This window comes from Leptospira kemamanensis (assembly GCF_004769665.1).
GTDB lineage: Bacteria > Spirochaetota > Leptospiria > Leptospirales > Leptospiraceae > Leptospira_A > Leptospira_A kemamanensis.
This window is the reverse complement of record NZ_RQGG01000043.1, coordinates 173,015-230,685: the sequence shown is the minus strand read 5'-3', so window position 1 is coordinate 230,685 and position 57,671 is coordinate 173,015. Positions and strand designations below refer to the sequence as shown.

The 57,671-nt window shown below is 40.1% G+C and carries 55 protein-coding genes and 2 tRNA genes (2 of these 57 running past the window's edge); 40 read left to right on the top strand and 17 right to left on the bottom strand.

Annotated elements, in window-relative coordinates; translation table 11 throughout:
• The 7 genes in view from EHQ59_RS15430 to EHQ59_RS15405 are tightly spaced (at most 50 nt apart) and all read left to right on the top strand, a layout consistent with a single transcriptional unit that may run on beyond the window.
• A protein-coding gene (locus tag EHQ59_RS15430) for a TolC family protein (protein WP_135620555.1) crosses the window boundary here: on the top strand, positions 1–1,059 show its 3' portion. The gene continues 267 nt to the left of window position 1, outside the view; the window shows 1,059 of its 1,326 coding nt (coding positions 268–1,326); the start codon falls outside the window, past its left edge; its stop codon occupies positions 1,057–1,059.
• A 6-nt stretch (positions 1,060–1,065) separates the two neighbouring features.
• Positions 1,066–2,247 carry an efflux RND transporter periplasmic adaptor subunit gene (locus tag EHQ59_RS15425; RefSeq protein WP_135620552.1) on the top strand — a complete coding sequence of 394 codons (1,182 nt, stop codon included), beginning with the start codon at positions 1,066–1,068 and terminating at the stop codon, positions 2,245–2,247.
• Positions 2,248–2,297: 50 nt separating this feature from the next.
• The gene (gene lexA, locus EHQ59_RS15420; protein ID WP_015678847.1) at positions 2,298–2,906 is read left to right on the top strand and encodes a transcriptional repressor LexA; all 609 of its coding nucleotides are present in this window, start codon (positions 2,298–2,300) and stop codon (positions 2,904–2,906) included.
• A 21-nt stretch (positions 2,907–2,927) separates the two neighbouring features.
• Positions 2,928–3,233 (top strand): LA_1448 family UV-C exposure upregulated protein, encoded by a 306-nt coding sequence (locus EHQ59_RS15415; protein WP_244245572.1) that lies wholly within the window; start codon positions 2,928–2,930, stop codon positions 3,231–3,233.
• Complete coding sequence (locus tag EHQ59_RS17910; protein WP_244245571.1) at positions 3,226–4,599, top strand: S41 family peptidase; 1,374 nt, start codon at positions 3,226–3,228, stop codon at positions 4,597–4,599. Before EHQ59_RS15415 ends, EHQ59_RS17910 begins: the two co-directional genes overlap by 8 nt.
• A complete protein-coding gene (tsaD, locus tag EHQ59_RS17905) occupies positions 4,600–5,625 on the top strand; it encodes a tRNA (adenosine(37)-N6)-threonylcarbamoyltransferase complex transferase subunit TsaD (protein ID WP_244245570.1) in 1,026 nt (341 codons plus the stop codon).
• Entirely contained in the window at positions 5,622–6,377 is a 756-nt protein-coding gene (locus EHQ59_RS15405; protein WP_135620550.1) for a CDP-alcohol phosphatidyltransferase family protein, read from the top strand. Before tsaD ends, EHQ59_RS15405 begins: the two co-directional genes overlap by 4 nt.
• On the opposite strand, the gene EHQ59_RS15400 is transcribed toward EHQ59_RS15405, so the two are convergent.
• Positions 6,378–6,686: an STAS domain-containing protein gene (locus tag EHQ59_RS15400; protein WP_135620547.1), complete on the bottom strand. Its 309-nt coding sequence runs from the start codon at positions 6,684–6,686 to the stop codon at positions 6,378–6,380.
• Positions 6,687–6,770: 84 nt separating this feature from the next.
• Between EHQ59_RS15400 and EHQ59_RS15395 the strand changes: the two genes are divergently transcribed.
• Together EHQ59_RS15395 and glpK are read left to right on the top strand one after the other, a co-directional pair.
• Positions 6,771–7,727 (top strand): MBL fold metallo-hydrolase, encoded by a 957-nt coding sequence (locus tag EHQ59_RS15395; protein ID WP_135620545.1) that lies wholly within the window; start codon positions 6,771–6,773, stop codon positions 7,725–7,727.
• A 1-nt stretch (position 7,728) separates the two neighbouring features.
• Positions 7,729–9,225 (top strand): glycerol kinase GlpK, encoded by a 1,497-nt coding sequence (gene glpK, locus EHQ59_RS15390; protein WP_135620543.1) that lies wholly within the window; start codon positions 7,729–7,731, stop codon positions 9,223–9,225.
• Here glpK and EHQ59_RS15385 read toward each other — a convergent pair whose 3' ends face one another.
• From EHQ59_RS15385 to EHQ59_RS15360, 6 genes are all read right to left on the bottom strand, one after another.
• Entirely contained in the window at positions 9,226–10,404 is a 1,179-nt protein-coding gene (locus tag EHQ59_RS15385) for a flagellar motor switch protein FliG (protein WP_135620541.1), read from the bottom strand.
• The gene (locus tag EHQ59_RS15380; protein WP_135620539.1) at positions 10,401–10,646 is read right to left on the bottom strand and encodes a hypothetical protein; all 246 of its coding nucleotides are present in this window, start codon (positions 10,644–10,646) and stop codon (positions 10,401–10,403) included. Before EHQ59_RS15380 ends, EHQ59_RS15385 begins: the two co-directional genes overlap by 4 nt.
• Positions 10,647–10,653: 7 nt before the next feature.
• Positions 10,654–11,820 carry an iron-containing alcohol dehydrogenase gene (locus tag EHQ59_RS15375; protein ID WP_100718074.1) on the bottom strand — a complete coding sequence of 389 codons (1,167 nt, stop codon included), beginning with the start codon at positions 11,818–11,820 and terminating at the stop codon, positions 10,654–10,656.
• An 83-nt stretch (positions 11,821–11,903) separates the two neighbouring features.
• On the bottom strand, positions 11,904–12,230 hold the full coding sequence (locus EHQ59_RS15370) for a flagellar biosynthesis anti-sigma factor FlgM (protein WP_015678753.1): 327 nt from the start codon (positions 12,228–12,230) through the stop codon (positions 11,904–11,906).
• Positions 12,231–12,251: 21 nt separating this feature from the next.
• Positions 12,252–12,974, bottom strand: a complete 723-nt coding sequence (rsmI, locus tag EHQ59_RS15365) for a 16S rRNA (cytidine(1402)-2'-O)-methyltransferase (RefSeq protein WP_135620537.1) — start codon at positions 12,972–12,974, stop codon at positions 12,252–12,254.
• Positions 12,964–13,701 carry an LIC11073 family putative lipoprotein gene (locus EHQ59_RS15360; protein ID WP_135620535.1) on the bottom strand — a complete coding sequence of 246 codons (738 nt, stop codon included), beginning with the start codon at positions 13,699–13,701 and terminating at the stop codon, positions 12,964–12,966. The genes rsmI and EHQ59_RS15360 overlap by 11 nt, the downstream gene beginning before the upstream one ends.
• 42 nt (positions 13,702–13,743) lie before the next feature.
• On the opposite strand from EHQ59_RS15360, the gene EHQ59_RS15355 reads away from it, so the two are divergent.
• Positions 13,744–14,439 (top strand): LIC_20245 family lipoprotein, encoded by a 696-nt coding sequence (locus EHQ59_RS15355; protein WP_135620534.1) that lies wholly within the window; start codon positions 13,744–13,746, stop codon positions 14,437–14,439.
• Here the strand turns inward: EHQ59_RS15355 and nadE are convergent.
• From nadE to EHQ59_RS15340, 3 genes are read right to left on the bottom strand one after another with little or no spacing between them, the layout of a single operon-like run.
• Positions 14,436–16,379: an NAD(+) synthase gene (gene nadE / locus EHQ59_RS15350; protein WP_135620532.1), complete on the bottom strand. Its 1,944-nt coding sequence runs from the start codon at positions 16,377–16,379 to the stop codon at positions 14,436–14,438. The genes EHQ59_RS15355 and nadE overlap by 4 nt on opposite strands.
• Complete coding sequence (locus EHQ59_RS15345; RefSeq protein WP_135620530.1) at positions 16,366–17,643, bottom strand: 3-deoxy-D-manno-octulosonic acid transferase; 1,278 nt, start codon at positions 17,641–17,643, stop codon at positions 16,366–16,368. Before EHQ59_RS15345 ends, nadE begins: the two co-directional genes overlap by 14 nt.
• The gene (locus EHQ59_RS15340) at positions 17,644–18,393 is read right to left on the bottom strand and encodes a flagellar filament outer layer protein FlaA (RefSeq protein WP_135620528.1); all 750 of its coding nucleotides are present in this window, start codon (positions 18,391–18,393) and stop codon (positions 17,644–17,646) included.
• A 69-nt stretch (positions 18,394–18,462) separates the two neighbouring features.
• Here EHQ59_RS15340 and EHQ59_RS15335 point away from each other — a divergent pair, with 69 nt between their 5' ends.
• From EHQ59_RS15335 to proC, 3 genes are read left to right on the top strand one after another with little or no spacing between them, the layout of a single operon-like run.
• The gene (locus EHQ59_RS15335; protein WP_135620526.1) at positions 18,463–19,269 is read left to right on the top strand and encodes a hypothetical protein; all 807 of its coding nucleotides are present in this window, start codon (positions 18,463–18,465) and stop codon (positions 19,267–19,269) included.
• Between the two features lie 2 nt (positions 19,270–19,271).
• A complete protein-coding gene (locus tag EHQ59_RS15330; protein ID WP_135620524.1) occupies positions 19,272–19,970 on the top strand; it encodes a YggS family pyridoxal phosphate-dependent enzyme in 699 nt (232 codons plus the stop codon).
• Positions 19,951–20,742, top strand: a complete 792-nt coding sequence (gene proC / locus EHQ59_RS15325) for a pyrroline-5-carboxylate reductase (protein WP_135620522.1) — start codon at positions 19,951–19,953, stop codon at positions 20,740–20,742. The genes EHQ59_RS15330 and proC overlap by 20 nt, the downstream gene beginning before the upstream one ends.
• A gap of 6 nt (positions 20,743–20,748) precedes the next feature.
• Here proC and EHQ59_RS15320 read toward each other — a convergent pair.
• Positions 20,749–20,821, bottom strand: a tRNA-Met gene (locus EHQ59_RS15320).
• Between the two features lie 167 nt (positions 20,822–20,988).
• Between EHQ59_RS15320 and EHQ59_RS15315 the strand changes: the two genes are divergently transcribed.
• The 9 genes from EHQ59_RS15315 to mpl17 all read left to right on the top strand — a co-directional run bounded on the left by EHQ59_RS15315 (position 20,989) and on the right by mpl17 (position 30,482).
• Positions 20,989–22,050: a sensor domain-containing diguanylate cyclase gene (locus EHQ59_RS15315; RefSeq protein WP_135620520.1), complete on the top strand. Its 1,062-nt coding sequence runs from the start codon at positions 20,989–20,991 to the stop codon at positions 22,048–22,050.
• A 22-nt stretch (positions 22,051–22,072) separates the two neighbouring features.
• Positions 22,073–22,300 carry a hypothetical protein gene (locus EHQ59_RS15310; protein ID WP_015678884.1) on the top strand — a complete coding sequence of 76 codons (228 nt, stop codon included), beginning with the start codon at positions 22,073–22,075 and terminating at the stop codon, positions 22,298–22,300.
• Positions 22,264–23,190 (top strand): hypothetical protein, encoded by a 927-nt coding sequence (locus EHQ59_RS15305; RefSeq protein ID WP_135620518.1) that lies wholly within the window; start codon positions 22,264–22,266, stop codon positions 23,188–23,190. The genes EHQ59_RS15310 and EHQ59_RS15305 overlap by 37 nt, the downstream gene beginning before the upstream one ends.
• 1 nt (position 23,191) lies before the next feature.
• Complete coding sequence (gene mnmA / locus EHQ59_RS15300; RefSeq protein ID WP_135620516.1) at positions 23,192–24,334, top strand: tRNA 2-thiouridine(34) synthase MnmA; 1,143 nt, start codon at positions 23,192–23,194, stop codon at positions 24,332–24,334.
• Complete coding sequence (locus EHQ59_RS15295; RefSeq protein ID WP_135620514.1) at positions 24,331–26,583, top strand: alpha-hydroxy-acid oxidizing protein; 2,253 nt, start codon at positions 24,331–24,333, stop codon at positions 26,581–26,583. Before mnmA ends, EHQ59_RS15295 begins: the two co-directional genes overlap by 4 nt.
• Positions 26,584–26,585: 2 nt before the next feature.
• The gene (locus tag EHQ59_RS15290; RefSeq protein ID WP_135620512.1) at positions 26,586–27,851 is read left to right on the top strand and encodes a PilZ domain-containing protein; all 1,266 of its coding nucleotides are present in this window, start codon (positions 26,586–26,588) and stop codon (positions 27,849–27,851) included.
• A complete protein-coding gene (locus EHQ59_RS15285; protein WP_135620510.1) occupies positions 27,852–28,808 on the top strand; it encodes an RluA family pseudouridine synthase in 957 nt (318 codons plus the stop codon).
• A gap of 76 nt (positions 28,809–28,884) precedes the next feature.
• Positions 28,885–30,042 (top strand): DNA methyltransferase, encoded by a 1,158-nt coding sequence (locus tag EHQ59_RS15280; protein ID WP_135620676.1) that lies wholly within the window; start codon positions 28,885–28,887, stop codon positions 30,040–30,042.
• An 11-nt stretch (positions 30,043–30,053) separates the two neighbouring features.
• Positions 30,054–30,482: a cell surface protein MPL17 gene (gene mpl17 / locus EHQ59_RS15275; protein ID WP_135620508.1), complete on the top strand. Its 429-nt coding sequence runs from the start codon at positions 30,054–30,056 to the stop codon at positions 30,480–30,482.
• A gap of 47 nt (positions 30,483–30,529) precedes the next feature.
• Here the strand turns inward: mpl17 and EHQ59_RS15270 are convergent, their stop codons facing one another.
• A complete protein-coding gene (locus tag EHQ59_RS15270) occupies positions 30,530–30,985 on the bottom strand; it encodes a lipoprotein (RefSeq protein ID WP_135620506.1) in 456 nt (151 codons plus the stop codon).
• Entirely contained in the window at positions 30,986–31,681 is a 696-nt protein-coding gene (locus EHQ59_RS15265) for a hypothetical protein (RefSeq protein WP_135620504.1), read from the bottom strand. It abuts the gene before it with no gap.
• Positions 31,682–31,702: 21 nt separating this feature from the next.
• Here EHQ59_RS15265 and EHQ59_RS15260 point away from each other — a divergent pair, with 21 nt between their 5' ends.
• The 7 genes from EHQ59_RS15260 to EHQ59_RS15230 all read left to right on the top strand — a co-directional run bounded on the left by EHQ59_RS15260 (position 31,703) and on the right by EHQ59_RS15230 (position 39,136).
• Complete coding sequence (locus EHQ59_RS15260; protein WP_135620502.1) at positions 31,703–33,247, top strand: M16 family metallopeptidase; 1,545 nt, start codon at positions 31,703–31,705, stop codon at positions 33,245–33,247.
• 2 nt (positions 33,248–33,249) lie between these two features.
• Complete coding sequence (locus EHQ59_RS15255; RefSeq protein WP_135620500.1) at positions 33,250–34,650, top strand: M16 family metallopeptidase; 1,401 nt, start codon at positions 33,250–33,252, stop codon at positions 34,648–34,650.
• A complete protein-coding gene (locus EHQ59_RS15250) occupies positions 34,650–35,489 on the top strand; it encodes an MBL fold metallo-hydrolase (RefSeq protein WP_135620499.1) in 840 nt (279 codons plus the stop codon). The genes EHQ59_RS15255 and EHQ59_RS15250 overlap by 1 nt, the downstream gene beginning before the upstream one ends.
• Positions 35,486–36,133 carry an O-methyltransferase gene (locus EHQ59_RS15245; protein WP_135620497.1) on the top strand — a complete coding sequence of 216 codons (648 nt, stop codon included), beginning with the start codon at positions 35,486–35,488 and terminating at the stop codon, positions 36,131–36,133. The genes EHQ59_RS15250 and EHQ59_RS15245 overlap by 4 nt, the downstream gene beginning before the upstream one ends.
• A gap of 66 nt (positions 36,134–36,199) precedes the next feature.
• Positions 36,200–36,946 carry a hypothetical protein gene (locus EHQ59_RS15240; RefSeq protein WP_135620495.1) on the top strand — a complete coding sequence of 249 codons (747 nt, stop codon included), beginning with the start codon at positions 36,200–36,202 and terminating at the stop codon, positions 36,944–36,946.
• An 87-nt stretch (positions 36,947–37,033) separates the two neighbouring features.
• Positions 37,034–38,347 carry an N-acetylmuramoyl-L-alanine amidase CwlD gene (locus EHQ59_RS15235; RefSeq protein ID WP_425270159.1) on the top strand — a complete coding sequence of 438 codons (1,314 nt, stop codon included), beginning with the start codon at positions 37,034–37,036 and terminating at the stop codon, positions 38,345–38,347.
• 12 nt (positions 38,348–38,359) lie between these two features.
• Positions 38,360–39,136: a hypothetical protein gene (locus EHQ59_RS15230; RefSeq protein ID WP_135620491.1), complete on the top strand. Its 777-nt coding sequence runs from the start codon at positions 38,360–38,362 to the stop codon at positions 39,134–39,136.
• Positions 39,137–39,140: 4 nt separating this feature from the next.
• Here the strand turns inward: EHQ59_RS15230 and EHQ59_RS15225 are convergent.
• Positions 39,141–39,227 (bottom strand) — tRNA-Leu (locus EHQ59_RS15225).
• A gap of 4 nt (positions 39,228–39,231) precedes the next feature.
• Positions 39,232–39,636: a PaaI family thioesterase gene (locus EHQ59_RS15220; RefSeq protein WP_002973585.1), complete on the bottom strand. Its 405-nt coding sequence runs from the start codon at positions 39,634–39,636 to the stop codon at positions 39,232–39,234.
• Positions 39,637–39,798: 162 nt separating this feature from the next.
• Between EHQ59_RS15220 and EHQ59_RS15215 the strand changes: the two genes are divergently transcribed.
• The 4 genes from EHQ59_RS15215 (at position 39,799) to sufB (ending at position 46,055) form a co-directional block, all read left to right on the top strand.
• Entirely contained in the window at positions 39,799–42,306 is a 2,508-nt protein-coding gene (locus EHQ59_RS15215) for a hypothetical protein (protein WP_135620489.1), read from the top strand.
• Between the two features lie 181 nt (positions 42,307–42,487).
• The gene (locus EHQ59_RS15210; RefSeq protein ID WP_135620674.1) at positions 42,488–43,996 is read left to right on the top strand and encodes an ATP-binding cassette domain-containing protein; all 1,509 of its coding nucleotides are present in this window, start codon (positions 42,488–42,490) and stop codon (positions 43,994–43,996) included.
• 35 nt (positions 43,997–44,031) lie between these two features.
• Complete coding sequence (locus EHQ59_RS15205) at positions 44,032–44,625, top strand: peroxiredoxin (protein WP_012388348.1); 594 nt, start codon at positions 44,032–44,034, stop codon at positions 44,623–44,625.
• Between the two features lie 35 nt (positions 44,626–44,660).
• Positions 44,661–46,055, top strand: a complete 1,395-nt coding sequence (gene sufB / locus EHQ59_RS15200; RefSeq protein ID WP_135620487.1) for a Fe-S cluster assembly protein SufB — start codon at positions 44,661–44,663, stop codon at positions 46,053–46,055.
• A 23-nt stretch (positions 46,056–46,078) separates the two neighbouring features.
• Here the strand turns inward: sufB and EHQ59_RS15195 are convergent, their stop codons facing one another.
• Complete coding sequence (locus tag EHQ59_RS15195) at positions 46,079–46,381, bottom strand: transmembrane 220 family protein (RefSeq protein ID WP_135620486.1); 303 nt, start codon at positions 46,379–46,381, stop codon at positions 46,079–46,081.
• A gap of 70 nt (positions 46,382–46,451) precedes the next feature.
• Here EHQ59_RS15195 and EHQ59_RS15190 point away from each other — a divergent pair, with 70 nt between their 5' ends.
• Positions 46,452–47,702, top strand: coding sequence for a PQQ-dependent sugar dehydrogenase (locus tag EHQ59_RS15190; RefSeq protein ID WP_135620484.1), 1,251 nt, complete (start codon positions 46,452–46,454; stop codon positions 47,700–47,702).
• Between the two features lie 89 nt (positions 47,703–47,791).
• Positions 47,792–49,786, top strand: coding sequence for an LTA synthase family protein (locus EHQ59_RS15185; RefSeq protein WP_135620482.1), 1,995 nt, complete (start codon positions 47,792–47,794; stop codon positions 49,784–49,786).
• Here the strand turns inward: EHQ59_RS15185 and EHQ59_RS15180 are convergent.
• Positions 49,770–51,089 (bottom strand): sterol desaturase family protein, encoded by a 1,320-nt coding sequence (locus EHQ59_RS15180; protein WP_135620480.1) that lies wholly within the window; start codon positions 51,087–51,089, stop codon positions 49,770–49,772. The genes EHQ59_RS15185 and EHQ59_RS15180 overlap by 17 nt on opposite strands.
• Before the next feature lie 213 nt (positions 51,090–51,302).
• Between EHQ59_RS15180 and rlmN the strand changes: the two genes are divergently transcribed.
• The 5 genes from rlmN to EHQ59_RS15155 all read left to right on the top strand — a co-directional run.
• Positions 51,303–52,364: a 23S rRNA (adenine(2503)-C(2))-methyltransferase RlmN gene (rlmN, locus tag EHQ59_RS15175; RefSeq protein ID WP_135620478.1), complete on the top strand. Its 1,062-nt coding sequence runs from the start codon at positions 51,303–51,305 to the stop codon at positions 52,362–52,364.
• On the top strand, positions 52,348–52,635 hold the full coding sequence (locus tag EHQ59_RS15170; RefSeq protein ID WP_135620477.1) for a Cys-rich protein: 288 nt from the start codon (positions 52,348–52,350) through the stop codon (positions 52,633–52,635). Before rlmN ends, EHQ59_RS15170 begins: the two co-directional genes overlap by 17 nt.
• An 8-nt stretch (positions 52,636–52,643) precedes the next feature.
• Entirely contained in the window at positions 52,644–54,338 is a 1,695-nt protein-coding gene (locus EHQ59_RS15165) for an ArnT family glycosyltransferase (RefSeq protein WP_244245568.1), read from the top strand.
• A 336-nt stretch (positions 54,339–54,674) separates the two neighbouring features.
• The gene (locus EHQ59_RS15160) at positions 54,675–55,187 is read left to right on the top strand and encodes a cytochrome c3 family protein (RefSeq protein WP_100726560.1); all 513 of its coding nucleotides are present in this window, start codon (positions 54,675–54,677) and stop codon (positions 55,185–55,187) included.
• 24 nt (positions 55,188–55,211) lie between these two features.
• A protein-coding gene (locus EHQ59_RS15155; protein WP_208652437.1) for a TAT-variant-translocated molybdopterin oxidoreductase crosses the window boundary here: on the top strand, positions 55,212–57,671 show its 5' portion. It continues 666 nt past the right edge of the window; only the first 2,460 of its 3,126 coding nucleotides appear in the window; the start codon lies at positions 55,212–55,214; the stop codon falls past the right edge of the window.

The following is a 57,671-nucleotide window of genomic DNA, read 5'->3' as shown; positions in this document are numbered from 1 at the left end:
AATCCCATTGTCAATATGCAACAGCAGTTTATCGGAGCATCTAAGAATTCAGGGACAGGTCTTCCAGAAACATCTTTCATTTATAACCAACCGTTTGATATGAGTGGTGTCATTCCGCAAAGAGAAAAAGTCGCCAAACAAGAGTTTTTAGCAACCATTGCCAGTTTTCGTGATTTTGATCGGATGTTTCGATTACGACTTCGCCAAAATTTTTGGACATATTTGTATGTAACGGAACAAATTAATTACCAAAAAGAGTTTTTGGAGAATTACCAAGACCTTCTCGACTTAACCAAGTTACGTGCCGAAAAAGGTGACATTTCATTTTTGGAATACGATCGTTTGGCTTTGGAACGTGTGCAAATCGAAAGGGAATATCGAAATGCTAGGATTCTAAGGGCTCAGGTTGTAAAAAACTTACGTGTGTTAATTGGGATATCGGATATCAATTCTCCTCTCAGTGTGAAAGGAAGGCTTGAGTTTATTTCCACAAAAGAATTTGGGATTGATTTGAACGATTTTGATATTGAAGAAAGGCCTGACCTTGTTGCGTTAAAAATCAGACAACAACGAGAGAGAATGAATATCGAATTGAAAAAACGAGAAATCATTCCACCTCTCACTCTTGGGGTTGAGTTTTTAAACAAAGGAAATGAAAACGTAGCAGGGATTTATGCGGCAACTCCTCTTCCTATCTTTGATCGGAAACAAGGGGAAATTCTAAAATCAGAAGAGTCTTATAAGAAATTAGGATTTGATGTGGATGCCAAACGAAATGAAATCCTTTCTGAAATTTCAGCCGCAATCAAAGAATTACAAGCCAGAGAATCTCAGTTACTCGATTACCAAAAAATGGGATTACTCGAAAAAAACAAAGAAGTGCAAGAGAAGTCAAGGCTTGCCTACATTCGCGGAGCTTCCAATTTGGTTACCTTTTTAGAAGCAGAAAAAAACTATCTTAGTGTCCTTCGGAGTTATTATGAAATCATTTATCTCTATTACAACGCTTTGGAAAGTTATAAAGCATCCATAGGAAAAATGGATTCTTCGGAGTATTAAACCTATATGCAAAAAGAATTGAATTTAAAAAAAATAAGAAATCTCGCTATTCTTGCCTTAGTGGGAAGTTTGTTGTATTTCGGTTATTCCAAGTTTTTTGGAGCTGGTAAAAAAACAGAAGCTCTCACGGAAGATAAATCAAAGTTCATCATCAGTCAGGAAATCCAAAAGAATCATCCATTTTCAATCGTTTACTTACAAGAAAAAGCTCTCGAGGAAGAACTTCAATTGCCTGGAACTGTCTCGTATGACATGAATAATGTGGCGAAAGTGGGATCTCGGGTCAATGGAAGGATTGTCCAAGTATTTGTAAAAGAAGGTGAGTTTGTCAAAAAAGGCACTGCACTTGCTTCCATCCAGTCAGTAGATCTTGGAACAACAGAAGCCAATTATTTGAAAGCAAGGGCAAGACTCGAAGCATTAAAAGTGCAAGCTGATCGTGCAAAAGATTTATATGAACGAAAAGTGACTTCGGCAAAAGAATATGAGATGTCCCTTATGGATTATAAATCGGTGAAAGCCGAAATGGAAACATCTCGGAATGCCTTGGAAAACTTAGGTCTCAACGAAACAGAAATTGCAAACTTAGAAGCTGGTAAATATAATTCGAAAAACCTATACATCCGTACTCCAATTTCTGGGACAGTGACGGAAAGGGAAGCGATCATTGGTCAAGCGGTGAATGCTAGAGATAATTTATTCACTGTTGCCGACTTATCGGTGTTATGGATCAATTTAGAGGTATATGAAAAAGATTTGGCTTCGATTCGTATGGGTAATGAAGCAAGAGTGATTCCGATTGGATCCAAAGAAGAATCCATCAAAGCTGTAGTTTCTCATGTAGGGGATGTAATAGATCCCATTAAAAAAACAGCAGAGATCCGTTTGGAAGTTCGCACCTCGAAAGGAAAAGTTCGTCCAGGCCAAAGTGTCACTGCCACTGTTGTTGGTGCTATGGTTGCGTCTTCGGTAAACAAAGCAAGAGTGATCCCATCCAATTGTATTCATAAGATTGAAGGAGAAAATTTTATCTTTGTTCGAAATACTGATGGTTCTTTCTCTGCTAAAAAAATTGGGATCGGGAAGTTGTACGACAATTGGGTTGAAGTAACGAATGGAGTGGAATCAGGAGAAGCCATTGTAGAAGAAGGAAGTTTTGTTTTAAAAAGTGAATATTTAAAACTCTAACAACTAGTTTTTTGTTGACATAACGCCTATTTCCTATTTATCTGTTTAGTATGAAAGATCTCACGGAAAAACAAGAATTTGTTTTGCAATACATTTCGGACACTGTTCGCGAAAAGGGATTTCCACCCACCATCCGTGAGATTGGCGACCAATTTGGAATCACTGCCAAAGGGGCATACGACCACCTAAAGGCAATTGAGAAGAAAGGTTACATCCGCACTTCCAAAAACCAAAGCCGCGCCATCGAACTTTTGAAAGGAAACGCAGACGAGGCCTTGTTGGTGCGAGCCTCAGGGATTCCACTTTTGGGCCAAGTGGCGGCAGGATCTCCCATCCTTGCCGAAGAGAACATCGAAGAATACATCGCCGTTCCAGATGATTTGGCCACAAAACCTGGCACCTTTGCCTTAAAGGTAAAGGGAGATTCGATGGTAGAAGCTGGAATCAGTGATGGGGACATTGCCATCATCCAGAAAAAAGATACGGCCAGGAACGGTGAAATTGTGGTCGCCATGATTGAAAACGAAGCCACACTCAAAGTCTTTTATAAAGAACCTGATATGATCCGTTTGGAACCCAGAAATTCCAAACTCAAACCGATCCGTACGAAGAAAGCGACGATAATCGGAAAACTCATCGGTCTCTATCGCATTTACTGATTGACCAAGAGTAGGTTTTCTATGAACCTAGAAGGGATGTCGAAACATCTCTTCTTTTCCCTCATCCTTGGATTTTCCTTAATTCTCACTAGCTGTGCTCCCAAAAAACAAGAAATCAATGCATATGATTTGAAACGTGTTTTGGAACGATTTGCTCAAAATCGAATCCAAACGGGGCTCATGGCTGATACCAAACGACCAACTCCTTCTGATATCCAACTCTTCGAAGAAGCTTGTGATGTGTATCGTCTCTCGATTCCAGAAGCAAAAGAAATGTTAAAAAAAGACAACAAGGCATTATACGAGTCAATTTATGGAAATGAATAAAATCAAATTTTCAGAAAGATTTCTTTGGTTAGGTGTCACCTTATCTTTATTAGGTTTGGTTTTTCTTTTAAGTATCGAAAAAGTAAAAGCGATTTCCACGGACGGGGAAAAATACTTACAAATTTTACATGAAGTTGTTTCCTATATTGAAAACGATTTTGTAGAACCCCAAGAAGAAAAAAAAATCTACATTGGAGCCATCCAAGGAGCCTTACAAAGTTTAGGGGATCCGTATTCTCGATTCATTGATGTAGAAGAAGCCAAAGAATTAGAAAATGAAACCAAAGGAAGTTTTGGTGGCATTGGTGTTGAGCTGAATTACCAAGAAAATTCTTTTGTGATCATTGCTCCAATAGAAGGAACCCCTGCATGGAGAGCTGGCCTATTACCACAAGATAAGATTGTGGAAATCAATGGGAAAAAAGTGAAATCCCTTTCGCAAGCAGAAGCCTTTGCGATGATGCGAGGGGATGTGGGAACTTCTCTTTCCATGAAAATTGAAAGAAAGGGAACTAAAGATCCATTTTTAGTCAATTTGGTCAGAGAACTTATCAAAATTCGTTTCCTCAGGTCCTTTTACCTTCCCGAAAAGGAAACAGGTTACATCAAACTTGTCCAGTTTATGGGTAAGGACACGACTGGAAAAGAACTTGCGCTTGCTGTGAAAAACCTTCGGGAAGCAGGAGCTAAAAAACTAGTCATTGATTTACGAATGAACCCAGGTGGGCTTTTGGATTTGGCCATTGAAATTGCAGATCTATTTTTACCTGCCAATTTAGAAATCGTTTCAGTGAAGGGACGTGGTGGAGAACTCATCAAAAGTTTTAAATCAGAAGCGAGAGACCAAAAGTATTTGGATATTCCACTTGCGATTTTAGTGAATGGTGGATCTGCCAGTGCATCAGAAATTTTAGCTGGTGCATTAAAAGACCACAAACGAGCGTTAATCGTAGGAACCCAAAGTTTTGGAAAAGGAAGTGTTCAGTCAATCATTCCTCTTTCTTTTGGAGCCAAAGTTGCCATAACCATTCAAAAATATTACACACCTTCAGGAGTATCCATTCATGGAAAAGGGATTACACCAGACCATGTGATTAATCCTGTTTCTGCCAGTGAAGATGAGAAGTATGTTTTGGAAAAATTATTCAAAAAGAATTTGATCCGTCCTTTTTTAGAATCTCATGGAGAATACAATGAGGCGGCAGTTTCTGATTTTAAAGAATTACTTAAAAAAGAAAATCTAAAGATTTCCGATTCCGTGATCAAAATCTTTTTGTTTAATGAAATGAGAATGGGAAGTGCCCAAACAAAACCTAGGTTGGACTTAGACATTCAATTATCGGAAGCAATCGACTTACTCAAATAAATGGTCTACGGATTAGGAATCGAATCCAGTTGTGATGAAACTTCTATTGCCATCGTAAAAGATGGTAAGGATTTGATTTCCTTAAAAGTTTATAGCCAAATCGAAACCCATTCTCCGTATCGGGGAGTGGTTCCGGAGATTGCTTCTCGTGCCCATTTGGAAAAAATCAATTCCCTTTTAGCTGTGTGTATGGAGGAGTCTCAACTTTCCTATGCTGATTTGTCTTATATTGCTGTGACTGGATACCCAGGCCTTGTGGGATCTCTCATGATTGGTGCTCAACTTGCCAGATGTATTTCCCTTGTGCATTCCATTCCCATAGTACTCGTGAATCATTTGGAAGCTCACTTGGCTGTTATCGGTTTGGAAAAAGATCTTCCCGCATTCCCTTGGTTAGGCGTTCTTCTTTCGGGAGGAAATTCTTCCATCTACTTCTACAAAGGTTTTGGTGATTTAGAATTACTGGCAGACACTTTAGATGATTCTTTAGGGGAAGCGTTTGATAAAGTCAGTGCGATCCTTAAACTTCCCTATCCCGGTGGACCTACCATTGAAAAAAAGGCACAGGCATATGTGAGACCAAAAGGTGAATTAAGTCCCTTTCCAAAACTACTAAAAGAAGATGGTCCGGACTCCATTCGTTTCTCTTACAGTGGCTTAAAAACAGCTGTATTGTATTATCTAAAGTCCCTTACAGAACCCTTTCCCATTGAAAAAATCTCCTATTACTTTCAGAAAACTGCTTTTGAACTCGTGGTGCGGAATATCACAAAAGCCATTGAAACAACAAAGATCAAAACCGTTGTGGCTGCAGGGGGGGTTCTTGCCAACGAAACACTTCGTTCCTTACTGGAAGAGGAATCCTTGAAACGTTCTTTTCAACTTCATTACCCCCAAAAAAAAATTTACTGCACGGATAACGGAGCGATGGTGGCATGTCTTGGATACCATCTTTGGAAAGAAAAAAAATATGTGGGCCTCGATTTTAAAGTGAGCCCCAAACGAAACTTCGAACAAATACTATGAAACTAAAATTAACCTGGATCCCAAATACCCTAACTCTTGGAAACTTAACCTTAGGTTTTGTTTCCATGTTGCTTGTCTCTGAGACAAATCCGAGCCAACCAAATTCGCACGAATTGTATTCCCTTGCAGGAGTTTTTATCATCTTAGCTGCGTTATTCGATGGTTTTGATGGTATGGCGGCAAGAGCTCTCAATTGCACAAGTGAACTCGGAGCCGATTTAGATAGTCTTGCTGACCTCACCACCTTTGGGATTGCGCCAGGATTTTTGGCGTATAAAATGTTCTTTTTTGATATCAAACTTGATATCTTTGACAAACCTGATTATTTTCCTTTGGGAATGTTCATCGCTGCTTTGTATCCGATTTGTGCGGCTTACCGATTAGCAAGGTTCAATGTGGCACATGATCCAAAGTCGTTTAATGGTCTTCCATCACCTGTGGCAGGTGTTGTGATTGGAATTTTTCCCCTTGTATTTTCTGTTTCACAAGTTCCGTTGTGGATGGCCGTTACCTTTTTTGTGATTACGGCACTTCTTATGGTATCCACTTTGCGTTATAGCAAACCACAAGTGGCAATGCGTGGTCTCTTTTCTTGGAAAAAATTAGGCATCAGTTTACTGGGTTTAGGGCTTATTTTATTTGCCATTGGTTTTTACCGTTGGCCTTACGTGATGTATGGTGCGGTTGGATTTTATGTGTTTTCGGGGATTGTTTCCTTTCTCATCCAAACCATCCAAGACTACCGAGTGTAATCAATCGGTTTCAAAAATTTCGAGTAGGTTTGCGACGCCAAAGATGGTTCTGATTTCGTTTGAGAGATGGACCATTTTTACTTTTTTTTGTTTTTCTTTGGTCCAACTATAGGTATGGAGTAGGATACCGATTCCAGAAGAATCCAAATAGGTCAAATGTTTGAAATCTAAAACAAGTTCTTTGACGGAATCGGAATCAATGAGTTCCTTGATCTCTGTTTTTAACTTGGGAGTGTCCCGTAGAGACATGGAACCATTCAAATGAATGATGGCTTTTTCATTTTCTCGTTTGATTTCATACTGAAACATAACTATAGTTAAGACAACATCTGAAAGAGGAAATACAATCAAAAAACGTTTGATTTTTCCAAAAAGGACTCTAGAACAAGAGCAATGAAAATTAAGTTTTGGGGTGTACGAGGATCCATTGGTTCACCCATTCGGCCAGAAAACGTAAAACATAAAATCGAAAAAATCCTCACTTTGGCAAGTCCCACAGACATCCAAAACGAACAAAGTATTCATAGTTTTTTAAATTCCCTCAGTTTTTCTTCTTCATCAACTTACGGTGGTAATACGACCTGTGTCGAAATCCGCGACAAAGAAGGAAATCTGATCATCATCGATGGTGGGACCGGATTACGGGAACTGGGAAACCAAATGATGGCAACAGAATTTGGAAAGGGAGTGGGGCATGCGTATTGGATATTAACTCACACCCATTGGGATCATATCCAAGGCATTCCTTTTTTCATTCCTTTGTTTTTGCCTGGGAACCACTTTGAATTTATCTCATCGATGAGTGACGCAGAAAAAAGATTAGAACACCAATTTGTATTCACCCATTTCCCTGTTTCCTTTGATCACTATGCTGCGAAAAAAACTTTTCAATTCATAGAAGAAGGGGAAGTGATCTCCCTTGGTCCAAGTATCCAAGCCTTTAGCAAGGCAGTGCGTCACCCCGGTGGAAGTTTTTCTTACCGGTTTACGGAAGAGGGAAAGTCGATTATCTTTGCATCCGATGCAGAGTTTAACTTAGAAGAGATGGAAAACATCGATACGTATATCGATTACTTTCGAGATGCGGATGTTTTGGTATTTGATACACAGTATACATTCGAAGAGTCATTACAAAAAATTGATTGGGGTCATAGTTCGGCATCCATTGCCACAGACATTGCCCTTCGGGCAAAAGTAAAAAAACTTGTGATGTTTCATCATGACCCTTCTTATGATGATGAAAAGTTGGATTTGGTATACTTACGTGCGTTAAAGTACAAAGAGATGTTTGATCCACATGGGAAATTAGAAATCATTATGGCTTATGAAGGTTTGGAAATAGAGGTATAAAATGGCAAAAAAAAATTACATCATTGGAATCGATGCAGGAACAACAGGGATTCGTACGTTTTGTTTTAATGACAAAGGGAAAGTGATTTCCTCTGCTTACCAAGAATTCAAACAATACTATCCAAAACCAGGTTGGGTAGAACATGATCCAGAAGAGATCTGGCAAAAAACACAAAAACTCATCGCCCTTGCCATCAAAAACGGAAAACTAAATCCCAAAGATGCCATTGCCATTGGAATCACCAACCAAAGAGAAACATCAGTGGTTTGGGATAAAAAAACAGGAAAACCTGTTTACAACGCCATCGTATGGCAATGCCGCCGAACGTCTGATATCTGTAAGGATTTAAAAAAACAAAGCTTAGATTCCAACTTCCGTAACAAAACAGGACTAGTTCTCGATGCTTATTTTTCTGGAACCAAAATCCAATGGATCCTTGATAATGTCAAAGGGGCAAGGGAAAGAGCTGAAAAAGGAGACCTACTTTTCGGAACCATCGATACTTGGTTATTGTACAAACTCACAGGTCATAAAGAACACAAAACCGATCATACGAATGCTTCCCGTACTTTACTCTTCAATATCCAAACCAAGGAATGGGATGAAGAACTTTGTAAGATCTTAAAAGTTCCGATGTCGATGTTACCCAAGGCATACAATTCCAAAAATCTATTTGGTTTTACCTCCAATGTGAAATCCATCCCCGATGGAATTCCGATCTCTTCTCTAGTCGGTGACCAACAAGGAGCCCTATTTGGGCAGCTCTGCTCAGAACCTGGGGAAGCAAAAAACACATATGGAACAGGATGTTTTTTACTCTTCAATGTGGGGGATGAATTCCGGATTTCCAACCAAGGTCTCATCACCACACTGGCGCTTGGTCCTGAAGGAAAAACCGTGTATTGTTTAGAAGGTTCCGTATTTATCGGGGGAGCAGTCGTTCAGTTCTTACGAGATAATTTGGAATTTTTTAAATACTCAAAAGACTCCGAAAAACTCGTGAAGTCCATCAAAACGAAAGATGATGTGGTCTTTGTTCCCGCCTTTGCCGGTCTTGGTGCCCCGCATTGGGATCAAGAGGCACGTGGTGCGATCTTTGGACTCTCTCGTGACACTACACCTGCTCAGATCACAAGGGCTGCTCTCAAAGCCATTGCATTGCAATCCTATGAACTGGCCAATGCCATGGAAAAAGAAACTGGGAAACCACTGAAGTTTTTACGTGTGGATGGAGGAGCAACTTCCAATGCTTGGCTTATGCAATTCCAAGCAGACATCTTGGGAACAAAAGTGATCCGACCACAAAACGTGGATACAACGGTGCTTGGGGCGGCATATCTTGCAGGTCTTGAACGTGGGTTTTATAAATCAGTAGCACATCTTCGCAAAGAAGAAACCAAAACCACTCAGTTCACACCCAAAATGAAAGAGGCAGAACGAAAGGAAGAAATTGATAAATGGAATTCTGCAATCGCTAGGGTAAAAACAGGAAACTAGTTAGTAATCAAACCATAACAGTGAAAATTCAAAACATTGTTTTGGTTTGGTGATCCCTGCACCCACAAGGAATAAACCTGTTTCATAATAGGGGATCTCTAGGATCAGGTCTTTTGGCAAACGATGGAATTCTTTTGTTTCGATTTCTTTTCGTGTGAGAAAAAAATCGAATCGGATGGATTCCATCCATTCTTTGGTTTTGAAAAATAGTTTGGTTTTTGTTTTCCCATAAAATTCTAAAAACTCACCATTCCCAGTAAAATCAAATCGTTCGGAATCCTCAAAGGGAATGGTTTCTTTTCCATTCTCTTCTCCTTCTTCGCGGTAAGTGAAGATGGTACCTTCTTCATAATACAAATTTCGTGCAAAACGTTTGTACAGTTCTGATTCGATGATGGAAATCAAATCTTCCCCTTCTGGTGGTTTGACCTTGGGTGCAGTCTCAATGTGTTTCATTTTGTTTTTGGAAATGGATCTACGAATCACTTCTAAGACTGGTGGTGAAAGTATGGATAAAATAAAATGAAAATACCGTTCATCGTGTGTGCGGAGTATCTCTTGTAAAAAAGATCCGTGGATGAGGGGGATAAGCTCCACCGTGAACATTTGTTTGCTTAAAAAAAATGCAAACTCTGTTTCAAATCGAAAGAGGTTTGATACAATTTTCATTTCCTCTTCTTTGGTTCCCGAATAAAGAATGGCGACCAATCGATTGAGGTAGAGTTTACTTTTTTTGTCCATGTACAAGGAATCAATTTCCTGTAATACCATAGATTCATCAAACTCTGGATTTACGATGTCACGGAGAGAAAGATACTTTGTTTGGTTGAACTTATCCCGTTTGCTACGAAATAATTCTGTTTTGGTTTGTTTGCATCCACCAATCGTGCGTTTGGCGGGTAAAAATCCTGGTTTTGGTTTTTGGAAATAATCCGATTTTTGGTCTGGGCTTTTGTAATAGGGAGGAGTATGAACAGGTATTCTTTCGAAGGTTTGGCGGTTGTACGACAGATCATATAAAAAACGTGGGAATACAATAGGATCGGTGGATACGGATGGGAGTGTCGGAATTTTGTGAATGGGAACTGGGTAAAAGGGATGGGGAGTTGCTACAAAACGAGCAACAGAATCTAAATCAGCGATAAAAAAATGGTAATTGTGACCTTGGTGGTAAATCAAACAGGTGGAGATTTTTTTAATTTCTTTTGGATGCGAATGCGAAAGTGTTCCCAGTTATAGTCTTTTTTTAAAATTTCTAATTCCTGGTCTACACCAAATCGCATAAAGTCAAAGATCTCTTCGTGTTCCATACCTACAACAATCGATAGGTCCTGGATCACCCTTTGCAAACGTCTTGCATCCCTGTCACTTAAGGTAAATGTTTCTAAGAGTCTTTGTTCAAATTCAGTGAGTTGGATCAAAATCTTCCTAAAACGCAGCCACGAGGATGGTTTCGATTTCATTTTTTGGAAGTTCTCTTGGAAGACAATCAAGAAATGAATACGTGGCCGCAAGTGTTGCAATCCCAGGTAAGTCGATTTTTTTCACTTCATACTCAGAGAGACGTTGTGGGATGCGTAACTCCAGATAAATTTTTCGGATCCCTTCCACCGCTTTGATCGCAGCTTCAATCACGGAGATATTCGTCACATCTTCGTCGAGGGCTCTTGCAATCATCACATACTTACCCGCAGAGGATGTCAGGTTGTATTCCATAACGTGTGGGAGTAGGATCGACATACTTTGAAAGATATCTAAATTCGTAACCGTTGTTACGGCTAAGGATAGGGCATAACACAAACCAAGACTACTTGTGGATTGGGCAATTCCTGCTAGTAAACTTGCCGCATAAATGGAGTTTTTCGGTCCTAAGTTTCTTGGTTCCCGAATGGCAGGGACAATGTTTTTGGAAATGAGTTCAATGGAACGTAATGCAGTAGAGGAAGTGATTTCGTTTGCGTATTTAGAGAGAATGCTATCCACTGCTGCTGATAAAATGGAAATTCCTGTTTTTGCCGTTTCAGAGCTCGACATACCAGCACCAATTTTTGGATCAGAGACTATGAGTTCTGGAAACGCCCATTCATGAGCGAAGTACTTTCTGTTTTTGTCTTTGTCATCTACGATGGAAAAAAAGGGAGAACACTCATTGCCGAGTAGGGGTTTTGTGGGAACAACGACAAGAGGAAGTCCTTTCTTTTTCGGTTGTTTTCTTCCTACAAGAAGTTCTTCCGCAAACAAATCATTGGTGGCAAGAAGGGATGCCGCTTTACCAGCGTTCATCGATTCAAAGGAACCATATGCGACTACACAATCTGCATTGGAGATTCGTAAAAAATGAGCACAAGTATCCAAGTCTTTGAAATGAACACGATCCACGATGTCATCATAAATGATTACACCTTCTGCGTGTTTTTCCAAACTGGTTTTTATAATCGAAAGTTCTTCTGAGTTTTCTAATTCTTTTTGTGTGGTGATGAGAACCACTCTAGATCCAATGTTTTTAACAAAAGATCCGAGTTTGTATCCACAATCGATCTCGAAATGTATTTTAGGTGGAAATTGAAAATTGATCCATTCGGGGAGAACTGGCATATGATCCCCTAACTATGAATGTACGAAGCGTGAGAAATCCTCGGAGAGGACAATAACAAAGGATCCCTCACCACCTGTCCTTATTACTGTTGTCCGAGGAAAGACGTTGCGATTTGATCGGAAATTTTATCTAACATCTCTGGTGAAAGAGTGTCATAGTCTCCGTTTTTCAAACGTTCTTTGATCGCTTTGATTTTTTCAGTGCGATCCTCTTCTGGAGGAGCTTGTACAATTTGTTTTGCAATTTGTTTTACTTCCGCCTGAAGTTTTGCTTCCGAAGCAATTTTTTTAGCGGCATCAGAGATCGAAATTGTATCTACTGGTGCTTGTGATTCCGTTTCTTTTGGTCCTTGTGGTTTTTTTGGTTCATAACCGTAACCACCAACTCGACCTACTTTATCGATGTTCATATATTTAGTCCTCTTCCTACATCACATATCGGAGGAATCTGAATTTCCCTTAAGTGATTTTTTTCGATGATTTAAGAGAAATACAAATTCTCCCTTCGCATTGGGCGGTTTTTCCGCCAATTCCCTAGGATTTGCATAGTAAACTACCTCTTCAAAGGACTTTGTCAACTCCCTTCCCACAAGAACCTCAGTGTCTGGATACAATTCCTCGAGTAAGGGATACAACCTAGGGAGTTTGTGAACGGATTCGTAAAAGACAATGAGTCCTTCAGTTTCCCTTGCTTTCTCTAATTCTCGGCGTTTTTTACTCGGTTTTTCAGAGAGAAAACCTAAAAAAAGTGTGGGATTAACCTGGAATCCAGAAACGGATAAGAGCGCTGTTAGGGCAGAGGCTCCTGGGACCGGGACAATGGGAATTCCATTTTCCCGGGCAATGCGAACCATTTGGCTTCCAGGGTCAGAGACTCCTGGAGTTCCCGCATCCGAAACCAGAGCCATGGACTTTCCTTGTTTCAACTGGTCGAGGACATTCGCATACGGAGTTTCTGAGTGGTCTTTGTAAAGAGCAAGAACCGAGGTGGTGATTCCTAATTTGTGAAAGAGGGATTTGGTTTCTTTCGAGGATTCACATAAAACCAGATCCACCTCTTTGAATACTTCCAAAGCACGTAATGTAATGTCCCCCAAATTGCCAATGGGAGTGGCCACTACATACAAACTGCCTGGTTCTCGTTTATGGGCCAATGTATTGGCATCCAGGAGGGGTTTGTCCCGCAGGACAAGTACAGGCTAGGTCGTTATTTCCTTTGGTGCAAGGGTTACAAGCGGTTCCCAGAGCACATGAAGTAGGTGTGCCGCAGGCAGGATTGGAACAAAATGTTGTATTACAACCAGCGCCTACCGCACATTCGGTTTGGATGTCGTTTACCTTATTGGGAATGGCACATGTGCTCACAGCACTCGATGGGTTTGAGATGAGTCCCCCCGTGAGCATGGAACGTAAGGTAAAATTATAAATTTGGCATTTTTGGAAAAACTCTGTCCCGGGAGGTGGAACAGCAAATCGAATTCGTTTGGTGATGATTCGGCTAGAAGAGGTAGACGCTTCATACGGCAAATGAGGAAAACTAGGTTGTACTCCATCTTCTAACCATTCCCCTTGGATGGTTTGGATGATTCCAGGAAAGGCAGTGGTCACATAGAGATTGTAACCAACAAACTGTGGTTCTCTGTTTGTGACAAAATATCGTAAAACATATTCTGGTCTTGGAGTGAGAGTCTGATTCAAACCGAGTTGGAAGTCATCTGTGAGATTGCTATTCATTGCCACAACGGAAAGGATCTGTGGCACACTGGGTGGCACTAAAAACACAAACGGTGCTACGGGCGTGTCTGTGTTCACTCCACATTGAAAAAAGGAGAGAAAAGATATGCAGACGTAATAAATTGGATGGAATGAAGGAAAACGCATTCTTTTTCTCGTTTCCCTTCCAAGTTTTCAGGAATTCAATCTATGGGAATCCAAAAAAAATTACTATTTGTCTCCATTTCGCTGATTGGACTTTTTTTTCTCCTCTTGCTTCTGCTCAGTGGTGAGGACGAAGAGGAAATCCGTCGCAAAAAAGAAAAAGGTTCTGTTGCTCTTTCCTTCTTAGGAGGAGGGCCAACGAACCCTAAGGGTACCAACCGACTCGGAGTACGCGGGGAAGAAGCCGGTTCCATCTTCGATTCAGACTATTACAATGCTGGTGGGATGCGGTATGAAGACGATCCGAATCTAGCTCCTGGGGAAACAGGTGAAATTCCCATCAATCCACAAACAGGGAAACCGTATCCACCAGAAGCCATGCAGGCTTTTGAAGAACTTCGGGAACAATTCCCAGATAACGATCTCATTCCCAAACGGATGACCGCCGAAGACAAAAAGAAACAAACGGAATTCAATCAGAAACTCACAAGAGCCACAAACTCTGTGTTTGGTGGAAGTCCAAATGCTACCGACTTAACTACTTATTATGGTCATGTTCGGAAACAAGGAAAGGATCGGATGGAAATCATCAATTACCTCATTGAATCCCAAGGGGGAGATGATCCTGAGATGGATAAAAAATTCCAAGAGATTCTAAAAAACATCCAATTCCAAAACGAACAAATCGAAAAAGAAGCTGCAAATGCGTTTGCAAAGGCTGGGCTTCAACCCCCTCCTTAAGTTTCGTTTGATAAAATAGGAAAACGGTAACTCGATTTGGGATCGAGGCCGTATTCATCCAAATGGAAAGAGGGGGGAAGCCTCTCTCGTTTCCATTGGGAGATCCCAAATAATTTTTTAAACTTCTGAATGTAACCAAACAATTGTTCCTTGGTCTCCCAAGGAAATTCAGTTTTTAATTCTTCTAATGAGTCGACTTCCGACATAGCCAAATACACTAATTTTCGTTCAATGGAATTGAGGATCGGATAAGGCATTAAATCCTTTTCGTCTTCTTGGTGTTCGGTGAGAGGTTTTAGTTCCGCTGTTGGTTTTGTTGTACGCAACATTTGGACAGAATGTTTGGGTGAGATGAAACGGTTATTTCCTTTTTGGATATCATCGAGCCAATCGAGTAAAAATTCTTTACTCACTCCTGCAAGGGGCGCAATGGAACCAGAAGAATCTCCATCCATCGTAGTATACCCAACAGCCGCTTCACTTCGATTCCCTGTGGATAAAAGTAAATGTCCGTTTAGATTTGCGAGTAACCAAATGAGGGGAGACCTGACTCTTGCTTGGATATTTTGTAAGGCGAGGTCATGTTCTTTCCAATTGAGTTTGGTTCCTTTCACCGATTCAATGATCCCCACAGATTGGGATACCATTTCATCAATAGAGATGGAATGGTATTCACAACCTAACTCTTCGCTTAAGGTTCTTGCGATTTCTTCTGTGATGGGAGAATTGTTTTTTGTTTTTTGGTACAATGTGACAAGTAGTTGTGTTTCAGAGATTCCTAGTTTTGGAAAGATGTCTTCTCCATTTTCCTGTTTACTCATTGATACCATAGCAGATACAAGAAGGGCACAGGTTGCACTGTCGGCTCCACCGGACAGGGAAAGAGTATAACCTTTCGTTTTTGACTTACGCATGTAGTCATAGAGGCCAAGGCTTACAGCTTTTGTGAATTCCTCAAATACACTGAGAGATTCCGTGTTTGCGGTTGAATGCTCTTTGTTTTCCTCCCTTTTGTCTGTGACTAAGAATCGAGAGGATTCTTTTCTCTCCGCTTGGGAACGAGTTCGTAATGGAATGTCTGGAATTTCGTTTGGAGTCAAGTGGGGATGTGGTTCCCGAAATTGACGTGCTTTTGCTGCACGGATCTCACTCGGATGGAAGCAGTGTGTGGTCACAGCAAACGGAGTGAAATGCAGACGTGGGCCTTCTTTCATGATGTTTCCTAATGAGGCAAAAAAGGCACCCCCTTCAAAGATAATCCTACCTGATTCATTGCCACAAAGGTTCGTAAACACTTGTAAATTGTTTTGGTTACGACTTGTTTCTTTGAAAATTTGTTTTCGGATTGTTTGTTTTCCCATCGCAAAGTGGGAAGCGCCTGGAGAGAGAATGACATCTGCTCCCAATAAATTATACCATTGTGAGGGTTTGAAGGAAGACCAACTGTCTTCACAGATCTCGATGGCAAAACTCCATTGGGGGAATGTAAAAACAAAATTTCCAAACGGAATTTGTTCCTCGCCTAAGGAAATGATTTTGTTTTGAAATTCTTTTGGTGCATGGAACCATCGGCGTTCATAATGTACACCAGTGTTTGCCAAATTGAGTTTAGGAACAAGGGCTTGGATTTTGTCCTGATACAAAACCGCCATACAATTGTATAAAAAGGAATCCACAAATACAGGTAAACCCACGACAATCACTTGGTTGGGTGAGATGGATTTTAATTGGTTTAAAACCTGGATTGATTTTTCCCAAACTTGGGGACGATAAAACGCATCTTCACATCCATATCCAGAAATGGATAGTTCCGGAAATAAAATTAACTCAGAATCCAAAGATTCTTTTGCCAGAATGGCCGAACGAATGGATTCAAAATTGCCAGTAAAGTCGAGAGGAGTGGTATTTAAGGAAACAGCGGCAATTTTAGATTTTGTCATACGGAAAAACTCTGTTATAAATCTTTTCCGACGCACCTCCGTTTTCTACAACAAAGTTTCGATTTATATTTCCCATCTTTTCTCTGATATCCTTGTTTTGGACAAGTTTTTGGAAATGAAGGATAAAATCTGATTCCGTTTCTGTTTTAAAGAGACCACCTAATTCTTGCATAACGATTGCTTCAGGCGCATTTTGGATCCTTGGCCCTGTGATGATGGGTAAACCCAAGGCCGCAGGTTCAATCGTATTGTGTATCCGGTTGTGAAAGGCCCCTCCCACATAGGCAAAACTTCCGTATTGATAGGCAAAAGCGAGAATTCCCAAGAGATCAAATAATAAAAATTTAGGAAGGGGAGTGTTTTCCTTCTGTTCTGAAAACACAGCGACAGTTCCAAACGATGCCAATCTGGTTTGGAATTCCATCATTCGTTTTGGTTCCCATTTGTGTGGGAAAATCCAATAAAATTCCTGGTCCAAATTCTCTTTTAAATAAGCCAAAAAATGAGATTCACAAATGGGGTAGGTGGAACCAAGGATTACGGGTTTGTGCTTCAAAAGAAAGTTGTTCTCTCGTTTGATAAAATCCGTAAAAACTGGGTTAGGTGACTTCCTTTCTAATTTGCCGAGAACCGATTCAAACCTTGTATCACCAAGGACTGTAAAGTCAGTGCTTTGCGAAACAAGTCCTAAAAATTCTTTTGCCATCAAAGCGTGGCTTGGATAAATTCCGGAAAGATAACGGAACGAAGATTTTGTCAGTTTTCTTACGAAGGGATTTTTCCTTGAGGATTTAGAAGATAAACTCGCACAACAAAGATAGGATTTAGTTCCCCAATTGTTTGATTCTTTTAAAAGATTGGGCCAAGTATCCCAAGCCATCACAAACAAATATTTGGGTCGAAAGAGACGGAAGATGTTTTTGTAAGCGAATGGTAAATCAAAGGGTAAATAAAAATAAGCATCTGCCAATGGATCAGAAAATGCAGATTCTTTTACCGAAGAAGAAAACACGGATTGTAAAATAAAAAGATTGGGTCTATGACGACGAATGGTTTCGGCAAGTGCCCTTGCTTGGTCCAGTTCCCCTACACTGGCAGAGTGAAACCAAATCACAACTTTGTCTTTGGGAAGAGTTTTGTATAGTTGTCTTAGTGACTGGATTCGTTTGGAGATTTCGTCTCGGATTTTTTTCGAAAAGAGAGAGGCGATCTTTAATAGACCCCAAACCAAAAAAATAAGGATATTATAAAGGAAATATACCATTTAGCGTTTGTTACCCCAAGTGTCATTGACTTCCGAACCTGGATAACTAAAAGTACGTTTATCAATCACAAAACTTAAATTATCAAAATACAAATGAAACTCTCCTTTTTTCTGGGAAGCGAGACTTTTCAAACGGAATGATGCAAAGGAAATGGGAAAGGACATAGATTGGATGAGTCTCGTATTTTCTTTTGGTAAGTTGATTTTGAATTCCAACCTTCGCCAACCTACAAAGTTTAAAGTTCCCAAATCAAAATATAAATCCTTCGATTTTTTTTGAGAGAGCCCCATACTCAAATTGATGTGGTGACCTTCCGAATAAACCCAAAGGATTCCTTGGATGGGCATACCGAGTGGAAGTTGGATGGGTTCTTTGGGGCGGATTTCCCAGTGGTCAAGTCTTGGGTTTTCCACATAACTTTGTAATAGGAAACTGGTTTGGTTTTGTAAGTTGGGATAAACTGTTTCTTTCAGAAGTTTCGTTTCTTCTTGGAAGGCTTCTGATTTTGCAATGGAGGCTGCGAATTGGGTGACGGCGAGAAAGGAGTCCACACGGTAAAAATCCCAGGGTCTTTCGCCTTCAAAGTCTTCCACTAAATAGAGTAAGTAGTGACTGTCCATGGCCAAGGCGGACTTCAAAATCTGCACTCGACCTAGCTCATCCGGGTCGTAAGGCCTCGGAAGAGACAAAAGACTGGCAAAACTGAGGGAGAAACCGAGGTAGATTGTAATTTTTTTTATCTGTAACATGATTTCTCACTTTTCGAAAGCGCAAAAACGTGTACTCTATCCGTATCAAAGGAAAGGAATCCGCACGTCATGGGCCGCCGCGACAATTTGAAAATACTCACAACTGCCATTCTAGTGGTCCTACTTCTTTCATCGTTCATTTTCGCATTTATCTATAGAAACGAAATTTACCAAAAGCTCCAAACCATCGGAAAAAACAAAGATGTGGAGATGATGGACCGAGAAATTGCAAAATCTCCGGAAACAATCCCTCCTCCAAAAGATTCTCTCCGGGAAGGGGAAGGTCGGAATTCTTTGGAAGACCGCTCTAGCCTTCCGGAATTGCCAAGTTTAGAGGATATGGAACCGGATTCGGAACGACCAAGGTCTGTTTCTGTGTCTGGTGCCAAAACCAAAGAACCAAAAGATAGTGGGCAAAGACTCCAAGAGAAAATAGAAAAAGTCGAAGAACAAATCTCTCCCCAAGACAAAGAGAAAACTTCCTCTAAAACAAAAACAAATGACACAGACAATAAACAATCTGTCACTTCTAAAAAAGATACCATCATAGAAGAGACTGATTCATTTGCGGAACCTAAAAAAACGGTTTCTAAATCCAAAAAAGAAAACCGAGAAAAAGATTCTACCGTTGTCAGTTCCAAAACAAAATCAAAAAAATCATCCCTCAGTTCCAAACGAAAAACTCAAAGAACAGAACCGAGAGTTACGAGCGTTAGCAAAAAAACAACTTCCTCATCCAGTGGTCAAAATTCACAACTCGAAGTTCGCATGAAAGAAGTGGAACAAAAGTTGAATACCCAAAACGATCGAAATGAAAAACGATTTTTGGAAATCGAACGTAGAATTGATTCTTTAGAAAAAGCTTTAGCTAAGTAATCGTGGCTGATTACATCACGACTTACCAGTCCATCCAAAACGAAATCAAATCTGGTCGGGAGGAAAATCCTCCCACACTCATCGCTGTTTCCAAAACGAAACCATATGAAGTGATTCGAGAAGCATACTTACAGGGAATCCGTGAGTTTGGCGAAAACTACATTCCCGAAGCGATTGATAAGTTCACTCGGTTACGAGAAGAATTTCCAGAATCGGAATCCAGTGTGCATGTGCATCATATTGGTCCCGTGCAATCAGGAACCTTACGCAAGTTATTTGGTGTTTTTTCATATACTCATGGAGTAGGTTCCTTTTCTAGTCTCGCGGAATTATTAAAACGAGCGGAAAAAGAAAAAAAGACAATTCGTTATTTTTTACAAACAAATCTCACAGCTGAACAAACCAAACATGGTTTTAGTTTAGAAACCTTACGGGAAAAAAAAGAAATGTTACCAAGTTACCAAAATGAGTTCTGTTTTTGGGAAGGATTTATGGGAATGGGACCTTCTTCGGGAGATCTTTTAGAAACTAAGGAAGTGTTTACAAAACTCTCTCAGTTTCGTGACGAATATTTCCCAAACCAAAAACTCTCGATGGGTATGAGTGGGGATTATACTTTAGCCGTCACACTTGGATCAGATTATGTTCGGATAGGATCAAAAATATTTGGAGAAAGAGATTATGGCACACACTCCGTTTAAATCTGTTGGAATGGTTGGACTTGGAAAGATGGGGGGAGCGATGGCAAAAGCTCTCACTTCCCAAGGAACAAAGGTTTATGCTTTTGATCCCAATCTAAAAGTTTCTCCTATAGAGGGAGTCACACTTGTTTCTACGATTGATGCTTTAGAAAAAGAGGCGACTCTTTTTGTCATTGCGGTGAAGCCAGGACTTGTTGAACCAGTCTTAGGTGAGTTTCAAAAACCAGCTATTTTTGTCTCCATTGCGGCAGGGATATCGTATTCGCAACTCGTTCAGTCTAGTCCCAATACTTCCACTTGTGTCCGAGTGATGCCCAATTTGCCCCTTGTTTCCAATCGGGGAGCGTTGGGATATTATTGTGAAGACCAAGCCGTTACTCACGTAGAACGACTGTTATTTGGAATGGGGGAGTCGGTTCGCATCGGAAAAGAATCCCTGATGGATGCCGTCACTGGGCTTTCTGGTTCGGGACCTGCGTATGTGCTTACCTTTTTGCAAGCGATGGCAGAAGCTGGGTTACAAGAGGGTCTCAGTTATGAAGAAGCACTCGGTCTTGCGATGGAAACCATCGAAGGAACCCTTGTTTATTTTCGGGAACTGAAAGCCAAAGACAAAGCTCTTCATCCTATGGAAGTGAGAAACTGGGTGACTTCGCCAGGAGGAACAACGATCCACGGGCTTGATGCATTGGAGAGAGGTGGCTTTTCCACCGCAGTGCGTGATGCCGTTCGACGGGCAACAGAGAGAAGTAAGGAATTGGGAAAGGGATGATAACGGTTGCGCGGACAGGATTCGAACCTGTGGCCTTTGGGTTATGAGCCCAACGAGCTACCAGCTGCTCCACCGCGCGGTATACGACCATTGTTTTTAAGATTCGATTATTGTCAACACAATGAAAGAAGAAACTTTCAAATCTTTCCCTTTCCTGAAATTTATCGATTTCCGCCAAAATCTTACTTTACAGGCGTCAAATATAGCGAATGATTCCTATCTTATATAGAATTCTGGCGGTGCGTTTTGTCTTTTAAAGAAAACACTGATATCGTTTTTGAGCATTACGAAAAAAAAATCTACGACCAAAAACAACTACTGGAAATCTCCCGTGCATTAAACTCCACGTTAGACTATAAGTATTTAATTGATGCAATTCTTAACATCTGTTTGGCGCAGTTACAAACTCTTCATGCTGCCATGTATTTGGAACCTGAAATTGACTTAGGGATTTTCAAATTGGAACCTCAATCCATCAAAGGATTTGAGTTAAGCCCAGACGAACAAAACTACGAAATCAAAATCGATAGTCCTCTCATCCATTATTTTGAAGAAAAACCAAAAGCCATCACCATGGACCAAATCCTGCAGATGGAAATGTTAAACAAAATCCCTGATATTGTTTACCTACGTAAAATGGGAGCAGAAATCCTAGTCCCTCTGAATGCAAAGGGTAAGGTCAATGGATTACTTGTCCTTGGGGACAAAATGACTTCCGAAGAATTTTTGGAAGATGAAAAAGAATTTATGACAACCCTTGCCAACCTCGCAGGGATTGCTGTGGACAATGCAAGACTCTATGAACTTGCCACTGTGGATATGATGACGGGTCTAAAAATCCATCACTACTTCCAAACCAAACTGAAAGAAGAGATGGAACGTTGTCGTAAAAAAGGCACAAAATTATCCCTTCTTTTTACCGACGTGGACAAATTCAAAACATTCAATGATACCTATGGCCACCAAGCAGGGGACGTCGTACTCATTGAAGTTGCAAAACAACTCATTGGGAAAGCGCAGCGCCATCATATCCCTGCGCGTTATGGTGGGGAAGAGTTTTGTCTTGTGATGCCAGGTGCCACAGAAGAAGAAGCCATTGCCAAAGGCGAAGAAATTCGGAAAGCAGTAGAAGCGATGGTTGTGAAAAATCCGAATGATGATACTGACTTAAAAGTGACATTGTCCGTGGGGGTTTCGAGCTTTCGATCCACTGACCGCAATAACAAGGATCTCATCGAACGGGCAGATAAGGCTCTTTACCAAGCCAAACATTCTGGTCGAAACCGCACAATTTGTTATAAAGATTAGGAAATTTGCCGATGGGTAGAGTATGGCAGAACCTGCATACCTACTCAAAGACCTTTCACCTTCCGTTCCCTCGGATGTATATGAATCCATTCGAAACCGAGCTCTGGGTTTGTCTTCGTTTAATTTCCAACCTTACTCTTGTTTCATTGAATACAAATCCAAAGATGCCAATACTGGAATTGAATACAGAGATTGTACGGTAGATTATTCTAGATGCCCACACTCTCGTTGTATCAAAAAATTGGTTTAGTAATCCTATCCATCAGTGTTGGGATGTGTCTGCCAAACCCAACACGTAACGATGCTCTAAAAGATCCATCGCCGAGGGTTTCGCCTCCTTCCCATTCTTCTCAACCGTCCCAACGAGAATTTATTTTTCCGAGATCCCTTCCTCCTCACACCAAAATACAAGTGTTAGATACTGGAATTTCTTTATTGTTACTTGGATTTCAGTCCGGGGGAGAAACCTTTTCTTTTTTATGGGACACAGGTTCTGACATTAGTTTTTATGAAGGGAGTGATTCCTTATACGCGAAGGAATTTCAAATTGGTGAAAAAAAACTCACCATTCGACGGGGGGAAGGAATTTTACCGGATGGCATCCAAGGTTTACTTGGACTCGATGCTTTTCGCAGTTCTTGTGTGTTTTGGGATGGAAATCTCTTGTATTGGTTTTCGGGAGATTCCCCGTTTTGTGACCACCCCGATGCCTACCTTGGCACTGGATTAAAAATCCTTTCTACCAAACAAAAAGGCGAACATTCCTATGTTCAGTTTGAATACCCCAAATCCTTTTTGTCCTATGCCCATTTGGATACGGGAGCATCCCTGAGTCTTCTGCCAAAAGGAGAAAGAGATGAATTCCTGGGGGAAAAAAGAGTATTTCGGCCCGGCAATCGGATTCTTTCCCTCGACCACTGGCAAAGTAGAGAACCACTCACTCTCTTTGCCAAATCTGGATTTCGAGAAGAATACCAGAAGGTTCAATTTCTTACAGGAATTTCACTTGAGAATTTCGATTTATCGGGGGACAAGGATAAGGAAGAGGTTTGGGTGATCGGCCTTGGTGTTCTTCGGACTCGTCCTCTGTTTTGGGATTTTTCAAAGAAACGCATCGGGATCATCCACCAAGAGAACTAAGGTGAAAGAAAAAGAAAAAATCATAGTGGCGATGAGTGGTGGAGTCGACAGTGCAGTGGCGGCAGGACTTCTCATGGAAGCAGGTTACGATGTCATCGGTGTGAACCTTAGGACTTGGGAATATGAAGCTCCCGCCTGTGATACCACTAAAAAATCCTGTTGTTCCCCAGAAGATATCCGGGATGCCCGCGATGTAGGTCTTTCTTTAAACATTCCATTTTACGTAATTAAGATGGAAAAGGTATTTGGGGAACGAGTGATCGATCGTTTTATCAGCGACTACAAAGATGGACGAACTCCAAACCCTTGCGTAGAGTGTAACACCTTTGTGAAGTTTGGTGCTCTCTTCGAACAAGCCAAAAAATTAGGCATTGATAAAATTGCCACTGGCCATTATGCACGAGTCATCGAGGTAGACGGTCGTTATGCGATCCGTAATGCCGTAGATATGAAAAAAAATCAGGCGTACTATTTGTACGGTTTGTCGCAAGAGAATATTAAAAATACAGTTTTCCCTTTGGGAGAAATGGACAAATCCCAAGTGCGAGAAATCGCCAAACGTATGGGACTTCCTGTCGCTGAAAAACCCGAGTCACAAGAAATTTGTTTTATCCCTGAAAATGATTATAGGTCCTTCCTTAAAAAAAAGGGAATGGAATTTACCCCAGGATTTTTTAAATTAGCATCCGGCCAAATCATTGGCAAACATCAAGGAAAAGAAGGATTTACGATAGGCCAAAGGAAAGGACTTGGGATCGCTTGGAAAAATCCACTCTATGTTCTTTCCATTGAAGATGATGGAACTGTTGTTCTCGGCGAAGAAGAAGAAACCGTATCGGAATCTTTTGTATTAGAAGAGATTACTTACCAAGCATTAGCACCATTGCCAAAAGGACAATCTTTAGAAATGCGAGTTCAAATTCGCTACAGAAGTGCGCCTGTGCTTTGTAAGGTGACGTCTCTTGGTGATACTTGGAAAGTCGAATTTTTGGAAGATGTGAAAAGTGTCACACCAGGCCAGTCCGCAACTTTTTACTCAACAAACGGAGATTATTTGTTTGCAGGTGGAATCATCCAAAAAGGATCCATCACACGTAAAATCAAATCAAACGTAGAAGTTTCCAGGGAGAGTGTTCCCATTTGAAATCTGTCGAAGGAAAAACAATCCTCATCATTGGAGGAGGGTTGTTACAAGTTCCCATCATCCAAACGGCAAAAACGATGCGCCTTCATACCGTCGTGGCCGATATGAATCCCACTTCGATTGGTTTTCAAATCGCAGATGAAACCATCATCATGTCGACAAAGGACGTGGAAGGGATGGTGCGCGAGGCAAAGAAGTTTTCTCAAAAAACAACCATCCATGGTGTAATCACAGCTGGAACCGATGCGAGTATGACGGTGGCTGCCGTTGCCTCTGCGTTACAACTACCCGGGATTCGCTTTGTGGATGCAGAAGCTGCTTCCAATAAAGTAAAGATGCGAAAACGCCTAAAAGAATTTGGATTACCGATTCCTCGTTTTGCACCTGTTTGGTCCATGCAAGATGCAAAAGATGCTTTGGATGAGTTAACCTTTCCTCTTGTGATGAAACCTGCTGATAATATGGGGGCACGAGGTGTCATCAAAGTCACAAACCGTGATGATTTACAAGTGGCGTTTCGTCATGCCAAACGATTTTGTCCCACAGGCGAATTGATTTTAGAAGAATATATGGAAGGCCCAGAACTCTCCGTGGATGCCTTAGCATTCCAAGGGCAAATCCGAATGACGGGAATTGCGGACCGGATCATTGAAAGAGAACCTTATTTTATTGAAGTAGGGCATAACATGCCTTCGGCGATGCCAAAAGATGTTTTGGATGAAGTGGAACGAGTGATGGCAGGTGGGATGCGTGCCCTCGGGATCCATTTAGGTGCAGGGAAAGGGGATATCAAAGTCACAAAAGACGGAGTGAAAATAGGTGAGATTGCGGCAAGACTTTCAGGTGGGTTTATGTCAGCATTCACTTATCCATTGTCCACGGGTGTGAATCTAAATCGTGCTGCACTTCTCATCTCTCTTGGTGAAACTCCTGACAATTTGGAACCTGTAGTCAATCGAGTCTCGATAGAAAGATCCTTATTATCCAAACCTGGAAAACTGATCTCCATTCGCGGTGTAGAAGAGATCAAAAAAATTGAAGGTGTATCGGAAGTTTTCCTTCAGTCCAAACCTGGTGATATCATTAAAGAACCAACAAATAACATTGATAAGTCGGGTCATGTCATCATCGTTGCCAATACTTTACAGGATGCAGAACAAGTTTTTGAAAAAGTGAAAGAAACTATCCAATTTGAAGTGGATGAACAATTTTCGATCACTGAAAAAGAAATTGGAGACCAAGCTCGGATTCGATTTGGAAAAGATATCTGTTGGGTCTGTAAAGTATGTGATGGAAAAAATTGTGCGTCTGGCATTCCTGGAATGGGTGGGGTTGGCCTAATGGAGACCTTCCAAGACAATCATGAAGCCCTTGCTGAATTTAAAATCCTACCAGGTTATATCAGGGAACATGTAAGTCCTGAAATTCATACCCAGTTTTTGGGTTATGATTTAAAAACTCCCATCATGGCAGCACCTATGACTGGTGTGGGAACCAATATGAATTTTGTCATGACCGATGCTGATTATGCGCTTACGGTACTTCGTTCCTTTTCGCAAAATGGAAGTCTTGCATGGCTTGGAGATGGCGCCTCACAAGAAAAATACAAAATCATGTTAGAAGCTTTGAAAAAAGTTTCAGGAAAAGGAATCCTGATCTGCAAACCTAGAGAAGATGAATCCTTACTCCTAGAACGATTTTTACAAGCGGAAGCGGACGGAGTGTTTGCGATTGGAATGGACATTGATGCGGTAAATTTCAAAACCATGGTGCAAAAGAATTTATCTAGTGTCACAAGACCTCTCGAGAAACTCATAAAACTTCGGGAAAAAACAAAACTCCCCTTTATCTTAAAAGGAATTATGAATCCAGAAGATGCGAAATTAGCATTGGAAGGAGGATTTTCTGCCATTGTGGTATCAAACCATGGAGGTCGGGTACTCGATGGAATGCCTGGAACAGCAAGAGTCCTTTCCAAAATTGCAGAAGTTGTCAAAGGAAAAATTCCAGTCCTTGTGGATGGTGGAATTCGATCAGGAATGGATGTGTTCAAAATGATCGCCCTTGGTGCTGATGCAGTTCTTGTGGGAAGACCCGTTGCGATTTCCCTTGTGGGAGGAGAAGACGCAGGGATCCGGTTTCTTTTACAAAAATATTCGGAAGAACTAAAACAGTCCATGAGTGTGACTGGAGCGAAAACTTTAGTAGACATCAAGCGTTCTATGTTGCTTCATAAACAACACGGTTGAGTATGGATAAAGAAATCAAAGACCCTGAAGGTATTTTGAAGGTAATTACCGCTTTATTTGGAAAGTTACCTGCTTATATCGTAAACACCGACAAAGAATTCCCTGTCAAAATCATCGCCTTAAAAAACAAAGCCCTCATCATCAATACAAGTCTCAAATTTCCCAATCGAGACCGAGTTCTAACTGTTGTCCACAACGGTAGCAAATTTTTAGCACACTTCAATTTGGCTGGTGGAGATGGAAACGGAATTGAAATCCTAACACCTGTTAAAATTCAAATTACAGCGGCATCCCGACAAGGAACGAGGGTAGAAGCGAGCCAAATCCAAACTGGGATGGTGGTGACGAATATCATCAACGTGAATGATGTATCCAAGGCAATTGGTTTTGATGATAAAAAAGTGGACACAATTTTACTTGCTTACCGAACCAAACTTGCAAAGGCATTTCCCTTATCTTCCATCTTTTTTGCAGGAAGGATGGATAACCGCCTTCGTTTGATGCACCACTACGATAAGGATATCTTTATCGTTGACAGAAAAGAAAAAGCAACTGCTTCTCCCACCTTTTTCCCGTTTGATGAATACCTTCGTATTTTTGAAAATTCAAAAATACCTGACAATTATATCTCAGAAATTTGTGTCCCAATCAAATACAAGGGTTATGTACATTTAGGATACGTACAAGTGTTATCCGAAAAAACTTTAGATTTTGAAGTGTATAAACAAATTCAAACCTTTGCTAGTGCCGTTAGCCGAGATATCATCAGCACAGGTGTTTTCCAAGAATCACGTGACGTTTGTCAGGTGATGGATTTAAGTATGGGTGGTATCAGTTTCATTCATGCACCATCCCGTTCGTTTTCCCGTTCTGTCACGTTAAACGGAACGATCCTCTTTGATTTGAACTTGGATGCGAGTAAAAAAGTCACCATCCGTGGAATCATCAAAAACATCCGTAACCAAGAAACAAACTTCCGAGTGGGTTGTCAGTTCTACAACCTAACCGAAAAAGATACGGAAATTTTAGAAGGATTTTTAGATGTAGGCAAAGAAGAGGAAGAAACTCCGAAGCCAGAAGGAATGGAATCGCAAGAAGGACAGGAAGAAACTGTTGCCGAAGAGAACGGGGGAGCACAAGTCCAAACCAGTTCCGAGTCGGAAGAGAACATTCCTTCAGAGGAAACGTTAGATAGCTCAAACTTCGTGGATCCATTTGCCGACGCGCTAAGTGACAATTTTACTGACCCACCAGACGAACCGAAGTAGATGACGGGATATCAGTCGGTCATTCGTCCTCCCTATCTGGGAAAAACGGTGATCTCCTATCTTTCTGAAAAGTTTCCTTACCATAGTAGTATTGAGTGGGAGTTTTTGATTGCCGAGGGTAGAATCCGTGTTGATGGCCATTTGGTAAATGCCGATGAACAATTGTTTCTTGGTAATGTTTTAGAATACGAACCCATCCCTGGAAGAATCCAAGAACCAGAAGTAAACGAAGCCTTTACGATTTTGGAAGAAACAGACGAGTTCCTATTTGTAGACAAACCCGGGAATTTGCCGATGCACCCCGCAGGTCGTTATCGCACAAAAACCCTTCTTACCTTATTAGAGAAACAATATCCGAAAATCATCCCTGTGCATAGACTCGATAGGGAAACCTCAGGAATTGTGATTTTTGCGAAGACGGAAGAAAGTCGTAAGTGGCTTCAAAAAAAATTTGAATCTAGGCTTGTTTACAAAGAATACTTTGCCATGGTTCATGGTCGGTTTTCAAAAGAAGAAAATTTGATCGGATTTATAGGAAAGGACATCCATTCCGCCATTCGCAAAAAAATGGTATTTTCACATGACTCATTTCCCGAATCAAAATCCTGCCAAACTTTATTCATCCCAGTTGATTACAACGAAGTAGAAAACATCAGTTTAGTCCTTGTTCGGCCCACCACTGGCCGCATTCACCAAATCCGTGCTAGTTTGTTGTATTTGGGATTTCCAATCGTTGGTGATAAGATGTATGGAAAAAGGGAAACGATCTTTTTAGACTTTGTCAATTTTGGTATGACTGATTCCTTAAAGGAAGAATTGGGATTTGAAAGACAATTATTACATGCCTATAGCATCCGTTATATGGATGAAAGAAACAATCAAACCGTATTCATTAAAACCAATGTGTTTCCAGAAATGGAACTTTACTTCCCTAATTGGAAAAACTATGTCCCATAGATTTTAATAAAAATCCACCGTAAGAATCAACATTCCTCCGATCTTTTTAGAAAGATAGAGGAGGCTTTTGCAAAGGATGGCAGGAGCAGGCAGATTACTAAAGGATTCGGATAAAATTATATTTGGTGAATTTTGGACAGCAAAACAAAGACAGGGACATCCAATCCATCATACTGTTAGTTATAGAGCATCATTCAAACCAGAACTTCCCTCTTTTTTTATGAAGGAATTTCTAAAAAAGAAAAATAGGATCGTGTATGATCCGTTTGGCGGTCGTGGCACAACTGCGATCCAAGCCAATATTGAAGGTCACGCTGCCATTCACAATGACATCCATCCTCTTTCTATTTTTTTGGCGAGTGCAAGACAATATGTTCCTAAATTTTCTGATTTAGAAAAGAAGTTAAATTCTTTGGATTTGGAACAAGAAGTAGAAGAGGATCCTTTTGATAAAAACTTACTTCCTTTTTTTCACCCGAAGACTTTAAAAGAAATTAAAAACCTAAAAAAATATATGGCGATTGATGATTCGGTGGAGATGAAGTTTATTTCTCTAATCGCCTTGTCTCGGTTACATGGTCATAGCACTGGATTTTTTTCTGTTTATACGTTCCCACAATTGTCAATCCCACCGGAAGCACAGGCAAAAAACAATGCCAAAAAAGGGATTAACCCTGAGTATCGTCCCATCAAACCAAGAATTTTGCAAAAAATGATACGGGATTTGGCGATGCCAATCCCACCGTTTTATCACGAGTTTTCAAAAAACAATTTGTATTCACTGAATTCTGCCAATTCGGTTCCCAATGTGGCATCTGAATCGGTGGATTTGATTGTGACTTCACCTCCATTTTTAGACAAGGTGGATTACGAAGGAGACAATTGGTTACGACACTGGTTTTTAGATATTGAAAAATCAAAAGATCGTAAACTCAGTATTTTTAGTAATCTAAATGATTGGAATGAGTTCATTCGTTCAACACTGAAAGAATCAGCACGTGTATTAAAAAAAGGTGCTTATATGGTGATGGAAGTAGGGGAAGTGAAAAAAGGAAATTCGATCCTTTATTTGGATGAAGATGTAGTTCGTATGGCAGAAGGAACTGGTCTAGTTTGGAACAAAACCTATGTCCACACTCAAAGTTTTACAAAACTTTCGAATTGTTGGCAAGTTTCCAATAATGAAAAAGGCACAAATTCAAATCGTTGTGTAGTCCTTCGTAAGGTAAATTAAGTCTAATGAATATGGCACGATATTTAGTATTGTTCATTTTGTCTTCGGTCCTTGGATTTGGATTTTCCAGTTGTAATGAATCCAAAGAAATCCAAGCAGAAGAATCTTTACCTTCTCATCCGATTGAAGTGACGATTAAAAACAAATCTCTTGGTAAGTATGAGATGGAATTGTATTTACCAAAAGATTATGGATTCCAAATCGAAGCACCTCATCGTATTTTTTTGTCTGGAACAGAAGGATTAAAAGTTACGAGTGCAGATTTAAAACTTACAGGGCCAACTCACCCGAAAAAACCAGAATACTTTGAGTATGTAAAACCCTTAACCTTCCAAGTGGAAGGAAAAGGGAAACTTTTGATGGAAGCAAAGTTATTTTATTGTAACTTTGTGAAGAATATTTGTATTCCTGCAAAGGTAAGCCAAACCTTCCCAATTTAATTCTTTCGAATGGAATCGGTTCTTGATTCAGAGTTCGGATAACCGAATCACTCTAAATCTTTTGTAACAAGGCGTTTTAAGTTGGATCTTTGGATCTGGTAAAGAAAAAAATACCGACCACCAACAGAAACGTTTTTGTTCACGATTTTCCCTTCTTTTGAAATCTCTCTCAGTTCTTTTTTCCCTTTGTCTGAAAGAATAGGAATGGTGTAGGTTTTTAATAAGTTGAGTGCTTTTTGTTCGGCAATTGACTTGGCTTCTTCTTCTCTTTCCTTTTCAGTCGGAAGGACACTTGAGATCGCCACTTGGAATAAACTATCAGTTAAAAATCCTTCTTTTGCTTTTGTAAATTCGATCACAAGTGGAGACTCTTCTAGTTTTGTTTCCACCGTTTCTTTGACTTCCGTTGTTTCTTTGATTTCTTTTATTTCTTTGGACTTGCAATGATAAAAAGAGAAGGAGAGCAAAATGCATAATATGGCGGTAGTTAGGTGTTTGTTCATCTATTGTTTCCTAGGTTCAGAGATCGGTGTATTCTCCACACGTTCCATTAATTTAGGTTGGATATTGCGGAATAGGAAAGCACATTTTGTTTTATCTGAGTAATCTTCTTTATACAAATATAAACTGTCGAAAAACCAGGCAAAATTGTGGAGATTTTCACTATCGTTCTCTATTTGTTTTTGGGGATTCCCCCTAACGTTGTCTAGGTTCTGTTGGGATGTGGAACTTTGATTTTGTCCACTTGTTTGTAAGTTTGGATCTTGGCCTTGTGTGGTTTGCGGACTGGAACTTGTTGTTGTCGTAGAGGAAGAGGTGGTTGTTCCTGTTCCCGTCACACCCATCACTTGCGGAGCATTGGTGACAAGACGTGTTTGACGATCTTTCCCTTCCAATGACTTTGCATAAGAATTGATTCCTTCCCCAAACCTATGTTTTTGTCTTTGGATTTTGACAAGGTAAGGTAAAGAGATCGTTTCTCTTTCCTTGAAGGCTCTCTGTTTGCAATCCTCTCTTTTTTCCTTCCCCGGAATTTCGCGGTAGGTCATGGGAATTTCCACTTTGATTTGAAAGAATTCACGAGAGATAAAGCCTTCATCCGTTTCATTTTGTAAGGCGCGTTCCACATAATTGGGATCTGCGATGGTGAATAGGCGGCAGGAACAAAAGAGAGTTAAAATTAGAAGTTTACGAACCATTTCCAACTTCAAGACTAGTAGATGATGTCGAAATTACGAATCTTTTTCCTTTGTTTCACGCTACAATTTTTACCCCTATTCTCAGAAGACGCTTTTTTTGGAACGTCTGAGTCCCAATTCCGCGAAAAAATCAAAACCATCCAATTGGAAAATGGACTGACCGTCGTGATGATGAAACGTGGCACTTCTCCCACAGTCGCACTTTATATTAAATTTTTAGTGGGAGCTGTGGACGAAACTCCTGAGGAAGCGGGGACAGCCCATCTTTTGGAACATATGTTATTCAAAGGTACCAAATCCGTTGGTACAACGGATTTCCATAAGGAAGAAAAATACCAAAAACAAATCGAAGTTTGGGGAACTGAACTGGATGATTTGAAATTAAAACGAAGAGAATACCAAACCAGAGGGGAAACAGTTCCCAAATCTTTGGAAGAAGAAATTGAAACCTTAAATCGTCTTTTGAAAAACTTAATCCAATTACAAGATGAGTTTATCGTTAAAAACGAAGATTCTTATATGTATGAACAAAATGGGGAAATGGGATTTAATGCATACACTTCGCAAGACGTAACCAATTACCAAATCCAACTTCCTAACAATCGAATTGAAATTTGGGCAAAAATAGAATCCGACCGTTTGAAGAATCCCATTTTACGTGAGTATTATACAGAAAGAGATGTGGTCATTGAAGAACGAAGGATGCGAACTGATGACGTCGGTGGTGCTGTGTTACGCGAAAAGTTTTTTTCAACAGCCTTTGAAAGCCATCCTTATCGAAAACCTGTCATTGGGTATTCCGCCCAAATTCCCTATTTGAAAATTGAAGAAACAAAAGCTTTTTTTGAAAGGCATTATACACCAAATCGAATGGTGATCTCTGTTGTAGGTCAATTTGATTTCGCAGAAACGGAAGGCATCATTCGTAAGTATTTTTCTGATTTAAAACCTGGAAAACCAAGACCACCTTATAAAATTGAAGAAAAATCCTTCCCAGGGGAAAAACGATTTAAGGTCCTCCATCCATCAGCAAGTCAGATGATGATGGGTTTTATCAAACCTCCTTATCCCCATAAAGACAATTCTACATTTGATGTATTATCCAATGTTTTGACTTCGGGTACTGGATCACGTCTCTACAAACGATTGGTTTTAGAGGAAAAATTGGTTTTGAATATTGGATCTGGGAATGGTTATCCTGGGGAACGTTACAAAAATTATTTTGTGTTTTTTATCAGTCCTAATGAAGGTGTGGACCCAAAAAAAATTGAATCCATCATTTGGGAAGAGATCGATCGGATAGGAGAACAAGGCATTGCAAACGATGAATTGGAAAAGGTGAAAAACCAAATGGTCTCCGATTTTATGAAAACATTGGATCAAAATGGAGCCATTGCTGATTTATTAAGTTACTATCAATTGTTATACGGTGATTGGGGGAGTTTATTTAGCCAATACCAAACCATTATGAATACTTCAAGTAGTGATATCCAGTCTCTCATTCCTAAATACCTCACAAAGGATTTAGTTGTCATTGGTGTACTCGAGGACGTAAGGAAAAAATAATCATGAAACGCTTTTTAATTTTAATCCTCTTTTTATACTTAAATCCATTATTTTCACGAGAAATGGGTGAATTTGTAAAGGACATCCAATTTGCACCTTTGGAATTTGAAGTTCCTAATATTTCTTCTACTACAAATGGGAGTGGAGTTGAGATCTTTTCATTAAAAAATGCAGAGTTCCCCATTGTATATGCAGATATCCTAATTTACCATGGCAAAAAGAATTTAGGAAAACGTCCTATCGAAATTGCGAGGTTATTGGAAGATAGTTGGGAATTCTCTGGTTCCAAAAGTTACCCTAAAGAAAAGTTTTTAGAAACTTTGGAATTTTATGGGGCAAGTTTTTCAGTCTCAGTAGACTATGAAAAAACCATTTTTACCATTGCTTATTTAAAGAAAACCGAATCGACCATTTTGCCTCTACTCAAATCGTTTTTTGAAAAACCAAATTTAGAAGAAGGCCTTGTTTCCATCACGAAAGGAAAACTGATCGAAGAAATCAATCGTCGTAACGACAATACCACTTCCCTTGCCAAAAGAAAAATAAGAGAAGCCATGTTCCAAGGAACGATTGTTGGTTCCTCCATGACCAAATCCAATTTGGATCGTATCCAAATGGACGAACTTTTGGGTTTCCAAAAAGAAATCCTCTCTGCACCCAAAAGGCGATTACTCATTACGGGGGATTATGATTTAAAATCTTGGGAATCTTTTTTTCCCAATTTAGAAAAAACGAATCCTAATTCAATCGAAGTGATCACACCAGTGACATTGAGTGCCAATGTATCCAAAGAAGGAAAACGAATCCGACTTGTGGAAAAAGATGTCTCACAATCCTACATTGCTTTAGCTGGGGTATTACCGGAACACAACCATCCTGATTTTTATGCCATTCAGGTGTTAAACTATATCATTGGTGGTGGAGGGTTTAACTCGTATTACATGAGGGAAATTCGGAATAACAGAGGTTTGGCATATTCAGCTGGAAGTTTTACAGAATTCCAAGAAACCTATGGTATGATCACTTTTTTCGCCATGACAAAGTCTGAATCTGCCAAAGAAGTTTTGGATCTGATGAAGGAACTCATCCAACCCAAACTCATCGATTCATTAAAAGAAGATGAATTGATACGAGCAAAAAATGCCATCATCAATAACTTTGTTTTCCAATTTGAAGATGATAAACGTACACTTGCCAGTGAAGTGAGAAGGCGTGATCATAAAATGCCAGAAGGTTACTTACAAAACTTTCGTAAAGAAATTGAAAAAGTAACCCTTGCTGATTTGAAACGAGTGGGTAATCTTTATTTCCAATCTGACAAAATGATCACAACGATTGTAGGTCCCAAATCAATGATGGGTTTTTGGAAAGGTTCTGTATCTCTCGTCCAACCGGAAGATTGATGGTAACAGCAAGTTTCGAATATAAGGGAACCAAATTTGAAGGGATCTCCGAAGGTGGGATCCGCACTTCGATCATTTGTCCTTCCCTTGACTTTATGTTTGATTTTGGATTTATCAATCCTGACAAAATTCACATTGGCAAAATCCTTTTGTCGCACGCACACCTGGATCATTCTTGTGGGATTCCTTATTACGTTTCGCAAAGAAGTCTTCGAAAACTTCCTATTCCCAAAATTTACGTACCCAAGGCTCTTGAACCCAAACTTTCCCAAATTTTAAAACTCTATTCTGAAATTGAAGACTTTGATTATGAATGTGAACTGATTGGGTTATCACACGGAGACCGAGTGGAATTAAAACCGGGGTATTTTTTTAAACCCTTACCAAGTTTCCATCGAGTGCCTTCTCAAGGTTATACGGTTTACGAAACCAAACGTAAGTTGAAAAAAGAATTTTCTTCCCTTTCCTCCGATGAAATTCGAAAATCCAAAGAGAATGGCATCGATCCAACAGAAGAAATATCATCTCCTTTGGTTTCCTTTTCTGGGGATTCCAAAATTGAATATGTATTAGAAAATGAAGATGTACGAAAGAGTAAAATTCTCTTTATGGAATGCACGTATTATTGTGACAAACGGGATGTCAGCCGGGCAAGGGAATGGGGTCATACCCATTTTGATGAAATTGTTGAACATGCCTCTGCGTTTGAAAACGAGGCCATTGTCCTCATTCATCCTTCCAAACGTTACAGTTATCGTGAGTTAAACGATTTACTCCGTAAAAAAGTGCCAAACAGTTTAAAAGATCGTATCTCTTTGTTTTTACCACCAAAAACATGAAACCAAGACCAAGCATTTATATCGAAGGATTAGAACCTTTCATTGATTCTGAGCTCGTATACAAACCGAATTCTGTTTTTTCTGAAATGGAAACCTATGCCAAAGAAAAAAATATCCCCATTGTCTCAGCGGCAACAGGAGCTGTGCTTTCGCAGTTAGTCTCATTTCTCAAACCAAAAACCATTTTGGAATTAGGGACAGGACTTGGTTACTCCACACTCTGGATGGTTCTTGGATCGAAGTCTTCGAAGATCACTACCGTAGACCGACACGAGGAACAGGCAAAAGCTTTGGAATCATATGCCAAAAAAATGAAGCTGGAGAGCCAAATGGATGTTACTCGGGTGACAGGTTCTGTTTTGGAATATTTGGAAGAGGATCGTTTGTGGAAGGATATCGATTTTTTCTTTGTGGACTGCGACAAAATTACGTATCCCACCATCTTTCGCACCCTTTGGCCAAAGATCAAACCAGGGGCTTGTATCGTGTATGATAATGTACTTTGGCATGGGCGAGTTCTACAACCAGATCCGAAAAAACCATCCGATATGGCGGTGATGGAACTTTGGAATGAGGTGAAATCCCAAGTTTCGGAATATACCTTGTTTCCCATGGGTGATGGATTACTCTTTTTTCGGAAGTAGAAAAAATAGTAGTCAAACCTAGTTCTTTTCGTGTATTCTGCTCCTTGGTTTAAGGAGAAACGTTTCGTGTTAAAAAAAAGTTTTTTGATTCTTTCCATTTGTTGTTTTAGCTTTTCTTTGAGTGCACAAGAGTCTGGTGCTCCCGAAAAAGGAAAGGAATCCTATGAGGAATTAGACAAATTGGACCAAGGTACCAATTTAGAACGCAAACAATATAAAAACATTTCCGAAAACAACAAAGATCGTGTGATCAATTCGATCAAATTGTTAACCATTGTTACAGCTAATTTTGGAGAAGAAGTTTCCGATTCCAAAACAGCATTAGAAAAAATCAAAAAAGACTACCAAGTGGTGTTACGATACTACTACCGAAGAGCATACATAGCCTCTGGAAAAGCGATGGTTGCTTTAGAAAAAGACATCAATGCACTCCTTGGAAAATTTGCAAAAAATTACGACTCCAAAACACAAAACTTACTCGCTGAGTGTGCGGACACAATTACATCACAAGAACAAGCACAACTCATAGACACATCCACAGAAGGTATGAAACCAGTAGTTCCGTATCGGGAAATTGCAGAAGCACAACAAAAATTACGAATTGCTTACGGCCAGTTAGGTCTTGCAACAGATATGACACGTGATGACCGTTACTACGATGCCATCGTACATTACCGTATTGCCAAAGACTATGGAATCAAAATTCTAACCGATTTCAAAGAACAAGACGCTGACAAAAAGGTGATCACCGACAAATATGCTAAAGATCTAGTGGACAACAAAAACCAAATCGTTAGCCAAAACACAAAATAACGTTTTTAAACTTTTCTTTTCTCCGCTCGCTATAGGGCGGAGAATGGCACTACTGTGTCTTTCATTCCTTTTTTCTCACACCAAAACATATACTTTTTCTTACTTTTTTGTATCCTCAGTCATCCTCTTTCCTTATTCTCCGAACCTAGTTTTCGCATTGTGATTGATCCAGGCCACGGTGGGGTTGCCAAAGATCCAAAGGCCGTTCATGGAGATAAATACGACAGTGTCACACAAACTTATTTAGAAACCTACAAACAAGGCACAGAACATGGGTCGATTACAGAAAGAAAAGTGGTTCTGGATTTAGCGAAAGAAGTTCATAAAATTTTAAAGTTAACCGAAACCGATGCGGGTTGGAAAGAATTTGAAGGTTATCTCAAATTGTTTTCTAAAAAAAATGAATTCACTCGTGTGAAGTTAGTGAGTCACCTAACAAGAGAAACCTCTTTTGATGAGGATGTACCATCTGATGATCCTAATGCCCCTTACCGGCTATATGATTTTCCCGATCCCAAAACTGGAATTAGAAAAAAAGGAAGGTTATCCAAAATCAATGAATTAAAACCTCAATTGGTTTTATCCTTACATCTCAATCCTGCCAGTAAGGGACAAAAGGGGGGGATGGCAGCGGTTCTCACACCTGGTTATAAAACGTTTTCCCAATTAAAAAAAATCTCGGAAAAACAAAAATCACCAAATGTATTTTGGAAAGGTCCTTGGTCGGATTGGCTCATCTTCCAGTCAGGATGGACTAAATTAGAAAACGCGACAGCGGATACTTGGATTTACCTCCATGGGTATTGGTCCCAAAAAAATGGGAAAGAAACAGACCTTTCCAAATTTGAAGGTTACCGCCAAAACATGATTAGTTGGAAGTATGCGGATGATGCGAATTGGGAAAAAAACATTGGGAAAAAAGGTCCTTATGCCAAATCACATGAAGAGTTCTTAGAGTCCGGTCGCTTTTGGGAACGTGAAATGGGAAAAAAAGAAGAGTGGAGAAGGGAAGGTGGAAAAGAAGGATTTGGAGGTGATAATCACTATGTGACAAAAGAACTCATGCGTTTTGTCCAATATGGTCTTCCCATCCAGTTAAAAGAGAAAAATTCATCCTATCCTGAACTTGGTCCCATCCAAAAACCGTATATCTCTACGTATAGTTTGCCCACTTACACCAATGCTCTTTGTGCTTTTATTGAAATAGGATATGTGAATCGTAGCCGTGATATGAAATACCTCACTCAAAACAAAAAAGAAACTGCCATCTCCCTCGCTGTTGGCATTTACTCCTTGTTTGTTGGTCTCGATGTCAAAAAGAATCCAAACCTTCCTTACAATCCCAAAGGGAAAAAAGTCAACTGGGAACGGTATGAAACTTATTTTGAAGATGTATTATAATCCTTACTCAGTATGAAACCAAAAAAAGAATCATCAAAAGTATTACACCATCCATTATTCCCTGAGTTTATCCATTTGTATCAAAAGTCTTTGGTGTCTCGTTACTCTAAGGAAAACTTAAAAAACTATCCTGAGTTCCAATCGATTTCGAAAGAAACAATAGAGGAACTCATGTATTTCTTTTTAGAATATCTATATCCTACTTACGAAAAAAGAAAAAAGTTGGATGCCGCCTTTGACGCGTTATCTGGTTTTGTGAACCATCCTTCAAAAATTTGGGGGATCCTTGGGAATTTGGCAATGTCGATTTTTCGGTTTGGTAAACATTTTCCAATGGCATTAAAAGCAGGGATGTCGGCCTTACATTCGTATGTGACTGCTCACAGTTTTGAAGAAGAATTGGTTTTGGCTCTGGATAGTCAGGAACATCCAAAAGAGTTTTTGGAAAGAGCTGATGCGATGGAGAAATTGATTTCATCTGTTGAAAAATCCAAAGCGGATGCATTCCGAAACGATGTAGGTGCTCTTTTTTCTATTTTTTCAGATAAGGAACTGGTTCGTAAGATCATCCTCATCATGGAAGATATCTTAGTGAAGATGGAATCAAAACGTTCTCTTTATACAGAGAATGATAAAAATGGGATTTCGCTTGGAATTTCGATTTTAAAAGAGGGAAGGAAGATTTTTGATTTATTGAAGAAAGAAGAAATGGTTCTCGTTTTACAAGCGATTGATAAAATCGAAGAGGATTATTATCAAAAAGCTTGCGAACGATTTCGAACTAAATAACTTTTGGTACCGATGGCCGGAATCGAACCGGCATGATGTTGCCATCGGTGGATTTTGAATCCACTGCGTCTACCAATTCCACCACATCGGCATAATCAGTCTTCAGCTTCGATATATTTACCTTTTCCGCGGGCCACTATTTTGCCGATCTCATTTTCGATTTCAGCACGGTTTTCGATGATTTTTTTGTTCTTTTTCACAAACCAGCCACGTAAGTGGAGAGGTTCATTCACCTTTGCAGGTTGTAGGAAACGAATGGTGAGTTCCCCTGTTGTGGTTTCGAAATTCATCGCTTCGTTGATCTTGACCATGATCTCATCTAGGATGGTAGAAATAATCCCTGGGTGGATTTGATCTGGTAAACCCTGGTATTTTTCGGGGCAGGTGTAATCACCGAAGGCAGTTTTTGTGTCTTCGTCGAAAGTGATTTTTAACTGCAACCCGTCTGCATTGTCCGGTGAGGAGGCAAAGCTGAGATTTTTTTTCGCAACGGATTTCATGCCACCATGGAACGCAAGAAATTCTCTTGTGTCAAGCAGAAAAAGAACTTGCGGTCAGTTTGGCTTAAAAAGCCTCGTAAAATACTTGGAAATGCAATATTCTTTGGTATTTTCTTAAGTTACGGCTCTCTAAACCTCGAAAATAAAGAGTAGAACCCTTATATGTTAACCACCCTAATGATGTTACTCGGTCTCTCTGGTGCTGGCGCCGATCTCGATGAGATCAGTCGTGGTGAAGGGAGTGGTGGGCCTTCTTCAAATTTAAGTCCGAGGCAAAAACGAAGACTCAAACAGAAGCAAGGTGATGATGTCAATCCTCCTGAACCGAAATCGAGTGGTGGAAGAAGGGCATCACGAGAACCGAGTCCCAAAAAAGGAAGAGGGGAAGAACTTGGTTTTCAAACCGATTCAAAATCATCCAAACAAAAACCAAAATCTTTATCGGAAAGATTATCTGAATTACCGGAACTAGAAGCAGACGACGACGAACCTAGTTTAGGTGGAGAAAAACCAGAAAAACCTTCCAAACGAAAAAGGGATAAACAGAAACCGCCAAAATCTTTAAGTGAACTTCCATTAGGTGATTTTGGGGAAGAAAGTCCCGATATGGATCAATCTCCCGAAAGACCAAGAAGGGAAAGTCCTGAAATCAGTTTTTCGGCTGATGACATCATTTCTAAAAACTCCAAGTATTCTTTCCACCGCAGACCACTTCTCAATGCAGAAGCACTTGTGGAAGCAGAACAAGTTGAAGAAGCCATTGAAATTTTTGAAAGGACAGGCAATCGAATCCCCGATCCTGCCATCAAAGAAAAAATCAAAAAAAACATCCAAGACTTAGAAGAATTTTTAGAGGACAATCCTCCTCCGAGTGCCGGTGATTCAGGGAAAGACGCAAAAAGCCCAGGAAAAGATCAGGAGAAAAAACCAAAGGGTAAACCTACTGGGAATTTAGAAAAATCGGATAAAGACCTAAGTGATTTAGTTCATGCGTTAAAGGAAGTTTCGGAACTGTTTGCGGAATCCATTGCTCGTGCCATTCAGTTTGCACAGAATTCATCGCCACCTAACTTTCCAAATTTGCAAAGAGATACTTCTCCTCCTCCAAGTCAAAATTTGGGAGAGTTTCCACCACCTCCGCTTCCCAAAGGGAAAAATGAACCCCAAGCTCCGAGTGGTCCACAAATCAACCAATCAGTGGAAGGTGGAAACCAACTGGTTCATCCTATTGTATACCAATTTTTACAATCAAGTCCACAGGCACCGATTGTAGATCAGAAACTCATCCAAAACCAAGACCAACTCTTACAATCATTAAACCAAGGTTTGACGACAGGAGGACTCACTCCTTCTCTTCCTGGAATTCCTGTTCCACCAGCAGGTTCGGGAATTGTTGGTCCATTTTTTGTTCCCCCAGAGAGTAAACAAAAACCAGAAGAAGAACGAAAACCGTTCGACTTACAAGAATTAGCGGAACAAATTTCTAAAAAAGATGTGTCCGAACTGGATTTACCAGAAGATACATTTTTTTCCAATGATTGGAAACAGTTTAAAGACTTACCTCTCGTTGACAGAAGGTCAGGAGAGGAACGAAGGAAAAGTCCAGACCGAAGATCTAATTTAGCGGGAAGAAAGGATAGACGATCAGGTGTTGATCGTAGGCAAAGAGACCGGTTTAAAGAACGAGAAGAGTTTTTAAAAAACCAAGCACTTCAAAAATTAGAAAAAAAAGCAAAAGAGTTAGAACAAAGAGGGGAAGAGGCTTCCCTCAATGATTTACTGAAACCCTATTTTCCGGAACAACCCAATTTAAAATTACCAGAATCTTGGGACTTAGAACCCATTGGATTACCAGATCCCAATGACCTCCGTCGGGATGAAAAAGAACCACTGCTTCATCCAGACGAACGAAAGTCATCGGAAGAAGAACCGAATTGGTTCCAAGATACTACAGATTCTTTACGTAAAGAGCTTGAACTCCCAGATCCCGTTGACCCACAAACTGATGAATTAATTTCTTCGAAAGTGGATCTCCCAGAAGCGGTTGATCCTAACAAACATAAGTCGGAAACCATCATTGAAACAGATATGCCAATCCAGGTGGAGCTGACAAATAGGCCACTCGTTGCAGACGATATCAAAATTGGTTTACCAGATGCAGACGAAGTATTTCGGGATCGCAAACGAAAAGAAGAGGAAGGGGAAACAGAAGGTCCGTCTTTTGATGATGTAGACGGCCCTGACATCGAAATTGTCGACGGGGATTTGGGAGAGATCGCCGAGGAAGAATCTCCCATCCCTCTGGATGAAATGGCTGAAAAAGCCACAGAAGAGGAACCAGAAAAAATCATCCACGGGGTTTTGGAACTAAAACCTCCCGAAGCAGATGATGCACCTTTTTTAACGCTGACTTATGACTTTGGAAAGATCCCACATGCATTCCGTTTGTCGAAGAATTATTCGATTATGGAATACTCCTATTATAAATACAAACCAATGTTAATGAAGGCTCAAGAGTTTGCTCGTCGTAAGATGTTAAAAAATGCTTTGAACTATTACCGAGTCATCAAATCACAAAATATTCCTCCCGAACTTCGTAAGATGATTAACCGTAACATTCGGGACATCACTGAGTTTATGGAAAAATTCTTAATGGCCAAAGGGAATTAACTATTGACAACTTTATTATATTTTATCAGTCTAACAAACGTAGTAGAGGTATACTCCCATGAGATTGCGGCTTAAATCAAATAGGTAAGCAAAATAAAATACTAAATCCACACTTCTCCTAATCTCTTTAGGACGAGACATGCTTACCTATTCCCTATTTGGAAAAACAGGAGCTTGTCGTATGTCCCATCATATCACCATTCAAAATGTATCATACCAATACGAATCACAGTCTGAACCACTATTCCAAAACCTAAACCTTCATTTTTCGAAAGGTTGGACAGGGATTGTCGGAAAAAACGGAAGTGGAAAATCCACTTTAGCTAAAATCATTGCTAAAGAAATCCTTCCCGACAAAGGGTTCGTTTTGGGAAACGAATTTGTTTGTTCTATCTCGCAAGGAACAGAAGTTTCAGAGAAGGAACTAACTGATTTTCTTTACGATGATTCCAAAGAGTCCGGATTTTGGAAGAGTTTACTCGAAATCAAAATGCAATCGGTAGAGGACTATGAGTTTCTCAGTTTTGGTGAAAAACGAAGGATTCTTTTGGCAATGGCTTTGTCAAAAAATTCGGATGTATTGATTTTAGATGAACCCACAAATCATCTGGATTCCAAAACTGAGCAAATCATTCGAAATGCCATTTTGTATTACCAAGGAATTGGAATCCTCATCAGTCACGACAGGTCTTTGTTAGATGAGGTGACTACCTCTTGTGTATTTTTGGAAAAAAACTTTATTTCAAAGCGCCCTGGAAATTATTCTGAGGGCAAAAAGCAAATGGAAAGGGAAGCCGAAGAGCGAATTCATGATTGGGAAATCGTAAGGACGGAACGTAAAAAACTGGATGCCGAACTGAAACGAAGAAGGGAAGAAGCAAGTCTTTCTCATAAACATAGATCCAAGAAGGGACTTGATCTTCATGACCATGACGGCAGGCAAAAAAAGAACTTAGCCCGAGTGACTGGTAAAGATGGCCAAGCAGGCCGATTGAAAAATCAAATCGAAAGAAGAACCGAACATTCCAAACTAAAAGAAAAACAAATTTGGGACAAACTTCCAGAAAAAGAAAATTTAGGAATTCTATGGAATAGTGTTCCTTCCAAACGAAGCACCTTATTTATGTTTGATGGTGAATCGCTCTCTATGGATATTCTGTCTTTGTCACTTGCCTCCCATTTGGTAATCCTTCCTGATTCAAAAATTGCCATCACAGGCTCCAATGGTGCAGGTAAGTCCACACTTCTCAGATATTTAGTGAAAACTTTCCAAGAGAAAGGAATTTCTTATTTGTATCTGCCTCAGGAATTTTCAAAAAACGAATTAAACATTTTACTTTGGGAATTTCAAAATTTGCCGGATGAGAAAAAGGCCAAAGTGCTTTCGGGAATTCACCGACTAGGGAGTGATCCCAAACGGTTTTCTGAATCAGAATCTCTCAGTCCAGGAGAAGGGAAAAAACTTTACCTCGCACTGCATCTGGAAAAAAGTCCAGAGGTACTTTTATTAGACGAACCCACTAACCATTTAGATCTCAAATCTTTGGAAGCTTTAGAAACTTCTCTGGCCAAACTTGGTTCTGCCCTTGTGGTGGTCAGTCACGACCGGAGATTTGTAGAAACATTGGCCAAGGAAGAATGGTGTTTGGAAAACTTGTCGCTTGTTCAAAAACATCTAGACAGAATCTAATCATTGTACTTAGAATAATTCTAAGGAGTGACATTATGCCACAAGTGACATCACATGCCCCTGATTTTAAAGCAACCGCAGTGATCGGGGACAGTTTCAAAGAAATCAAATTATCCGATTACAAAGGAAAATGGGTGGTACTCTTTTTCTATCCACTTGATTTTACATTTGTATGTCCAACAGAGATCATTGAATACGATGCAAAACTCGAAGATTTTAAAAAGATCGGAGCTGAGGTTTTGGGAGTATCTGTTGATAGCGAATTTTCACACTTAGCTTGGAAAAAAACGCCTAAAAAAGAAGGTGGTATCGGAGAGATTAAATACCCACTCATTGCAGACAAAACAAAAGAAATCGCAAAGTCTTTTGGTGTTCTCATTGAGTCAGGTCCTGATGCAGGAGTTGCGCTTCGCGGAACTTTCATCATCGACCCACAAGGTATCATCCGCCAAGCAACTGTTAACGACCTTCCAGTAGGACGTAACATTGAAGAAGCACTCAGACTCATCAAAGCGTTCCAATTTGTGGAAAAACACGGTGAAGTTTGTCCTGCAAACTGGGATGAAGGGAAAAAAACGATGAAAGCGGATCCTACTGGATCAAAAGCTTACTTCGCTTCTGTCAATTAATTGCAATTTCTCTAAATGAGAAAATGGGAGAACCAATGGAATCTACAACAAACATAGAAAAACCGAATGTCGAATTTTACCAAGCTGATAATTTTCCAAAGGGTTTGACTCGAAAGGTTGTAGAGTCCATCTCCCATATCAAAAAGGAACCGACATGGCTTGTCGAATTTCGTCTGAGAGCCTTTGAGGTGTATGAACAAAAACCAATGCCAACCTGGGGTTTTATCCCTCAGTTCCAAATCAACATCGATGACTATGTGCACTATGTTGGATCCAACCAAAAAAAGAAAAAATCTTGGGATGAAGTGGATCCTGAAATCCTCCGTAGTTTTGAAAAACTAGGAATCCCAGAACACGAACGTAAATACTTAGCGGGCATCGAAACGATGAACGATTCCGAAACCATTTATGCGAACGTTAAAAAGGAACTCACTGATTTAGGCATTATTTTTTGTGACATTGATACCGCCATTCGGGAATACCCAGAACTCGTGCGTGAGTATTTGGGAACAGTAGTCACCATCGGTGATAATAAATTTTCAGCACTCAACTCTTGTGTTTTTAGTGGTGGGTCATTTGCCTACATTCCGAAAGGAGTGAAAACTCCTATGCCTCTTCAGGCATATTTTAAAGTAACAGCTGCTAGTTCCGGTCAATATGAACGCACTCTTCTCATCGCGGATGAAGGGGCTCATTTGGAATACAGCGAAGGTTGTACTTCCGTCCAAGACAAGGGTACGAATTTCCACACAGCGGTTGTGGAACTGGTTGCAAAAAAGAATTCTAAAATCTTTTATACTACCATCCAAAACTGGAAAAAGAATATGTACAATTGGACTGTGAAACGTGGGTTATGCGAAGAAGCAGCTCACATCACTTGGACAGATTGTAATATTGGTGCTAATACCATCAAATACCCCGGTATTATTTTACAAGGGGATCATTCCACGGGAGATGTGCTTTCTTTAGCATTTGCTGGCAATGGCCAAGTGCAAGATACGGGAGCTCGGATCATCCACGTAGGAAAAAACACTCGTTCTAATATCTTAGCAAAAGGGGTAGCCCTTGACGGTGGGATCAATTCTTACCGAGGACTTGTGAAGTTTGAACCATCCAGTAAAGGATCTTATAGCCACATCAAATGTGATGGGCTCATGATGGACAATCGTTCTCAGTCCCATGCTTATCCTTATAATGATGTTTCAGGGGAAGAGGGAACTCTCAACTACGAAGCCACAGTTTCTAAAATTGATGATGACCAATTGTTTTACCTGCAATCCAGAGGGATGAGTGAAGATGATGCGAAACTACTCATCATCAATGGATTTTGTGAAGGTGTCACCAAACACTTAGATGTGGAATATTCGGTGGAGATGACAAAACTCATCCGTATGATCTTAGAAGACGGAAAAGTCATCGCGGAATCCTAAATTCCGCGTGAAAAACACAGAATTTACTTCTTAAAAACTAGAACCCAAAGGCTAGCGCTTGCGATGAGTAGGCCTAGGCATTCTCTCACTTCTTCGACTTCCATTCCAAAATAAGGTGCTTCCATTCCATAGTACACTGACAGGAGAATGTAGGTAGGGATTAGCAAATATCCAATCCACTCGGGCAACCGTCGGAAAAAACGAACGCCAGCGAGAATTCCTACAATGGCATACAAAGGAAACCAAACATAGGGATCGGGATCATTCAATTGGAGATAGGCGAACAAAAGGAAAATGGGAATGCAGATAAGGGAGAAAAGTTTCATCACAGTTTCCAAAGTTTTTTGATTGCGGATACAAATCCAAGCGAATTATCCTAATAGGCGAAGCCACCGTATGAAAATCCAAATCCTTGTTTTTTTGTCCTTTTTTACCGTTTCCCTTTCCACACTTTCTTGTGATGATTTAGGTCGTAAGATCTTAAAAACATTTAGCAAAACATATGAAACCGATGGAAAGGTTTTAGGATCCAAACCAATTTTCATTGGTCCTGATGCTCTCCGCAAACAACTTACGATTTCACTTACGGAAGTGGTAAAGGTCAAAGAACCAACGGACATTCAGTTTCCACCTTATGAGAGTCCGTTAATGTTTATTTTGGAAAAGGCAGGAGACCTAATTCTTTTTGATAGAGAAAAGAAAACCAAACGAGTGTTACATAAGTTTTCTGTCATTACCGATAGCGAAGAGGGCCTACTTGGTCTTACGTTTCATCCTAAGTATCCGAAAATTCCAAAACTCTATACACATACTGTGGTAAACTCAAACAATAAAGATATGACCGTGATTGCCGAATGGGTAGTAGAAAATCCAAATTCGTTTGCCGACATGGTTTTAAAAAACGAACGAGTTTTGCTCAAAGTGGAGCAACCTTATCCCAATCATAATGGAGGCCAAATTACCTTTGGGCCCGATGGTCATTTGTACATTGGTCTTGGTGATGGAGGATGGCGAGCTGATCCAAAAAACAACGGACAAAATCCAAATACTTTGCTTGGTTCTATCTTACGCATTTCTCCCACGCCCGAAGCCGACGGGAAAAAACCATATTCCATTCCCAAAGACAATCCCTTCTTAGGAAAACCTGGCCACTTACCTGAAATTTATGCGTATGGGATTCGTAACCCTTGGAAGATGAGTTTTTCGCCTGATGGACGTTTGGTTGTCGCAGACGTAGGTCAAGATGCTTATGAAGAAGTGGATATCATCGTAAGTGGCAATAACTATGGATGGAACCAAACAGAAGGTTTCCATTGTTTTACAGATGGATGTAATCCTTCTTTGTACCAACCTCCGTTTTATGAATATGGTAGAGACGAAGGACAATCAATCACCGGTGGATATGTGTATAACGGAACGGCCATTCCAGAACTAAAAGGCAAATATGTGTTTGGTGATTTCATCCAAGGAAAAATATGGGCCATTGACCTACCCAAACCAGGGGAAAACAACAAAATTACAGAAACCATTGCTCTTGGAAAATGGAATCTTCTCATCCCAAGTTTTGGACAAGACCACGATGGAGAAATTTTTGTTGCCGACTACCAATCGGGAACCATTTACAAATTGGTCAAAGCAGTTCCGTAAAATGGAAAGCATCCACAAAATCAATCTTTGAATCGGCAAAACAGAATAGAATCTAATCAAACCTTTGAAGGCATAACATTACTCCCTATATGAAAAAATTCTTTTCCCATATTCCTTTTTACATTCGGTTCCACCTGCTCCTAGCAGGGCTTGGAATTGTTTTTTTAACCATCTACCGTGTTTCATTTTTTTTGATGTATTCCTATCGGATGAATGATAAGTCCTTTTGGATCATTCTGAAAGCATTTGTCAAAGGGGCACGATTTGATGTTTCCGTCTTATGTGTGTTACTTGGATTTAGTTTGGTATATTCCTCACTCCATTTTTTCAATCGGAATCGTTGGTATAGGGCAGTTTGGAGAACCATTCCCGTAGTTTTTATTATCTTACTTCTTTTTTTACTCATTGCAGATTTAATTTATTATGAAAATGGAAACAAACACTTGGGTTACGAAGCGTTTGCTTACTTGGGTTTTGAGATGTTGCCACTTGTGGGATCTGCTTTTTCCCAAAATCCATTTTTGTTTATACTCGGACTTGCGGTCATTGCTGGCATCGGGTTTGGGATTTATAAAATCCAATCCAAATTTCCATACTCTCATGTGAACTTACATTACAAATGGGCTGGTCTTCAGTTCCTTGTTGTATTGGCTTTACTTGTGCTTGGCATTCGAGGTGGTATCCAAACAAGTCCGCTTCGCACAAGTGATGCCATCATCACAAAAGAAACCATCACAAATGATTTGGTGTTAAATCCTGGGTTTACGGTTATTACGGATCTCAAGATGACCAAGGTGGACGAGCGCCATTATATGAAGTTAAGTGATGCAACTTCTTTTGTGAGAAAGGAAGTGTCTTATCCTGGATCAGAATTCATCAGTGAACAGTATCCACTGCTTCGTAAAACCAATGTGACTTCAAAGAAACCTCTGCCACATATTATTGTCATTGTACTCGAAGGTTGGACGGGAAAGTTCATTGATATCATTGGAACAGGAAAAGTGGAAGGGAAAGTGGTTACTCCGTATTTCAACCAACTCATCCGCCAAGGAATGTTCTTTAAAAACTTTTTTGCCAGTGGGGGACGGACAACAAATGGCCTTATGGCTCTTATGGGTGGGATCCCTGACAGACCGGGACTTACGGCAGTGCGAACTCCTCAGATCCTCAACAGGTTTTCGGGACTTGGAAACATATCCAAAACCATTGGTTATGAAACACTATTTGTCACCGGCACAGATTTAAGTTTTAATAACAAGGGAAGTATCATGTATCATTGGGGATTTGATACTTTAATTGGGAAACAAGACCTAGAGAAAAATCCCGAATATAAAACCGGGCCTTGGAGTTATTTAGACGAAGCATCCCTTGATGCAATGCACAAACGTCTGTTAAATGTAAGCTCGGAAAAACCGATTGTTTCTGTGATCCATACAGGCACCACTCATTACCCATACAAAGTGCCGGATGAAAAATACAGATTGTTTGGAACGGAAACACAAGACAGCGAGTATCTGAATGTCTTACATTATGCGGACTTTGCCCTTTTTGAATTTATGGAAAAAGCAAAAAAGGCACCGTATTTCAAAGACAGTATTTTCTTTTTTGTCTCTGACCATAGCCACCACCGATTTCTGAATTATTACGAAGACCGAAATGTTCCCTTTCTCATTTATGCTCCAGGGAAAATCAAACCAGAAATACGAGATGACATTACCTCCCAACTTGATCTTATCCCCACCATTCTTGGTTTTATGGAAAGGGAAGTATACTTCAGTGTGATGGGTCGGGACCTTAGAAAGGTGAAAGGATCCTCGGCATATTTTGCGTATGGAAATATCTTTGGATGGATTGAGGATGATTTTTTATATTACCAATCGGTATCGGGGGGACAAGGGGAAACAAAAACCATCAAACCACCGTTTGTGGACATTGGACTTTGTTACCAAGATTTAAAACTCTGTCAAAAACATGCGGAGAAAACGAAGGCGTATTTAAACTTGGGAGACGAACTCCTGAAGTCGAACAAATTGTTCCCTTCGGAATCCGTCTTACAAGAAATAAAATCTAATACCAAGTATTAGAAATATTACTCAAATCAAAGAAGGTTTTTCGTTTGAGGATGATCCATAGTAAGGATACAAACGAAAGACCAATGAGAGGAATCGCAAAAATTTCAATATTAGGAATTTTGGAATAAAGTAAGGTCAGAACAAATGCAATGATAAAAAGCACATTGCGAACTACTTCCGTCCTTCTTGACCAACGTTTCATTTCCATTGTACGATCAATGGAAAACAAACTAAAAATGATCACAATGGATAAAATTCCAAGTGTCGTCATATCTTGTTCTAAGTTGATTTTTGCAACCTTCCAAATCACAAGACCCACCGCCATTAGCACCGCCGCTTGTAATGCCACATAAACCATAACACCCATCGGTGGTTTTGGATCATACTTTTCCGTATAAGCTGGTTCTTTGAACACATCATCAGGTGTTTGTAAATAAGTAGGTTTCCAACCAGGAGGTCCAAAAATCGTATTGAAAACATCTCCAAAAGATTTACACTTTAATATTTGAAGGAACATATCCTTAAACACGTGTAAGTTGACAGTGATCGGATTAAAGGAGTTAACTGGTTTTGTTAATCCATAAATAGGTTCGTCTGTTTCCCATTCAAAAGATCCAAACATCCGATCCCAAATGATAAAGATTCCACCGTGATTACGATCGAGGTATTTCCTTTGTGTTCCGTGGTGGACTCTATGATTCGAAGGGGTCACCATAAACTCTTCTAAAAATCCTAACTTACCAATGAAGCGAGTGTGAACCACAAATTGGTATACCTTTAAAATTCGGTGACTCAGTAAAAACATGGCCCAAGGAATTCCAAGAAATGCCATCGCCATAAAATACATGTATTCAAAGATTCTTTGTAAACCATTTCCACGGAAGGCAACCGATAGGTTCATTTCTTGTGTGGAGTGGTGGGTGACATGAGTTGCCCAGAAGAGGTTGATTTCGTGGCAATGTCTGTGGAACCAGTAATAGATAAAATCAGCGAACACAACAGAAAAGGTCCAAGCAAATAGAGCCTGCCAATTCACAACAAAACTAGGTGAAAATTGAAAAGGGCTTTCTAAGGGAAAGAAATGATAACCAAGAGTTGATAAAGAGTAATTCTTTTCGACAATATCATAAACATAGAGGGCACCAAGAAGGATGACCACTCCCACTAGCGCAAAGATGACACCAGTGCTTACATCAGCAATGAGAACATTCAAACGGTAAAATTGTTTGCCCTTCATATAAGAGACAAAAATTTCAATACCGATCAGTGCGACCATGACGATAAAGGCGTATTCCATAAAGGCATCGCTATTCATGCGTATTTTTTCCTCACTAACTACTAGGCTTTTGAATCACGTCCACTAAGTCAATGTCCATTTCTTCCCAAGATTCTGCTTAGATTGTGACGATTCTGGAAATTTAGACTTGTTCCATGGCGCTTTTTGGAGTAAGACAATTAGAAAGAGTGTATTTTCTTGTCCCGTAAGGTGGCAAAGAAAAGATTGGCTAATGGTGAAAGGACCTATCAAATGAAAGAGGAAATACCTGTTCTCAAAGGGAAAACCAAAAAAGAACTAGAAGAGATATGTGTTTCCTTGGGTCTTGAAAAATACCGAGCGGCACAAATTTATACTGGAATTTATAAGAGTCGTTATACGACGATCGATCAATTTACCACACTTTCCAAAGAAGTACGGGAAAAGTTAAAACAACATACCTTGTATCCCGAAATTGAAATTGGCCGTGATTTAGTTTCGAAAGAGGATGGAACTCGTAAATTTACCTTTTACGTAGGCGAAAACAAAGAAATCGAAGCAGTTTGGATTCCTTCAGGAGACGGTGGACGGAAAACCATTTGTATCTCTTCCCAAATTGGTTGTACCCTCAATTGTAAATTTTGTGCCACGGGCCTTTTGGAATACAAAGGGAATTTACACACTTGGCAAATCCTAGACCAAGTACTGCAAGTGGAACGCCTTGTGGGAGACCATGCCACAAACATCGTGTTTATGGGAATGGGGGAGCCCATGCACAATTATTTTTCTGTGATGAAGGCAGCTCATATCTTAAGAGATCAAGATGCCTTTGGGCTTGGTGCTCTTCGGATCACCATCTCCACAGCAGGTGTCACAACTGGGATCAATCGTTTTATCGAAAACAAAGAACCCTTTAATTTTGCCATCTCACTCAATCACCCAAATCCCAATGCACGTTCTTCTGTGATGGATGTGAACGACAAACACCCTTTGGACAAACTCATTGATACAGCGAAACGTTTCACAAAGGAACTCGATCGAGCCATCACCTTTGAATATGTGATGATCCCGGATGTGAACATGGGTCGGGACAACGCGGAACGACTCGCAAAAATTGCAAGGTCTGTGAACAAATGTAAAATCAATGTGATTCCATTAAACACAGATTTTACGGGATGGCGTAGACCAACTGATGAGGAAGTCAAAGATTTTGTAATGCATCTCAAAGCTAAAACAACAGCTCCCATCCTCAATCGCCGCAGTCCTGGAAGGGACATCAACGGCGCCTGCGGGATGTTAGCTCTCAAAGGAATTCGAAGTGAAACAACAAAATAAGTGGATATTGATTTTGTTTTTGGCTCTTAGTGTTTCCCATTGCCAAGACATTGTGGAACAAAAATGCCAATTAGCATGTGAAAAATTTGTCTCTTGTACGGAAGAAGAACTCAAACTCACTCTTGCACCCGATGTGAAACGAACAGGCCGAATCCAATGTATGGATGGATGTACCACTCATAACAGTGATATTTTACAGTGTTTTGACCAAGAACCAAATTCATGTAAAGGATTTGGACAATGTTTAGTGCAAATTGGTACCTTTGAATGAAAGATTCAATGTCAGCCTCCGAACGGATTTTTTATCGAATTTTACTTCTTATGGCATCCTTGCCAATTCTCTTCACTTTGCCCCTAGATGTGATTGACATCGACAGTGCTCAGTATGCAGGGATCGGTCGTGAACTTGTATTATCCAATGATTTTTTCACTCTAATTGATAATGGTAGAAGGTATTTAGACAAACCCATTCTTACGTTTTGGACAATCGCCACTTCGTTTTTTTTCTTTGGTATTGGTAACATCGCCTTTCGAATTCCTGCGATTTTTTTAAGTTTACTCTCCGTTTATTCGATTTACCGCATTACCATTTTATCGGGTGGAAAGGAGAGGCAAGGTTACCTAGCATCCATTTCGTATCTATTAGCACCAGGCGTGTATGCGATGATTGTGGATCCAAAAATTGATGTGTATCTCACTGCTTATTTAGTGTTCACATATCATTTTTATTATTTGGGGAGAAAACAAAATCCGAATTATTTTTATATGATGTATCTCATGATGTCCATGGGATTTATCACGAAGGGTCCGATTTCTGTGTTTATTCCTGCCATCTCTATTGGAGGGGATATTCTATTTCGTAGAGATTGGAAACTCTTATTATCCATGAGGCTTCCCACAGGGATTTTTGTTTTAGTCTCTCTTCCTGCACTTTGGTGTTATTTTTTATACCAAAACTTCAATTCCTATGGACCTGTTTTCTTTTTGTGGATCCAATCTTTTGGTCGTTTTTATCGCGAGATGTACGATATCAAGTTTGATCCTTTTTACTTTTATAAATCATTTTCCTGGGCCTTCTTTAGTGGGCTTGTGCCAATGGTCATCTATTTAGCATTCCATTCTTACCAATACATCAAGTCGTTAGGTTGGAAGGAAATCCTTCGCAAAATTCGTGCGAATGAGTACAAAGAAGTGGATTTTGTAATTCCTTTTTGGGTCTTTCTCTTTTTGTTTCTCATTTCCTTTTCCAGATACCCGCTCCCACAATACACCTATTGGGTATTACCTGCGGCCGCTTTGTATTTTGGAAAGATCATGGAAGAAAGTTTGTTCCAGTCGAATGTAGCGAGGTTACGCCCCAGTTTTCTCATTGCTGGTCTTGTTTATTTGGTTGGGTACTTTTTATTCCCTGTATTTGTTTCTGATGTGGGAATTTTGTATTATGTTTTTGGTGCTATTGGAATCTTATTCATTTTACTTTCTGCCCAACTCATTCCACTGGAAATCCTTGTCACACTTGTTGGGGCAACACTCTTTTTTAGTGCCATTAGTTTGGAGTTTTACCCACTGCTTACGAGTTACCAACCTTCCCGTGAGTTTGGTTCCAAAATCAAGGAATTGGAACCCGGGGAACCTGTATTGTATACCTATTGGATGTCCAATTCGAAACGATCCTACGGATTCTATGCAGAACGAAATTTTCGCAATATCTATGATAAAGAAAAATTAGATCGTTTGTGGATGGAAAAACCAGAACGACTGATGATCTTGCCATCTGAAAAATTAACCCAATTGCAAGAAATGGCTGGCCCTGATTATGAAATCATACCCGTCCTCGAGAAAGATTCTTATAAAGTAGCCACACCCACGATCTCTTTTTTGAAAAAAGAGACAAGAAACCTAGTCACAAAGAAAATTTCTTTGGTTTGGGTGAAAAAAAAACAGGGGAAATCTTCAAAAAACTCGAAAGTATAACTAGGCTAAATTGTGTAAGTCTGGTTTTTAGGGCCCTTCGATGTCAAAGTCAGGGCCTTTTTTTTGCCCCTTAGTCCCTGAATTCTCAGGAATTTCCTACTTGATCCCCGTTTTACGAAACTTCAGAACTACCTATCAACCAAAAAACAAACATCCGTTAGATGATTTTGAAGTATTTAATTGAGACTTAGTTTCAACTAAGAAAGTTCAGAAAAAATCTGAGTTTATGTCTCTTTTAATGTTTTTTCACAACTAAAACCCTTACATACTTGCTTTTTTTCGGATTTTACCTTTCCTTGTCAGAAGACAGTGTAAACGGATTCAGGAAATCTGCGAATGAATATAAAAATACTCAAGATCTCTGTGCCTATCGTTGCGATAGCTGCGTTAGCATATTTGATTTTTTCACCTAGCCGTTATGTGGGCTATTCACCCGACCAGCCCATCCCCTTCAACCACAAGATACATGCTGGCGATAACAAAATCGACTGTAAGTATTGCCATACTGGCGTTGAAAACTCGGCCCATGCCACAGTTCCCCCAAGTTCCACTTGTATGAACTGCCATGGAGCAGGTAACGTAGCGGGCAACCAAGAACATGTTAAGTGGCTCAAAGCACAATACGATAGCAACACTCCAGTTTCCTGGGTGAAGGTCCATGACCAACCAGACTTCGTATACTTCAACCACTCAAGACACGTGCAACGCGGCGTTGATTGTTCCACATGTCATGGCAACATGGCAGAGATGGTAAAGGTTAGACAGTCCAAGTCCCTCAATATGGGATTTTGTGTCGATTGCCATAGAGAGAACAATGCTCCTAACGATTGTTCTACGTGCCACAGATAATCGGGAGACAAGTAATAATTTATGATGAAAGACGATAGTTTCCAAAAAGAAAAAAAGTCACTTTGGCAGTCTTACGAACTTCGCGGTACTTCTCGCGAAAAAGAACTCCAAAAACAAGAGTTCTACAAATCACCAGACCCTTTGATTGCTAAAATCAAAAAAGGTGACTTTGATAGAAAAACATTCCTTAAGTTTATGGGTGCATCAGTTGTCATGACAACTGTAGGTTGTATCCAAAAACCGGCAGAAAAAATTGTTCCTTATGTGAACCTTACCATTAAAAATCCAGACAACAACGAAGTAGAACAATACGACTTCGTAAAACATGGACACTCTTACCACTATGCTTCGGTTTGTGGTGGTTGTTCCGTTGGTTGTGGGGTACTCGTAAAAGCAAAAGATGGTCGTCCTTTGAAACTCGAAGGAAACCCAAGCCATCCAATTTCAGAAGGTGCTTTATGTGCTTCTGGACAAGCTTCTATTTTTGATCTTTATGATGCAGACAGAGCAAAAGAACCACAACAAATTGTGAATGGTGTTGCTAAGGCGAGCGATTGGTTTGTTCTTGATAAAGACGTAAAAGAAAAACTCGCAGCAAACAAAGGTAAGACGGTCGTGGTAACAAAACCACTCACTTCTCCTGCCACAAAAGAATTTGTTTCTGAGTTTTTACGTTCTGTTGGTGGTGGAAAACACTTAGAAGTAGCGTTTGCTTCTTCTGATGATGCCATCACAATCGCTCAAGAAAAATCATACGGAAAGGCAGTTCTTCCAAACTACCACTTTGACAAAGCTAAAGTGATCCTTTCCATTGATAGTGACTTCTTAAACCAAGTCAACTACCACAATGACTTTTCAAAACGAAGAGACTTACAAAAAAATTCTAAGTCATTCAATTCATTTATCGCTGCAGAAACTCATCCTTCGATGACAGGTTCCAATGCGGACCAAAGAGTTCCTTTAAAACCTGGTGACCAAAGAAAGTTCGCTCTTGTGATTGCAAAGGCACTTTCTGATTTGGGAGTAGGCGGGGCAACAGGTGTTTCTGGAATCAATGTAGAAACTACCGCTTCTGAGTTAGGAATTTCCAAAGATGTAGTGGTTCGCACAGCAAAAGCACTTGCTTCCGCAAAAGGTGAGTCCCTTGTCATCGCTGGTGGTTCTAACTCATTAACAGAAGATGCAGTGGATTTACAAATCGCTGTGAACATGTTAAACAGCATGCTTGGTAACGATGGCAAAACCATCGATGCTGGAAATCCTTTGAAAGAAGGAAAGTCAAACTACGCTGAAAACTTAAAATCCCTCGCAAAAGACCTAAAAGAAAGAAAGGCTGGTGTGGTCATTCTTTATGGTGTGAACCCAGTGTACGAAGCGCCAAATGGAGATGAGTGGAAAAAACTCCTTCATGAAGCAGCACAAGTGGTTCAAGTTTCTGACCGTGCGGATGAAACAGCACTTGCATCGAACTGGCTTGCTCCTGTATCACACTTCCTTGAGTCTTGGGGTGATAACGAATCTGTAGCAGGAATTGTATCGGTTCAACAACCAACAATTCGACCTCTTTTCCAATCCAAAGCATTTGAAGATATGCTCATTGGTTGGGCAGGTGGAAAGTTACTTGGATCCGAGTCTCTTTACGAATACCTCAAATCAAAATATTCTAAAAAAACCAACTGGGAAGACTTACTCAGAAAAGGTGTTCTTGTTTCTGGAAATCCAAAAGCAGATAAGGGTGGTCGTTCTTTCCGAGGAACCATCGCACCTCTAACACCTTCTAAATCTGGTTTAACTGTGTCTCTTTACGAAAACACAGGAATCGGAACTGGAGAAAGAGCAAACAACTCCCAACTCCAAGAACTTCCAGATCCAGTATCGAAAGTGACTTGGGACAATTATGTTGCTATCAGCCCACAATACTCTCGTTCGTCGGGAATCAAACTCAATGACGTAGTGACTGTGACTGTAAATGGAAAGTCCTTTGAACTTCCAGCTCTTGTCCAACCTGGTCTTCACCCAGAAGCAGTGGGAATTGCTCTTGGATACGGAAGAACAAATGTGGGTGAGATCGGAAACGGTGTTGGTAAAAATGCAAGTATCCTTGCAACAGAAGTAAACGGATCTTATGTTTACTCTGGTTTATCTATCACACTTTCTCCAACAGGTAAAAAATACAAACTCGCTACCACTCAGGACCACCATATGATGAGCCCTGGTGTGATGATGGGTGTGGAATGGAAAGAGAGACCTCTTATCATTTCCGCAAAACTACAAGACTATACTAAAAATCCAAGTGCCGGAATTCCTGAGCCTGAGATTCCAAAAATCTTAATCGATGGAAAACTACAAAGAGCACAAGGAGCAAACGCTCCTTCTGACCAACCAGGAAGTCAGTTTGCATACCCAGGATACAAATGGGGTATGGCAGTTGATTTAACTTCTTGTTCTGGTTGTGGTGCTTGTGTGGTTGCATGTAACATCGAA

Excerpts from the sequence above, each read along its gene's own strand:
- EHQ59_RS15425 (WP_135620552.1), top strand. The coding sequence starts at position 1,066 with ATGCAAAAAGAATTGAATTTAAAAAAAATAAGAAATCTCGCTATTCTT.
- lexA (WP_015678847.1), top strand. The coding sequence starts at position 2,298 with ATGAAAGATCTCACGGAAAAACAAGAATTTGTTTTGCAATACATTTCG.
- EHQ59_RS15415 (WP_244245572.1), top strand. The coding sequence starts at position 2,928 with ATGAACCTAGAAGGGATGTCGAAACATCTCTTCTTTTCCCTCATCCTT.
- EHQ59_RS17910 (WP_244245571.1), top strand. The coding sequence starts at position 3,226 with ATGAATAAAATCAAATTTTCAGAAAGATTTCTTTGGTTAGGTGTCACC.
- tsaD (WP_244245570.1), top strand. The coding sequence starts at position 4,600 with ATGGTCTACGGATTAGGAATCGAATCCAGTTGTGATGAAACTTCTATT.
- EHQ59_RS15405 (WP_135620550.1), top strand. The coding sequence starts at position 5,622 with ATGAAACTAAAATTAACCTGGATCCCAAATACCCTAACTCTTGGAAAC.
- EHQ59_RS15400 (WP_135620547.1), bottom strand. The coding sequence starts at position 6,686 with ATGTTTCAGTATGAAATCAAACGAGAAAATGAAAAAGCCATCATTCAT.
- EHQ59_RS15395 (WP_135620545.1), top strand. The coding sequence starts at position 6,771 with ATGAAAATTAAGTTTTGGGGTGTACGAGGATCCATTGGTTCACCCATT.
- glpK (WP_135620543.1), top strand. The coding sequence starts at position 7,729 with ATGGCAAAAAAAAATTACATCATTGGAATCGATGCAGGAACAACAGGG.
- EHQ59_RS15375 (WP_100718074.1), bottom strand. The coding sequence starts at position 11,820 with ATGCCAGTTCTCCCCGAATGGATCAATTTTCAATTTCCACCTAAAATA.
- EHQ59_RS15370 (WP_015678753.1), bottom strand. The coding sequence starts at position 12,230 with ATGAACATCGATAAAGTAGGTCGAGTTGGTGGTTACGGTTATGAACCA.
- EHQ59_RS15360 (WP_135620535.1), bottom strand. The coding sequence starts at position 13,701 with ATGCGTTTTCCTTCATTCCATCCAATTTATTACGTCTGCATATCTTTT.
- EHQ59_RS15355 (WP_135620534.1), top strand. The coding sequence starts at position 13,744 with ATGGGAATCCAAAAAAAATTACTATTTGTCTCCATTTCGCTGATTGGA.
- nadE (WP_135620532.1), bottom strand. The coding sequence starts at position 16,379 with ATGACAAAATCTAAAATTGCCGCTGTTTCCTTAAATACCACTCCTCTC.
- EHQ59_RS15345 (WP_135620530.1), bottom strand. The coding sequence starts at position 17,643 with ATGGTATATTTCCTTTATAATATCCTTATTTTTTTGGTTTGGGGTCTA.
- EHQ59_RS15340 (WP_135620528.1), bottom strand. The coding sequence starts at position 18,393 with ATGTTACAGATAAAAAAAATTACAATCTACCTCGGTTTCTCCCTCAGT.
- EHQ59_RS15335 (WP_135620526.1), top strand. The coding sequence starts at position 18,463 with ATGGGCCGCCGCGACAATTTGAAAATACTCACAACTGCCATTCTAGTG.
- proC (WP_135620522.1), top strand. The coding sequence starts at position 19,951 with ATGGCACACACTCCGTTTAAATCTGTTGGAATGGTTGGACTTGGAAAG.
- EHQ59_RS15310 (WP_015678884.1), top strand. The coding sequence starts at position 22,073 with ATGGCAGAACCTGCATACCTACTCAAAGACCTTTCACCTTCCGTTCCC.
- EHQ59_RS15305 (WP_135620518.1), top strand. The coding sequence starts at position 22,264 with ATGCCCACACTCTCGTTGTATCAAAAAATTGGTTTAGTAATCCTATCC.
- EHQ59_RS15290 (WP_135620512.1), top strand. The coding sequence starts at position 26,586 with ATGGATAAAGAAATCAAAGACCCTGAAGGTATTTTGAAGGTAATTACC.
- EHQ59_RS15285 (WP_135620510.1), top strand. The coding sequence starts at position 27,852 with ATGACGGGATATCAGTCGGTCATTCGTCCTCCCTATCTGGGAAAAACG.
- EHQ59_RS15280 (WP_135620676.1), top strand. The coding sequence starts at position 28,885 with ATGGCAGGAGCAGGCAGATTACTAAAGGATTCGGATAAAATTATATTT.
- mpl17 (WP_135620508.1), top strand. The coding sequence starts at position 30,054 with ATGGCACGATATTTAGTATTGTTCATTTTGTCTTCGGTCCTTGGATTT.
- EHQ59_RS15270 (WP_135620506.1), bottom strand. The coding sequence starts at position 30,985 with ATGAACAAACACCTAACTACCGCCATATTATGCATTTTGCTCTCCTTC.
- EHQ59_RS15265 (WP_135620504.1), bottom strand. The coding sequence starts at position 31,681 with ATGGTTCGTAAACTTCTAATTTTAACTCTCTTTTGTTCCTGCCGCCTA.
- EHQ59_RS15260 (WP_135620502.1), top strand. The coding sequence starts at position 31,703 with ATGATGTCGAAATTACGAATCTTTTTCCTTTGTTTCACGCTACAATTT.
- EHQ59_RS15255 (WP_135620500.1), top strand. The coding sequence starts at position 33,250 with ATGAAACGCTTTTTAATTTTAATCCTCTTTTTATACTTAAATCCATTA.
- EHQ59_RS15250 (WP_135620499.1), top strand. The coding sequence starts at position 34,650 with ATGGTAACAGCAAGTTTCGAATATAAGGGAACCAAATTTGAAGGGATC.
- EHQ59_RS15245 (WP_135620497.1), top strand. The coding sequence starts at position 35,486 with ATGAAACCAAGACCAAGCATTTATATCGAAGGATTAGAACCTTTCATT.
- EHQ59_RS15230 (WP_135620491.1), top strand. The coding sequence starts at position 38,360 with ATGAAACCAAAAAAAGAATCATCAAAAGTATTACACCATCCATTATTC.
- EHQ59_RS15220 (WP_002973585.1), bottom strand. The coding sequence starts at position 39,636 with ATGAAATCCGTTGCGAAAAAAAATCTCAGCTTTGCCTCCTCACCGGAC.
- EHQ59_RS15215 (WP_135620489.1), top strand. The coding sequence starts at position 39,799 with ATGTTAACCACCCTAATGATGTTACTCGGTCTCTCTGGTGCTGGCGCC.
- EHQ59_RS15210 (WP_135620674.1), top strand. The coding sequence starts at position 42,488 with ATGTCCCATCATATCACCATTCAAAATGTATCATACCAATACGAATCA.
- EHQ59_RS15205 (WP_012388348.1), top strand. The coding sequence starts at position 44,032 with ATGCCACAAGTGACATCACATGCCCCTGATTTTAAAGCAACCGCAGTG.
- sufB (WP_135620487.1), top strand. The coding sequence starts at position 44,661 with ATGGAATCTACAACAAACATAGAAAAACCGAATGTCGAATTTTACCAA.
- EHQ59_RS15195 (WP_135620486.1), bottom strand. The coding sequence starts at position 46,381 with ATGAAACTTTTCTCCCTTATCTGCATTCCCATTTTCCTTTTGTTCGCC.
- EHQ59_RS15190 (WP_135620484.1), top strand. The coding sequence starts at position 46,452 with ATGAAAATCCAAATCCTTGTTTTTTTGTCCTTTTTTACCGTTTCCCTT.
- EHQ59_RS15185 (WP_135620482.1), top strand. The coding sequence starts at position 47,792 with ATGAAAAAATTCTTTTCCCATATTCCTTTTTACATTCGGTTCCACCTG.
- EHQ59_RS15180 (WP_135620480.1), bottom strand. The coding sequence starts at position 51,089 with ATGAATAGCGATGCCTTTATGGAATACGCCTTTATCGTCATGGTCGCA.
- rlmN (WP_135620478.1), top strand. The coding sequence starts at position 51,303 with ATGAAAGAGGAAATACCTGTTCTCAAAGGGAAAACCAAAAAAGAACTA.
- EHQ59_RS15165 (WP_244245568.1), top strand. The coding sequence starts at position 52,644 with ATGTCAGCCTCCGAACGGATTTTTTATCGAATTTTACTTCTTATGGCA.
- EHQ59_RS15160 (WP_100726560.1), top strand. The coding sequence starts at position 54,675 with ATGAATATAAAAATACTCAAGATCTCTGTGCCTATCGTTGCGATAGCT.